We start from the raw sequence: 54,167 nt of genomic DNA, 5'->3' as shown, positions 1-54,167 counted from the left end.
CCGAGTCGGAGACACCGGGCAGCTTGTCCAGCGGCTGCGGGGCCTCGACCAGCACGCCCCGCAGGTCCGGGGTGGCGTCGCCGAGCGAGCGGGCACCGGTCTGCAGCTGCGTCATCGCCGAGTTCGTCGACGCGAGCGGCTGCTGCAGGTCCTCCAGGGCCTTGCGGGCGGCCGGCAGCGCCTCGGGGGCGATGTCGAGGGTGTCCCCGAGCGCCTTGCCCTTGTCCGCGTTGATCGCCGCGAACGTGGTGTCGAGCTGGCCGACCAGCGAGGAGATCTCCTGTTCGCGGCCCTGGAAGCGGGACGACAGGCTCTCCAGGGACTGGAGCATGCCGGTCAGGTCGCGGCCGCCGTCGACCGACAGCGACCGGGCGGTCGTGCCGAGCGAGGGCAGGATCTGCGGACCGGCCTTCGCCACGTCCTGCAGGTCCTGGCCGTGTCCGGCGGCGCCGTTGCCGAGCTGCTGGAGGGCACCGCGGGTGGCGTCCTGGGTGGCCGGGTCGAAGACCTTGGCCAGGTCCAGCAGCTGCACCGCACCGCGGGAGCGCTGGACCGGCAGGACGTCGTCCTCGCCGAGGAGGCCGGCCTGCTCGTGCCCGATGTCGAGGTCCAGGTACTGCTGGCCGAGACCGGACCGGCCGGTCACCGCGGCCGAGCCGTCCTTGAAGACCTCGGTCGCGGCGTCGTCGAGCTGCATCCGGACCTGCGGGACGCCGTCGGCGACGGTGATGTCGTCGACGCGCCCGACGCGGACCTGGCCGACCCGGACGTCGTTGCCGACGGCGAGGTCACCGGTGTCCGACACCGCGGCGGTGCGGAACTCGTGCTGGGCGAAGGGCAGCCCCTTCTGGGCGTTCAGCGCGACGTAGAGGAAGAACCCGGCCGCGACGAACATCAGCAGGCCGATCAGGCCGGACCGGAAGCGCGCGCCGCGCTTGGGCTTGGCACTCGCCATCACTGGCCTCCCAGCAGTGTTCCGAGCGCGCCCTGCTCCTGCTCGGGGCTGAGCCCGGTGGCGCTGCTCTCGGGGGTGGGCTGGCTCTGCAGCAGGGTGTTGGAGTCCTGACCCGGCTGGGCCGCGGTCCCCGGTCCCGGCTGGGACGGGGCGGGCTCGTTCACCTGCTGGTTCGGGGTGGCGTCCGGGGCGGGCGCGGGCGCCATGTCCGGCAGCCCGCCCGGCACGAAGCCGGTGACCGGGTCGCCGTTGAGCACGTAGCTGGCCCGGAAGTAGTGGGACAGCCCGTCCTTCTCGTTGGTGGTCAGCGCCCAGTTCCGGATGAAGCCGAGGACGTTGCCGAGGTTGCCGTTGAGGTCACGGACGATCGGCTCGGCGCCGGTGACGGTGCGCTGCAGGTCCGGGCCCGCGGCCCGGAGCTCCGCGGCGACCGGCTGCGCCTGGTCGAGCAGCTCGCTCGCCCGGTCCAGGACCGGGTCGGCCGAGGCCAGCGCCGGGTCCGCCGAGTCGGCGAAGCGCTGCAGCTCGCGGCTGATGTCCACCAGGTTGTCGGTGGTCGGCCGCAGGTTGCCCAGGGTGACCGCGGTGGACTGCGCCGTGCCGGCGAGCTCGCCGAGGGTGGCGCGGGCCGCGGCCAGGGTGCCGGGGAGCTCCTGCAGGGTGCCGCGCAGCTGCGCGTCGCGGGCGGCGGTGGTGTCGAGCAGCGACGTGGTCGAGGCGACCAGGCCGTCGAGCCGCCTGCCCTGGTCGACGGCGAGTGCGCCGGTGACCGGCTCGACCTGGTCGATGACCCGGCCGAGCAGCTCGTTCTGGTCGGACAGGACGCCGACGAGCTGGTTGGTGTCCTTCATGGCCGGGGCGAGCGCGGCGAGGGTCTTCTGGATGTTCTCGCCGTTGTTCTGCGTGCCCTGGCCGAGCGTGGTGACCAGCGCGGCCAGCGCGCCGGCCGTCGGGTCGTCCAGGGTGTCGAGGATGTTCTGCAGGTCGGCCTCCTGGCCGGTCCGCTCGACACCGATCGGCGTGTTCATCGGCAGCTCGGGCGAGCCCGGGGTGCCGGTGTTCAGGTTGAGGAAGCGCTCACCGAGCAGCGAGACCGGGGCGACGGTCACCTTCGCGTCGGAGTGGATCGGCAGGGCACGCGCGTCGACGCGCAGCGGGACCTCGGCGACCTTGCGCTGCGGGTCGAACTGCAGCTGGCCCACCTCGCCGACCGTGACGCCGTTGATCTTGACCTGCTGGCCCGCGAGGATCGGGCTGACGTCGGTGAACTCCGCGATCACGATCCGGCCGGACTCGGCGTTCGAGATGCCGGCCGCGGCGCCGGTGCCCGCGAGGAGCGCGACGAGGCCGACGGCCAGGATCCGCCAGCGGGAGAAGCCCAGGGTCGAGCTCATCGCGGGCCCTCCCCGCTGGCGTCACCGAGCTGCGGCAGGAGCGGCGCGCCCGGGTTCTGCTTGCCGTTGCCGGAGGTCTCGTCGGCCGAGCCGGGGGCCGGGTTCAGGTTGGGGACGATCCCCGGCGGCGTGACGCCCGGCGGGTAGATGACCGGCGTGGCGGGGCCGGCCTGCGCGAAGATCCGCATGTAACGGCCGTTCGAGTCGAAGTTCTGGGCGGCGGAGCCCCACGTGGAGAGGAACCCGACGACCTCGGGGGTGTAGGGGCGCAACGCCTCGAGCACCGGCGCGTAGCCGCCCGCGGTCTCGGCGAGCCCCGGCAGCGCGCGGTTCGAGGAGTCGAGCAGGCCCGGGGTGCGGTCCAGCAGCGCCGACGCCGCCTCGAGGGTGGGCTTGAGGTCGGCGACCAGCGGCCGCAGGTCCTGCAGCAGCGGGGCGAGCTGCTCGGACACGCCGGGCAGCTTCTCCGTCGCCGGACGCAGGTCCTCCAGCAGCGGCAGGGCCTCGTCAGTGACGCCGGGGACCTTGTTCAGGGTGCCCTGCGCGGTGCGCAGCGTCGGGGGCAGCTTGGCCAGCGCGGCGCGCAGCTGCTCGCGCTGGGCGGCCGTCGCGCGGGTGCTGGTGCCCAGCTCGTCGACGACGGCGCCGAGGTCCTGCTGGCGCTGGGCCAGGGTGTCGACGGTGCCGTTCAGGTCCGTGACCAGCTTGGAGATCGCGGGACCGTCGGTGCCGATGCCGCGCAGCACGTTGCCGACCGCGGCGAGCGCGGGTCCGGCGGTGTTGACGGTGGCGTTGAGGTCCTGCTCGTGCCCGGTGACGGTGTTCTGCAGGGTCCCGACCAGGCTGGTCAGGCGCGCCCGGGTGGGCTCGTCGAGGGCGGCGAGCACGTCGGCGACCTCGGTCGGCTTCGGGAAGTCGCCCTGCACCATGCCGCCGCTGGGGATCTCGGCGTAGTCCTTGGGGCCGTCCTGCACGAACAGCAGGCGCTCACCGACGACGGCCTTCCACTGGACGTGGACGAACGCGCCGGCGTGCAGCGGGGCGAGGCCGTCGTCGACGGTGAACTCGACGACCGCGTGGCCCTCCTCGGGCCGGACGGAGGAGATCTTCCCGGCCTGGAAGCCGTCGATGTAGATCGGCGCACCGGGGATGAGGTTCGGGTTGCCCGCCGGCAGGACGGCGCTGACCGTGTAGGGCTGCGTCCCGCCGACGGCGACGAACACACCCCCGATCACGAGCAGCGCCACCACACCGGCGGCGAGCTTGCCCAGGATTCCGCTCATCGCTCAGTCCATCCCGAGGGGTCCGGCGGACTGCCCCGCGAGGAACTGCTTGACGAACGGGTCCTGGTGCTCGAACGCCTCGTGCGCCGGTCCGTAGTGGACGACCTCGCCCTTCCAGATCAGGCCGACGTAGTCGCTGACCTTGCGGGCGGTCTTGATGTCGTGCGTGACCAGCAGGTACGTGCCGCCGTGCTGGTTGTGGACGTCCATGATGATGTCGCAGAGCAGCGAGGTGCGGACCGGGTCGAGACCGGAGTCCGGCTCGTCGAACAGCACGATGTCGGGGTTCATCACCAGCGCGCGGGCGAAGCCGGCGCGCTTCTTCATGCCGCCGGAGACCTCGTTCGGCGCCTTGTGCGCGGCCTTGGCCAGACCGACCTCGTCGAGCGCGGTCATGACCGTCTTCTCGACCTCCTTCTCCGACATCCGCGTGTGCTTGCGGAGCGGGAAGGCGACGTTGTCGTAGAGGTTCATCGAGCCGAACAGCGCGCCGTCCTGCCAGCAGACGCCGAACCGGGTCCGCATGTCGTAGCGCTCGTTCTCGCTCATCGACCAGATGTCGACGCCGCCCACGTAGACCGCGCCGCGGTCCGGGGCGAGCAGGCCGACCAGGTGCTTGATCAGCACCGACTTACCGGTACCGGACGGGCCCAGCACGGTGGTGATGGCGTCGTGCTGGAAGTTGAAGTTGATGTTCTTCAGGATCTGGGTGCTGCCGAACGACTTGGCGAGCCCCTCGACCTGCAGGATCGGGTCGGTCCCGTACCGGAACTCCCGGGTCTCGGTCGACCAGCCGGGGCCACGGGTGGCCGTGGCCTGGGTCCCCCCGTCGTGGACGGGTGGAATCTGCTGGGTGGGGTACTCGGAGCCCGATGGCGTGTGCCGCGGCTGGTTCGGCGAGGTCACTGATCCTCCTGGACGACCTGGCGCGTGCCGGCGCGGGGGAGCCGGCACGCGGATCACGTGCTGCGGGAGCGGTCCCCGGAGGCTTCCGGGGGACCGTGGACGCGGCGTCCGCGTCCTGCGGTGGTGCGGGGAACGGGCACTGCGATCCGGGGAGCGGGCGCGGTGCGATGGACCGGGCGGCGGGGAGCGACGTCCGGTCCGTGGCCGGCTGGGGAGGGCCGGGCCGTGGCGGGGGGAGTCTTCGTCGGGGGCGGGGGATGTCGTCGGGGTGCGGGGCTCCGGGGCCCGGCCGCAGGGGATGTGGCGGCGCGGGCCCCGGAGGGACTCAGTTGGCGATCGGGGAGTTCGTCTCGAGCCCCCAGAAGGCCAGCGTGCCGATGGTCCCGATGACCGAGATCAGCACCAGGTTGATGATCATCGACTTCGCGGTGGCCCGGCCGACGCCGACCGGTCCCCCGCTGGCGTTGTAGCCGTAGTACAGACCCACGCCGACGATCACGATGGACTCGGTCATGATCTTGACCATCACCGCGAACATGTCGTACGGGCTCTGGTACAGCCAGAACAGGTAGAGGAACCCGCCGGGTGAGACACCGCCGAGGTTCACCACCGTGACCAGGTACATCGCCACGTAGAGGATGGCCAGGCCGACGAAGTACATGAACGGCACGGCGATCACGGTGGCCGCGATCCGGGTGCCGACCAGGAAGGACTTGGACTTGATGCCCATGACCTCCATGGCGTCGATCTCGTCGGAGATCCGCATCGAGCCGATCTCGGCGACGTAGCCGCACCCGACCTTGGCCGCGAGGATCCAGCCCCACATGTAGACCGAGAGCTCGCGCAGGCCGCAGTAGGCGTCGAACACCGCCGAGTAGAGCGGGGCGCCGATCTGCTTGAGCGTGTAGCTGGCCTCCAGGCCGCACTGCCCGCCCATGATGAACATCATGAACCAGATGATCAGAGCGGAGCTGAAGATCAGGATGCCCGCCTGGCGGAACACCTCGGGCACGTAGCGGCGGAACATGTCCGGGAAGTCCCGGACGACGTCGGCGGTGAAGCGGCCGATGTCGCCGGCCTCGGTGAGACCGGTCTTGAGCTTGCCGGTGATCGAGCCGAGGCTGACGTCCACGCCCTCCTTGGCAGGTGCCCGGAGTTCGGTGCGGTCGGGGTCGCCCTGGGGCCCCCGGTCGTCGAGCTGCGTCATGTCCGTGACACCTCCCTTACTTGTAGACGCTCATCTGCGGGTTCAGGCCGAGCATGGTCAGCGTGAACACGAAGTTGATGACCCAGATGCCGGCGAAGGAGATGACGACGGCCTGGTTGACCGCCTTCCCCACGCCGATCGGGCCGCCCTTGGCGTTGAGCCCGACGTAGCAGCAGACGACGCCGATGATCAGGCCGTAGATCGCGCACTTCACGACGCTGCCCCAGAGGTCGACCGTGTTGAGCAGGTCGAACAGGGAGCCGTAGTAGCCGGCGTAGCTGGCGTCGAAGATCGGGCCGGCCGCGACGTAGCCGCTGACCAGGCCGACGACCAGCGCCAGGATGTCCAGGACGGCGGTCATGATCGTGCAGGCCAGCACCCGCGGCAGCACCAGCGTCCGGATCGGGTCGACGCCGAGGACCTCCATGGCGTCGATCTCGTCGCGGATGCGGCGGGCGCCGAGGTCGGCGGTGATCGCCGTACCGACGACACCCGCGACGACCATCCCGTTGATGAACGGGGCGAACTCGCGGACCGACGCGAACTCGAAGAACGCGCCGAGCCGGTACGGGATGCCGAAGGTGTAGAAGATCGCCCCACCGGTCAGGCCGGGGGCACCGAACCCGAACCCGAACGCCGCGAGGGACATCGGGAGCCAGGTGAGCTTGAGGATGTCGAAGCACTGGTCTCGGGTGTCGGCCCAGAAGCCGACGGGCTTGCGGACGGCAAGGACGAACACCTTGACCATCAGCTGCCACATCTCGCCGGCCGTGACGAACGGGTCGGCGACCTTCCTGAGCACGCCCGACCCGCCGGAACCCGCCGTCCTGCGCGGTACCTCGACGGTCTCGTCGGGCGTCTGGGTGAGGGTCCCAGGCGTGGTCATAACTCTCCTTCGAGTGCGGGGCCGGAAACAGTCCGGGTCCACCGATCGGAAGTGTCGCTCCGCGGGAGAGGGGGTCACACCTCCCGTGGGGGGCGGATCACCCTCCCCCTGGGGGGGTATCGGTGGTACCGGCGACCGGCTCTGCGGCGTGCTCCGTACGGAGTGCCCTGCGCTGGGCCCGACGCTGGATCAACAGCACCGCACCGAGGACGAGCGCGGCCGACAGGGCTCCCGCCCCGAGGCCGCCGAGCAGTGCCCCGGCGACCGGGTGGATCCCGGTCAGCAGGGGCAGTGCGACGGCGCCGGCCACCACCAGGACGGTGGCGGTCAGCGCGTCGCGGACCGGCCAGGTCGGCGCACGCCAGACCCGGACCAGCCCGATCAGCCCGGTCACCCCCGCGGTCAGCAGGGAACAGCCGAGCAGGTGCACCACCACGGGGTCGCGGAGTACCGGGGAGGTACCCCCCGCGGGGGTGGGAACGAGGGCCTCGGGCGGGCCGAGGCGGTCGAGGGCGCGGACGAGCCGGTCCTCGGTCGGTGCGGGACCGGCGGTGCGTGCCACCTCGGTCCAGACGTGCGAGCGCAGGTCCTGGCGGGCGGTGAACGACAGGTGCCGGGCGGCGACGTCGAGCCGGTGCAGGTACTCCCGCAGGGGGGTGGGCAGCGCGCCCCGCGACACCCGGGCGCCGGCGGTCACCGGTACCCGGCCGGACCGGCGGCGGCCCGCCCGGAGCGGTCGTGCTCGGCCCGCAGCCAGTGCGAGACGGCCTCGGCCCGGTTGGCCGCGCCGAGCTTGCGCAGGATGTGCTTGACGTGCGACTTCACCGTGCCCTCGGAGATCACCAGGCGGCTGGCGATGCGGGCGTTGGTGTCGCCGGTGGCCATCAGCCGCAGGACCTCGACCTCGCGGCGGGTGAGCGACGGGTCGACCGGCGCGGAGCGCAGGAAGCCGTCGACGACGCTGCGCTGCGGGCCGGTGTGCGTGACCGGGGCGCCCTCAGTGATCCGGCCGTTCTCGCCGTGGCCCCACCAGCCGTCGCCGAGGTCGCCCTCGCGGGCGTCGGTGACGCGGCGGGCGAGCCGGTCGACATCGGCCCGGATCTGGTCCATCTCGTCGAGGACCATCGTGCGGGACAGGGCCTGGCCGAGCCCCTGGGCGTAGAGGGTGAGCAGCTGACGGTCGAGCGGGTCGACGTTGCGCTGCTGGTAGTAGCAGTCGGCGTGGACGAACCCGGCGACGACGCCGTGCACCACGATCGGCGCGGCGCAGTAGCTGCGCGACATCGAGGCGTCGGCGATGGGCCGGTTGACCCCGGGGCGCTCCTGCACCTCGTCGACCAGCAGCGACGTGCGGCGCCGGACCATCTCGGTCTCGACGATCCGGCCGTCGAGGGTCTGCGGATGGGTGCGGCCCATCGCGAGGATCTCCTCGGCCCAGGCCGGGTCGCGCTCCACGTGCACGCGCTCGGGGATCCAGAGGGAGTCCGCGACGCGCGAGACGATCGAGCGGTCGAAGCCGAGGCCGCAGGCGGTCGAGGCGGCGGTGTCGAGCAGGGCGGTGCTGGTGCGGGCCTCGCCGAGCTGGGCGAGCGCGGCGCGGACGCGCTGCAGCGCGCGGTCCTGGTGGGCGAGCTGGTCGAGCAGGAGCTGCTCGTCGATCTCCTTGACCTCGCCGAGCATGCTCACCAGCTCCGGCGACGGGGCCGAGCCGGAGCCGAGCGAGGACATGGCCTCGGCCCACACCGACCGCAGCACCGCGCGGGCCGACCCGAGGTCGACGACGTGCTCGGGGTGCGGGAGGCGGCCGTCGTCGAGGAGGCGGCGGGCGGCCAGCAGGAGGTCCACCACGCGCGACGACTGGGCCCGCGGCATCCGGCGTCCCTGTCCGGGCCAACGGTCGCCGGAGTCACAGCGGCGCATGTAGGCCACGCGGCTCGTGCTCTCGCCCATACCGTTCCTCCTCCTCGTCGAGGTGGCATCGACCGGACGTCGCCGTCGGGTGCGTTGCTCACCCGTGCAACGAGACGGCAACGGCCTGGATGCGACCGTCCGCACCCGTACGCCGACCCACTTCCGGTCACGCATGACGGTTTCAGGATGCGACGCGGGTCACGTGTATGGCAAATCTCCGCGGCCGTCACCACCCGAACACGCTGGTGAATGCCCCTCTCGGCCGCATCATCCGGTCACGGCGGGTGGAGAAACCAAACGCCCGGACTGTTTCTCGGAGCGTCGTGCGCCACGCCGGTCGCGCACGGCAGGTTCACCCGGTCGGGGTAGACGGGGTGGGGCCGCACACGGGCCGTCCCCGTCCGGCCGCCGCACCGGGGAGCCCGGGGGGGTGCGGCCCGCCCGTGCTGGAATGGCGGTGTGAGCACCGGCCGGACCTACGCGGGCGCGTCCGCGTCGGACCGCGCCGAGGACCGTCGCCGCCGCCTGCTCGACGCGGGACTGCAGGTGCTGGGGACCGACGGCTACCGAGCGACCACCGTGCGCCGGATCTGCCGGGAGGCACGCGTCGCCGACCGGTACTTCTACGAGTGCTTCGACGGCACCGAGGCGCTGCTGCTCGCCGTCTACGCCGGGTGCACCGCCCGCCTCCGCGACGCGGTGCCCCCCGCACTGGCCGCGGCGCCCGGCACCGACCCGCTCACGCTGGCCCGGACCGGCCTCGACGCGTTCCTGCGCGTGGTGGAGGACGACCCGCGGCTCGCCCGGGTGGTCTGGTTCGAGGTGCTCGGGGTGAGCCCCGAGGTCGAGCGCACCTCGCTGGAGACCATGTCCGGCTTCGGGCGGCTGCTCCTGGCGCTCACCGCGGACCACGCCGCCCCCTCCCCCGCCGACGCCACCGCCACCCGGCTGCGCGCCGACGCGGTCATCGGCGGGATCAGCCACGTCGTCATGACCTGGACGGTGAGCGGGTTCGACCCGCCCCGGGACCGGGTCACGGACGCGCTCGCCCTCTTCCTCGTGGGCGGCACCGGCCTGGGATGACGCCGGTCACCCCGCCATGTGGAATCACGCGTCATCAGATTAGGGTCGCCCACCACACCCGCTCGTGAGGAGCCGACGATGAAGTCCTTCACCGGTCGTACCGCCGCGATCACCGGAGCCGGATCCGGCATCGGGCGCGCACTGGCCCTGCGCCTCGCGGGCGACGGCTGCCACCTCGCCCTGGCCGACCGGGACGCCGCGGGCCTCGCCGAGACCGCCGCGCTCGCCGGGCCGCAGGTGCGGGTCACCACCGCCGAGCTGGACGTCTCCGACGAGAAGGCCGTCTACGGCTGGGCCGACGCCGTCGTCGCCGACCACGGCGCCGTCCACATGATCGTCAACAACGCCGGCGTCGCGCTGTCGGGCACCACCGGGGCGCTGTCCCTGGAGGACTACCGCTGGATCATGGACATCAACTTCTGGGGCGTGGTCTACGGGACCAAGGCGTTCCTGCCGCACATGGAGGCCGCGGGCGCCGGCCACGTGGTCAACCTGTCGAGCATCTTCGGCGTCGCCGCGCAGCCCCTGATGAGCGGCTACAACGCGAGCAAGTACGCGGTCCGCGGCTTCACCGAGTCGCTGCGCCAGGACCTCGAGCTCACCGGGTCCCCGGTGTCCGCGACCTGCGTGCACCCCGGCGGGATCCGCACCAACATCGCGAAGGCCGCCCGGGTCGACGACAGCGTCGCCGCCGCCACCGGCCGCCCGGCCGCCGACGCCACCGCCGAGTTCGAGCGGATGCTCACCACCACCCCGGACCGGGCCGCGAAGACCATCCTGGACGGCGTGCGGCGCAACCAGCGCCGTGTCCTCATCGGACCGGACGCGTGGGCCATCGACTCGATGGTGCGGCTGCTGCCGACCACCTACCAGCGGATCGTCACCGGCGTCGTGCGCTCGCGGCGCAGAAAGGGCTGATCCGGGGCGGGGGTCCTGGATAGGGTCGCGGGGCCGGGTGATCCCCGGCACACGACCCGAGGAGCCCACCCATGAGCCCCGAGCAGCCACCCGTCACCGCCTTCGGCCCGGACTTCCCCTTCCCCTACGACGACTGGCTGGCCCACCCGGCCGGTCTCGGCCGGGTCCCACCGGACCGGCTGGGGGCCGAGGTCGTGGTCGTCGGGGCCGGGATCGCCGGGCTCGTCGCCGCCTACGAGCTGATGCGCATCGGGCTGCGGCCGGTCGTGTACGAGTCCTCCCACCTGGGCGGACGACTGCGCTCGCAGCCCTTCGAGGGTGCCGACGGGATCGTCGCCGAGCTGGGCGGGATGCGCTTCCCCCGCTCCTCGACGGCGTTCCACCACTACGTCGACCTGCTCGGGCTGCCCACCGCGCCGTTCCCGAACCCGCTGACGGAGGCGGCCGGCAGCACGGTGATCGACCTGCACGGACGGACGTACTACGGCCGGACCCTGGCCGACCTGCCCCCGTTCTTCACCGAGGTCGCCGACGCCTGGGCGAGCGCGCTGGAGGAGGGAGCGGGCTTCACCGACCTGCAGCAGGCGATCCGCGAGCGCGACGTCCCGCGCATCCGGGCGCTGTGGGCGGAGCTCGTCGAGGTCTGGGACGACCGCACCTTCTACGACTTCGTGTCCACCTCGAAGGCGTTCTCCGACCTGTCCTTCGCCCACCGCGAGGCGTTCGGCCAGGTCGGCTTCGGGACCGGTGGCTGGGACTCGGACTTCCCGAACTCGATGCTGGAGATCCTGCGGGTGGTGCTGACCGGCTGCGACGACGACCAGCTGCTCGTCGTCGGCGGGGTGGAGCAGGTGCCGCAGGGACTGTGGACGCGCACCCCCGACGACCTGGTGCACTGGCCCGCCGGGACCAGCCTGTCGTCGCTGCACGGGGGCGGGACCCGCCCGGGAGTCGCGCGGCTGCACCGCCTCGACGCGGACACGATCCGCGTCACCGACGTCTACGGCGGCACCCGCGACGTGTCCGTGGTGCTCACCACCTGCCAGAGCTGGCTGCTGTCCACCCAGATCGACACCGACGAGTCGCTGTTCGGCCAGGAGGTGTGGATGGCCCTGGACCGCACCCGCTACATGCAGTCGACCAAGACGTTCGTGATGGTGGACCGGCCGTTCTGGCGCGACGTCGACCCGGCGACCGGGCGCGAGGTCATGTCCACGACGCTGACCGACCGGCTCACCCGCAGCACGTACCTGTTCGACAACGGGCCGGACCGGCCCGGGGTGATCTGCCTGTCGTACTCGTGGATGAGCGACTCGCTGAAGATGCTGCCGTACCCGGTCGAGAAGCGGGTCGAGCTGGCGCTGGGCGCGCTGCGCAAGATCTACCCGACCGTCGACGTCGGGGCGCACGTCATCGGCGACCCGATCACCGTGACCTGGGAGTCCGACCCGCACAGCCTCGGTGCGTTCAAGGGCGCCCTGCCCGGGCACTACCGCTACAACCGGCGGATGTACTGCCACTTCGTGCAGGACGACCTGCCCGTCGCCGAGCGCGGGATCTTCATGGCGGGCGACGACGTGTCGTGGACCCCGGCCTGGGCGGAGGGCGCGGTGCAGACCGCGCTGAACGCGGTCTGGGGGATCGTCGCGCATCTGGGCGGGTCCACCCCGCCGGACAACCCCGGTCCCGGGGACCGGTTCGCCGAGCTCGCGCCGCCCGCGCTGCCGGACTGATGCGCGTCGCGCTGCTGCAGACCGTCTCCCGGCCGCGCGACGTGGCCGGGAACCTCGCCCGGCTCGCCGAGGCGTGCGCCGCCGCGGACGCGGACCTGCTCGTCACCCCGGAGATGTTCCTGACCGGCTACGACATCGGCGCGGATGCGGTGGCCGAGCTCGCCGAGCCGGCGGACGGGCCGTCGGCGGACGCGGTCGCGGCGATCGCCAGGGCGTCGGGGACGGCGGTGCTCTACGGCTACCCGGAGCGCCACGGCGGACGGGTCGCCAACGCCGTCGCGCTGGTCGGGCCGGACGGGACCCGGCTCGCCGGGTACCGCAAGACGCACCTGTTCGGCGCGCTCGACCGGGCCTGCTTCACCGCCTCGGACACCCCGCCCGCCGTCGTGACCTGGAACGGCTGGGGCCTGGGCCTGCTGGTCTGCTACGACGTCGAGTTCCCCGAGACCGTCCGCGCGCTGGCGCTGGCCGGCGCCGACGCCGTGCTGGTCCCGACCGCCAACATGCTCCCCTACGACCACGTACCGCAGGTGCTCGTCCCGGCCAGGGCGTGGGAGAACCAGGTGTACGTGGCCTACGCCAACTGGTGCGGCACCGAGGGGTCGCTGACCTACGGCGGGCTGTCCTGCGTCGCCGGGCCGAACGGCGCCGTGGTGCGGGCGGGCCGCGACCCCGAGCTGCTGGTGGCCGACCTGGACCGGTCCGCGCTGGCGGTGTCACGACGGGCGAACCCCTACCTGGCCGACCGCCGCCCCGACCTCTACGGCTGAGGGTCCGGCCGGGGCCCCGCCAGCAGGATCCACTCCAGGCACCCGCCGGGCCCGGGGGCGAGCACCTCGACCCGGTGGGCGTGCCCGCCCGCCACGTGCACGACCTCGTCCGCGGCGAGCTCCACCGACGGCCCGCCGGCCGCGACGCCCACCCGGGCCCGGCCGGCGAGGACGACGAGCAGCCGGTCGCACGGCGCGGCCGGGGCGTGCCACGCCCCGGCACCGGGGGCGAGCGCGAACCGCTCCAGGGCGAGGTCGCCGTAGCCGTCGTCGCGGCCGACGAGCAGCTGGCGCGACACCGGGGCCGGTTCCGGCGCCGGGTGGTGCGCGGCTGCCGGGGTCGTGCCGATCGTCGCGGTCATGGCGTGCCTCCACTCATCTGAGCGGTCCGAACACCGTCGAGTACACGGCCGCGGGCACGGAAGGTCAACATCACCGGACGATGCGCGCGCTACGGTGCTCAGATGAGCGGTGACGACGACGCACCCGCCTGGGGCCCGGCCCGCCGGGTGCTCGCGGCCGAGGTGGCCGAGCAGGTGCTGCTGCACGGGCGGTCCCGGATCGCGGTCGGCACCGAGCTGGGGCTCAGCCGGTTCCAGGTGGCCCGGCTGCTCGACGCCGCCCGCGAGCGCGGGCTGGTCCGGGTCGCGATCGACCCCGGCGGGGACGTCGACGCGGCGCGCTCGGCGGCGGTCCGCGCCGCCTACGGGCTGCGCCGCGCCCTGGTCGCCCGCGACGACGACACCCACCCGGACGGCGGCGGGGTGCCCGCGCTCGCCGCCGCGCTGCTCGCCGAGACCGTCGGCACGGGTGACGTCCTGGGCCTGGCCTGGTCCCGGACGGTCAACGACGTCGTCGGGCTCCTCCCCCGGCTCGCGCGCTGCACCGTCGTTCAGCTGTGCGGCGCCTACTCGCTGCCGTGGCGGCGCGACGGCTCGGCCACCGCGGTGTTCCGGGCCGCCGCACTGTGCGGCGGCGACGCCTACCCGGTCTACGCGCCCCTGCTGCTGCCCGACGCCGACACCGCCCGCGCGGTGCGGGCCCAGCCGGGCGTCGCCGACGCGCTGGCCCGCTGCGCCGCGCTGGACACCGCCGTCGTCGGGATCGGGGCGTGGCGGGCCGGGCACTCCACCGTGCACGACGTGCTGACCGCCCCCGAGCGGCGACGGCTGGCCGAGGGCGGTGCCGTCGGCGAGGTCGTCGGGCTGCTGGTCGACCGCACCGGCCGGGTCCTCGACAGCGGGCCGGCGCACCAGCTCGTCGCGGCCGGGGAGGCGGACCTGCGGGCCGCGGGCGACGTGATCGCGCTGGTCAGGGACCCGGAGCGGGCCGACGCCACCCGCGCCGTACTGCGCTCGGGCCTGGTCCACACCCTGGTCTGCGACGCGGCGACCGCCGACGCCCTGCGCGTGGCGGGCGACGGGCGACACCCTCCGACCGCGACGACGTCGTGACGCTCACCAGGCGCCGGGCTCGACCTCCGCGGTCATGTCCCGCCACGCCACCGGCTCGGCGCAGTGCGCGCAGGTGAGCCGGGGCTCGGCGGGGTGGCCGCAGCCGCGGTGCACCAGCCGGACCGGCGGGACGTCGACGGCGTACCGGTCGCCCCAGTTCATCAGCGCCACCAGCACGGGGTAGAGGTCGGCGCCCTTCGGCGTGAGCCGGTACTCGTGCCGGACCGGACGCTCCTGGTAGGGCACGCGGTCGAGCACGCCCTCCTCCACCAGCACGCGCAGCCGGTCGTTGAGGACGTTGCTGCCGAGACCGAGCTTGTCGCGGAAGTGGTCGTAGCGGCGCTCGCCGCGGAAGCACTCGCGCAGGATCATCATCGTCCACCGCTCGCCGAGGACCGCCCAGGTGCGGGCCACCGAGCAGTACGCGGCGCCGAGCTCGTCGTGCTTCACAGCGCCCGATACTAGGACACTTTTCGAGTCCTTCGAGCTTGCGGGGCCACAGGTGCCCCGTTATCGTCGAACTCGATTCGAGTCCCACCACGGAGGTCGACGATGCCCTACTACCGCTTCACCGTCCCCACCGGGAACGCGACGCTGGCCCACCGCGCCGAGGTCGCCGCGGCGGTGACGAGGGTCCACAGCGAGGTCACCGGTGCCCCCGCCCGCTACGTGCACTGCACCTTCACCGAGGTCCCGCCGGGCAGTGTCTTCGTGGCCGGGGAGCCGGTGGAGGGCCCGCGGATGGTCGGGCTGATCCGCGACGGCCGCTCCCCCGAGGTCCGGGCCCGGCTGCTGCACGGGATCGCCGACGCGTGGTGCGCGGTCACCGGGGACGCGAAGACCGACGTGGCGATCTTCCTGCACGAAGTGCCGGGCGCGAACGTGCTGGAGGACGGCGAGATCCTGCCCGAGGCCGCCGACGACCCGGTCGCCGCGCACGCCTGAGCACGGGAGCGGGCCGGTCCCCGTCGCGCCGGGGACCGGCCCGGGGCGGTCAGGAGCCGGTGGCGAGCCGGTTCTCGGCCGAGGCCAGCGGGTCGTAGCTCGGCTCCATCAGCATCTCGTGCAGGTGCCGTCGCCGGACGCCCATGTTGCCGCCGTCGTAGACGGGGAAGCAGAGGACGTCCTGCATGATCCCCGCGATCGGCGTCTCGGTCGTGTAGGCGTCCACCCCGACCAGACGCATCGCGTCGTAGACGACGTCGACCGACCGCTCCGAGGCGTAGATCTTGGTGATGTTCGCGAGCTCGCGGTCCTTGCCGCCGGTCCGGTCGAAGTGGTCGGCGGCCTTCCAGGCCAGGTAGCGGGTGGCCTCGATGCGGATCTTGATGTCGGCGAGCATGTAGCCGGCGTTCTGGTACTCGATCACCGGGTGCGGGCCGGAGCGGTTGTCGGTCCGCGCGAACTCGTAGGCGTAGTCGAAGGCCGCCCGCATCCGCCCGACGCAGGCCGCGCCGATGGGCGCGCAGGTCCAGGTGAACGCACTCTTCACGATCTCCATGCCGTCACCGGGCCCGCCGATCATGTTGGCGAGCGGCACGCGGACGTCGTGGAACTCCACCCGCGGCGAGTTGGTGGCGCGGTGCCCGATGGTGTCGAGCATCCCGGTGATCTCCACCCCGGGCGTGCCCCGCTCGACGACGACGATCGCCAGCGACTCCTGCGGCGGCAGTGCCGGGTCGGTGCGGCAGACGACCGAGATGAGGTCGGCTCCGCCGCCGTCCCAGCCGGAGCCGTTGGTGGTGTAGTGCTTGGCCCCGTTGAGGACGATCTCGTCGCCCTCGATCCGGGCGAAGGTCTGGATGCCGACCTTCGGGTCGGGCGAGTCGTAGTTGGCGCCGCCGGTGACCTCGGTGTAGGCGATCGCGGCGAGCTTCGGCTCGGACCCGCAGAACGCCGGCAGCCACCGCTGCTTCTGCTCCTCGGAGCCGAAGTGCACGATCGGGTACAGCCCGAGGCCGGTCCCGAGGATGGCGGAGGCGACGTTGACGTCGACCCGGGCGATCTCCTCGACGGCGAGCACGAACTGCAGCGAGGTGAACCTCCCCCCGCCGTACTCGGCCGGGACGAGCGCCTTCACGAACCCGGCGTCGACCATCTGCCGGTAGAACGGCTCGATGGCGGAGAACCGCTGGGCGGGCTCCGGGAACGGAGCGATCGCCGCCTCCACACCGGAGAGGACGCTGTCGGCGAACTGCCGGGCCTGCTCACGCAGGCCCAGCTGCGCCTCGTCGAGGGTGAAGTCCAGTGTCATCGTCGGATGCCTTCCGCTCGGGCCCCGACGCGACCGGTGTCAGGGGCTCGGATGGAGCGTGGCCGGGACGCCGGGCCCGAGGATCGAACCGGCGCGCACGCCGGCCGGTACCGGTGTGCACGATCCGGCCGGGCCGCGGTCGCGGAACTCCGAGGGCAGGCAGCCGTGCCGGGCGCGGAAGACCCGGTTGAGGTGGGACAGGTCGGCGAAACCCCACCGCGCCGCGAGCTCGGTGAGGGTGCCGGTCGGGCCCGGCGCGCCGAGCTCGCGGGTGCAGCCGTCGACCCGCAGGGCCATGACGGTGCGGGCGAAGCTCCGGCCGGTGCCCTCGTAGAGCTGGTGCAGCTTGCGGACCGAGATGCCGAAGCGCGCCGCGACCGCCGCCGCCGAGGTGTCGCCGGTCCGCAGGTGCGCGGCCAGGTGCCGGTTGACGGCCGCGCGCAGGCCGGCGTCGAGGTGCTCCCGCCCGGTGTCGCGCAGCTCCTCGGAGCCGCCGGTCGCGGCCGCGAGGAGGGTGGTGAACGCGGTCTCGGCCGCGGCGGCCGCGGCCGGGTCGAAGGTGTCGACGGCGTTCCAGGTGGCGAGCATGATCGAGGCGACGACGCGGGCGATCCCCGGCGCGGCGCCGTCGTGGGTCACCGCCGTGGCGCCGTCGAGGTCGGCGACCAGCGGCACCAGCTGCGCGCGGGGCACCCGGAACGACACGCACCGCCAGTCCTGGGTGTCGTCGTCGGCGACGAACTCGAGGCCGTACTCGCGGGTCGTGTCGAACAGGGCGAAGCCCCCCGGTTCGACGACGCAGCGGCGGCCGGCCTGTGTCCCCACGCAGTGCCCGCTGACCTGCAGGTTCACGAAGACGTGGTCGGTCGTGGTGCGGCGGATCTCGTCGCGGCCGTGGGTGATGAGCTGGGTCGCCGAGGACACCTCGGCGCAGTTCGTGGCGGTCAGCCGGGTCGCCCGCACCCAGCTCCGGATCGCCCCCGGGTCGGCCGGGCCCGCGTGCCGGACCCGGGGCCGTTCGGCGGCGAGCGGGGTGAACGCCTCGCAGATCACCTCGCGCCAGTAGCTGAACTGCTCGCGGGCCGGTCGGTCGTCGGTGGTCCAGTAGCGCACCCCGGCCTCCTCGACGTGTCGACCCGGCTGCACGGCGCCGTCGTCGTGACCCAGGACACTATCGCGACGACGGGGCGCGGCCCAGGGCCCGACGCCCGGGCCACCGGGGTGGGACGAGCATGACCGGGCCCGGGTACGACGACGTGTCCGCCGGTGAACACCAGGTCACGGCCGTGGGCCCGGTCAGCAGGGGCGCACGCCCGTCGCCACCGGGGACGGCCCGGTGACCGGGCGCAGGTAGGCGTCGCCACCGGTCCGTGCGAGCGCGGCGCAGGCGTCGCCGCGGTCGTCGAACGGGCCCAGGTAGGTGACGTAGATCGGGTTCCCCTCCGCGGTGCGCGACCGGAAGGGCACGCAGCTGTCCCCGGCGAGCAGGTAGTTCGCCCCGGGGTGGGCGCGCAGCTGCTCGGCGACGTCCTCGCGGTGCCGCGCCGGGTCGACCGCCGCGCCGACGACCACGAGGTCCGCCGGACGCGCGCACGACACCGGCGCGATCGGCCGCCAGAGCCGGAGGTCGCCGTCGGCGAGGGTGGTCGTGGCCTCGGCCGGCTGCACCGTGCCGGTTGCCGGCGGGTCCGCCGGCCCGGTCAGCAGCATCCACGTGGCCCCGAGCGCGACCGCCGCCCCGGTGACGCAGGCCCCGATCAGCACCGGCAGGCGTCGCGACCGGACCCGGGGCGCCGCGCCGGCCGCGGCCGGGAACCCGGCGCCGGTCGGGGCCGGGTACGCGGGTCGGGGCGCGGCGGCGAGCCCGGGGCCGGTCACGGCCGGGAACGCGGGTCCGGGCCCGGGGGTGGTCGCGGGCCGGATCGGCGCGGGGGTCTCCGGCGCCGGGGGCGGCCCGAGCAGGCGCTGCACCGCGGCGGCGAGCGCACCGGCCGTCGCGAACCGGGCGGCGGGGTCCTTCGCCATCCCGCGGGCGACGACGTCGTCCCAGCCGGGGTCGAGCCCGGGCCGGAGCACGGACACCCGGGGCGGCGGCGTCATCAGGTGCGCGGCGAGCACGGCCGCCGGGTCCGCCTCGGGGAACGGGGGCCGCCCCGTGAGCATCTCGACGAGCACGCAGGTCAGCGCGTAGACGTCGGCCCGGCCGTCGACCGTACCGGTGCCCGACAGGCGTTCCGGGGCGAGGTAGGCCAGCGTGCCGACGGTCGCGCCGGTCTCGGTGAGCGCGGTGTCCGGGTCCGGGCCGACGGCGCGGGCGATGCCGAAGTCGGTGAGCGCGGTGAAGTCGTCGCGGCTCTCGACGACGAGCAGGTTCGCCGGCTTCACGTCCCGGTGCACCAGACCGGCGGCGTGCGCGGCGTCGAGGGCGTGCGCGGCCTGGCGCAGGATGCCGGCGGCCCGGCGGGGCTCCAGCGGCGCCCGGCGGGCGAGGATCCGGGCCAGGTCCTCGCCGTCGACCAGGCGCATCGACAGGTAGAGCCTGCCGTCGACCTCGCCGAACCCGTGGACCGGGACGACGTGCGGGTCACGCAGCTCGAACGCGGCACGGGCCTCCCGCCGGAACCGCTCGACGACGACCGGGTCCCCGGCCAGGTGCGCGGGCAGCACCTTCAGCGCGACCTCGCCGCCGTGGCGGCGGTCGTGGGCCCGCAGCACCACGCCCATGCCCCCGGCGCCGAGCCGCCCGCGGATCTCGAAGTCGCCCAGCACCGACCCGACGACCAGCTCCCCGTCCATGTCCCGCACCCCTCCCGTGTCCGCCCGGTGCCTTCCTACCGCCGGGCGCGGCGACGCCGGATCCGCAGGGATACGCAGAACGCGTTTCCCCTGCCGCTGCGGAGGTACCCGGTCCTGTGCGACGGCGTCGATCCGGCGGTCGTCGCGGTGTGTCACCAGCCGAGGAGGAACCCATGGCAGCGGACGACAAGGTCGCGAACAAGACCGAGGAGCTCACGGGCAAGGCCAAGGAGACCGTCGGCAAGGCGACCGACGACGAGAAGCTCGAGGCCGAGGGCAAGGGCGACCAGGCCAAGGGCAACCTCAAGCAGGCGGGCGAGAAGGTCAAGGACGCCTTCAAGAAGGACTGACCGCGCTCCTGCCCCGGCCCCGGCCACTGTTGTGGCCGGGGCCGAGGTGCGGCCACCCCCGCGCGGCCGGGTCCCGGCTACGGGCCGTGCCCCGCGTCCGGTCCGGTCCCGTCGACCGGCTCCGGGACCGTCGCGGCGTAGGCCGTGCAGTCCTCGCACCGGGTGAGCAGGTCGTGCGTGCAGTCGACGACGTGTTCGAGAAACCTCTCCGCGTCCCCCAGCCGGGCACGCTGCTCCCGGATCCAGCGCAGCTTCCCCTCGATGACCCGGGTGCGTTCTGCGTAGCCGCGGTGGAGCACGAGCCGGATCTCCGCGAGGCTCATGCCGACATTCCGGCATGCCTGGACGACGCGGAGGCGGCGGACGTGCTCCTCGGAGTACTCCCGATGGCCCGAGGCAGCACGATCGGGAACCACGACCCGCTCGTCGTTCCAGTGCCGCAGGACGTGCACCTCGACGCCGACCCTCCGGGCGGCCTCGCCGATCTTCAACCCCCCACGTCCTTCCGGCTTGACCTCAGGTCGACCTGAGGTTTTAGCGTCGCCCCATGCTGACACACGAGCCGCTGCTGCCCGACCCGATCCCGGTCGCCGTCGGCGGAGCCACGGTCGCCACCCGGGTCCTGGAGCCCACGGAGCAGGCTCGGGGAGACGTCGTCCTGTGTCACGGCACTCCGTGGTCCTCGCAGGTCTGGGGTCGCGTCGCCCGTGAGCTGGGTCGCGACCACCGCGTGTTCCTCTGGGACATGCCGGGCTACGGGGAATCGGAGAAGGGTCCGACGGTTGCGACGGACCTGCGCACCCAGGCGGAGCGTCTGGTCTCCCTCCTCGGCGTCTGGGACCTCCGCCGCCCGCATGTGGTCGCCCACGACATCGGCGGTGCGGTCGCGCTGGGAGCCCACCTGCTGCACGGGGCCGACTACGCCGATCTGTTCCTCTGGGACATCGTCACGCTCGACCCGTGGGGTTCGCCCTTCTTCCGGCTGGTGGCCGAGAACACCGACGTGTTCGCGCGGCTCCCCCCGGACCTGCACTCCGCACTGGTGAGGGGGTACGTCACCGGTGCGCTCTCGCGGGAGCTGCCGGACCGGGACGTCGACGCACTCGTGTCCCCGTGGACGGCTCCTGGCGGGCAGGCCGCGTTCTACCTCCAGATCGCCGCACTGAGCGCTGCCGACACGTGTGCGGTGGCGGAGAAGCTGGGTGCCACGCGGTGTCCGACGCGCATCGGCTGGGGCCGTGACGACCCCTGGATCCCGCTCCGACAGGCCTACGAGCTCCGGTCCAGGCTGCCCGACCACCCCGATGTCGTCGTGCTCGACGACGTGGGGCACCTGACGCCCTACGAGAACCCCGCCGCCGTGGCCACGGCGCTGCGCGCCTGGCTGATCGATCCGTAGTGGGCGCGTTGCAAGCCGGCTCCCGGAGCACACCACGCCCGGACGTCGGCGCTCAGCCGGTCAGGTCGAGGACCGTCTTGCCCGTCGAGTGGCCGCTCTCCACGCTCGCCAGGGCCTGCGCCGCCTCGTCGAGGGTGTGGACGGCGGTGATGTGCGGATCGAGGACCCCCTGCACCATCAGGTCGGCCACCCGCTCCAGGGTGGGGCGGTCGGTGTGGCGCTCGACCATGGCGCCGCCGATCTCGACCACCGTGGGGTCTCCGACCGAGACCACCGTCGTCGCCGCGGCGGCCAGCGGTGCCACGGCGCGCAACGAGGCCCCGCCGACGAGGTCGACGATGCCGTCGAACCCGTCGGGCGCGAACGCGCGCAGGTCGGCCTCGGCCGTGGCGGTGGTGTAGTCGACGAAGGCTGCACCGGTGGCGGTGACGGTCGCCCGCTTGGTTCCACCGGCGGTGCCGACGACGCGGAGTCCGCGGGCGCGGGCGAGCTGGGCGGTGGCGATACCGACCCCGCCGCCGATCCCGTTGACGAGCAGACGCGCGCCGGGCGGGAGGCCGAGCTGGTCGAGCGCGTCGAGTGCCGTGGTCCCCGCGACGGGGATCGTGGCCGCCCACCGGTCCGACAGCCCGTCGGGGGTGCGGGCCGTGGCGGACCCGAGGAGGACGGTCGTGCGGGCGTAGGTCCCCGCCCCGGTGAGCGCGAACCCGAACACGCGGTCACCCACCTCCAGTCCCCGGACCTCGGGCCCGACGGCGGTGACCACGCCCGCCGCCTCCATGCCGAGGACCTGCGGGAACGGCACGGCACCGTTCAGCCCGGGCATGAGGCCGGCACGCAGCACGTGGTCGAGGGGGTTGACCCCGGCGACGGCGACGGCGACGGCCACCTCGTGGGCGGCCGGGACGGGGTCGGGACGGTCGAGGAACTCCTGGACCTCGGGTCCCCCGAAGGTGCGGTACCCATATGCGTTGATCACGTCGCCGACGCTAGGACCTGACATCAGTGTCAGGTGCCAGCGATCGTGACCCGGGTCATCGCGGTGGGCGGACGTTCAGGCGGTGCGTCGTGTCGATGCGAGCGTGGCCCGGTGCTCGGAGTTGCAGGCGATGAGGCCGTCCAGGGCGTCCCGCGCGGTCGCCAGCGTCGCCATCGCGGCACTGAGCCGGTCCCGCTCACGGCGCATCGTCGCGTAGGCCTCGTCGGCGGTCTGCGGACCCGGCGTGTCCACGCACGGCAACAGGCTCGCGATGGTGCGACTCGACAGCCCGGCCGCGAACAGCGTGCGCAGCAGCTCGACCCGCTCGGGCCCGTGGGGGCCGTACAGGCGCTGACCACCGGTGCTGCGGGTGGAGGCCAGAAGGCCCTGCTGCTCGTAGTACCGCAGCATCCGGACGCTGACGCCGGTGCGTTCCGCCAGCTCACCGATCTTCATCTGCTCGCCCACCTTCTCGGGCCACGGGTCCCGGCCGCCATCATGACCGAGGCCTGGCCGGCCGTGGGGCCGGAAAAGAAAGCGGCCCTGACCATCACTGCTGGTCAGGGCCGGATCTCGATGTGTGCGCCCGAAGGGATTCGAACCCCTAACCTTCTGATCCGTAGTCAGATGCTCTATCCGTTGAGCTACGGGCGCGTTGCTGTCTCCAGCGTAGCAATCTTCAGTTGTCGGCCGGCGACCGGTGTCCCCACCGCCGTGCCGGTGCGGAGGCTCCGGGATTTGAACCCGGGATGGGGGGTTACCCCAAACCGCATTAGCAGTGCGGCGCCATAGACCAGACTAGGCGAAGCCTCCCCGGTGCCTGACGGCCACCAGCGAAGGCAACACTACACGGGCATTCCGGCCGCCCGGAACCGGGGTCCCCCTGGCCGGGGGACCCCGGTCCGGCGCAGGTCAGGAACCTGCGAGGGCCACGAACGGGGTCAGCGCGTCGGGGTTCTGGAGGGCGCCGGCCGACACCGCCTTCTCCGGCGCGGTGCCCGCGAGGATCTTCTTCACCGGCACCTCGCACTTCTTGCCGTTCAGGGTGCGCGGCACCGCGTCGACGACGACGAACCGGTCCGGCACGTGCCGCGGCGAGAGCTCCTTGCGCAGCAGCGAGCGCAGGGTCGGCTCGACGTCGTCGAGCGCGACACCGTCGTCGAGGACGAGGAAGCAGAGCAGGGCCCCCTCCTCGCGCTCGCCGAGCGCGGTCGTGTCGATCACCAGGGAGTCCGCGACCCCGTCGACGTTCTCGACGACGGCGTAGAAGTCCGCGGTGCCCATCCGGACCCCGCCACGGTTGAGTGTGGAGTCCGAGCGGCCGTAGATGACGTAGGAGCCGCGCGGGGTGCGGCGCACCCAGTCGCCGTGCCGCCAGTTGCCGGGGAAGTCCTCGTAGTAGGACTCCCGCAGACGGGTGCCGTCCGGGTCGTTCCAGAACATGACCGGCATCGACGGGGTCGGCGTGGTGATGATCAGCTCGCCGACGTCGTCGAGCAGGTCGGTGCCGTCCTCGGCCCAGGACCGGACGTCGGCGCCGAGCGCCGCGCAGGACAGCTCACCCAGCCACACCGGCACCGTGGGGGCACTGGTGAGGAAGGCCGCGCAGACGTCGGTACCGCCGGAGACCGAGCAGATCTGGATGTGCGACCCGGCCGCCTCCCCGATCCAGCGGAACCCGTCGACCGACAGCGGCGCGCCGGTGGAGCCGAGGGCGCGCACCGAGGACAGGTCGTGGTCGTCGCCGGGGCGCAGACCGGCCTTCATGCAGGACTGCACGTAGGGGGCGGAGACGCCGAACAGCGACACCCGGTGCTTCGCCGCCAGCGCCCACAGCGCGCCGAGGTCGGGGTGGCCGGGGCTGCCGTCGAACATCACGATCGTCGCGCCCACGAGCAGGCCGCCGACCAGGAAGTTCCACATCATCCAGCCGGTGGTGGTGAACCAGAAGAACCGCTCCCCCGGCCCGAGCCCGTGCTGCAGGCGCATCGCCTTCAGGTGCTCCACGACGATGCCGCCGTGACCGTGCACGATGCCCTTGGGCAGGCCGGTGGTGCCCGAGGAGTAGAGCACCCACAGGGGGTGGTCGAACGGGACCGCGGTGAACTCCAGCGGGCCGGACCCGGCGGTGAACTCGGCCCAGGTCGTCGTGCCGTCGAGGGTCGCGTCGGGGTCGAGGTAGGGCACGAGGACGGTCGCGCGCAGCGTGGGCAGCTGTCCGCGCAGGTCGGCGACCTTGTCACGGATGTCGAAGCCCTTGCCGTTGTAGCGGTAGCCGTCGACGGCGACGAGCACGGCGGGCTCGATCTGGGCGAAGCGGTCGTGCACGGCGCGGGCTCCGAAGTCCGGCGAGCACGACGACCAGATCGCGCCGAGGCTCGCCGCGGCCAGGAACGCGACGAGGGTCTCGACGCTGTTCGGGGCGAGCGCGACGACGCGGTCCCCCTGCCCGACGCCGGCCCGGACCAGCCCGGCGCGGGCGCGGGCGACCTGGTCGCGCAGCTCGGCGTGGGTGACGGTGCGCTCGAGGCCGTCCTCGCGCACGAACTCGACCGCGACGTCGTCGTCGGCGCGGCCCGGGCCCGGGGTCAGGGCGTGCTCGGCGTAGTTGAGGGTCGCGCCGGGGAACCACTGCGCGCCGGGCATGTCGCGGGAGCCGAGCGTCGCCGTCGGCTTCTCGTGGAACAGCACGCCGGAGTACTCGGCGACGGCCGACCAGAAGCCCTCCAGGTCGGTCACCGACCAGGTGTGCAGCTCGGCGTAGTCGGTGACGTCGGACAGCGGGGCGCCCCGCTCGTCGCGTGCCCAGGTCGCGAACCGGACGATCTCGGTGTCCGCCACCCGGTCCGGGTCCGGGCTCCACAGGAGCTCGGGGGTGTCCGGATCGGTGACGGTCTGCGGCGACGACACGGGCGGCATGCCCCGAGCATCCCCGACGGCCCCGGCCGCGCACCAGTGGCCGGACCCCACTCCGGCCCCCACGGGACAGGGGGCCCGTCACACGGGGACGGTCAGGCCGGGGCGCCGACGAGCGGCGGCGCGAGCCGGGCGAAGGCCTCCTGCCGCTCGTACGGGAAGTACGGGTACGGCGCAGGACGGTGCGAGACCGCGTCCAGACGGGCGACCTGGTCGTCGTCGAGACGCCAGCCGACCGCGCCGAGGTTGTCCTCCAGCTGACCGAGGTCACGCGCGCCGACGATCACCGAACTGACGGTCGGGCGGGTCGTGAGCCAGTTGAGCGCGATCTGCGGCACCGTGCGGCCGGTCTCGGCGGCGATCGCGTCGAGCACGTCGACGACGTCGAACAGCAGGTCGTCAGGGACGGGCGGGCCCGCCTCGGCGGTGGTGTGCAGCCGGCTGCCCGCGGGCAGCGGGGCGCCCCGCCGGACCCGGCCGGTGAGCCGTCCCCAGCCCAGCGGGCTCCAGACCAGGGCGCCGACGCCCTCCTCGTGGCCCAGCGGCATGAGGTCCCACTCGTAGTCGCGGCCGACCAGCGAGTAGTACACCTGGTGCGCGACGGGCCGCGGCCAGCCGTGCCGGTCGGCCAGGTCCAGGGTCCGCACCAGCCGTCGCCCGGGGTGGTTGGAGACGCCGGTGTAGCGCACCTTGCCCGACCGGACGAGCACGTCCAGGGTCGCGAGCACCTCCTCGGGCGGGGTGCCCGCGTCGTAGGCGTGCAGCAGGAACAGGTCGATCCGGTCGGTGCCGAGCCGGCGCAGGGCGTCCTCGACGGCGCGCACAAGGCGGGAGCGCCCGGTGCCGGCGTCGTTCGGGCCGGGGCCGGCCGGCAGGCCGGCCTTGGTCGAGATCAGGACCTCGTCGCGGCGGTGCCGCAGCGCCGCCCCGAGGACCTCCTCCGACCCGCCGTCGGAGTAGACGTCGGCGGTGTCGAACAGGGTCACCCCCGCGTCGAGGCACCGGTCCACCGTCCGGCGCGCGCCGGCGACGTCGACCGACCCCCACGCCCCGAACAGCGCGCCGCGCCCGGCGAACGTGCCGGCGCCGAAGCTCAGGACCGGGACCTGCAACCCGCTGCGGCCCAACCGTCGGTACTCCATGCCCACTCCTCATTAACGAAACCCTGGTTCCTTTTGAAGCTAACCCACGGACACGCCAAACGGAACCCCGGTCCCGTCAAAAGCTAGGGTGGGGGTCGTGGCACCGGAGATGAGCAGGCCGGGGGGCCGGACCGCGCGGGTCCGTTCCGCCGTGCTGTCCGCGGCGGGCGACGCCCTGATCGAGCTCGGGCTGCCGGGCCTGGACCTCGCGGAGCTGGCGCGCCGGGCCGGCGTCGGCAAGACGACGGTCTACCGGCGCTGGGGCAGTGTCCCCGCGGTGCTGGCCGACCTCGTGTCGGACATGGTCGAGACCTCCGCGCCGCGGGCGGACACCGGGACGCTGGACGGCGACCTCCTGGCCAACGCCGAGCTGGTCCGCTCCACCCTGGCCGACCCACGGCAGGGACGGCTGCTCACCGCGCTGATCTGCGCCGCCGTCGACGACGCCGGGACCGCACGGGCGCTGCGCGGCTTCTACGACGCCCGGACCGCGGTCTGGGAGCCGTGTGTCACCGACGCGGTGGCGCGCGGCGAGCTACCGGCGGGCACCGACGCGGCCGCCGTCGTCCGGGCGGTCTCCGCCCCGCTCTACCACCAGCTCCTCACCCGGGGGGCGCAGCCGGACACCGCGGACGCCCACCGCGCGGCCGCCGTGGCCGCAGCCGCCGCGCGGGCCGGGGCGTTCGTCAGCGCAGGTGGGCGTCGAACCAGTTGAGGACCCGCTGCCACGCCTCGGCGGCCGACTCCGGGTCGTCGTCGAAGCGGTAGCCGGTGCTCGGGTAGATCACGACGTCGGTCGCCTTCCCCGAGGACGCCGCGGCGTCGCGCAGGCGGGCGACGGCGTCGGTGTCGGAGGCCTCCGAGTAGATGCCCAGCCAGGGGCAGGTCAGCTCGGGTGCGGTCTCGACCAGGGCAGGCAGGCTGGACCACGGCGACGACTCGATCCCGCCACCCGCGACCGTGATCGCCGCGCCGAGGGTGCGGTTGGCCGCGACGTGCAGCGCGACCGTGCCCCCGAGGTCGAACCCGAGCACGCCCATCCGGTCGGCCTCGATGCCCACGTCGCCCAGCCAGCCGAACGCGGTGTCGCAGTCGTCCATGACCTGGCGCGGCTCGAGGCTGCCGACGTGCTCGGCGACCTCGGCGTCGGAGCCGTCGGCGAGGTCGCCGCCCGCGCCGGCGTCGCGGTAGAGGTGCGGGGCGACGGCGAGCCAGCCGTCCGCGGCGAGGCCGGTGACGAGCAGCCGGATCGAGTCGGTGACCCCCCGTGCCTCCTGCAGGACGACGACACCGCCGCGGACCGGACCGTCGGGTTCGGCCACGGTCAGGCGCAGCTCGCCCCCGTCGGTCAGCGGCACGCCCTCGGTCCGGACAGCGGTCGTCGTCATGACGTCACTCAACCAGAGCACGGGCCCGGGTTCGACCCCCGGCGGATACCGTTGCCGTCATGACGCTGATCCGTCCCGATCTGGACACCCTGCCCGCCTACGTGCCGGGTCGCACCGTCCCCGGGGCGATCAAGCTCGCGAGCAACGAGGTCGCCGCGCCGCCCGCTCCCGCGGTGCTGGAGGCCATCGCCCGCGCCGCCGCAGGTGGCAACCGGTATCCGGACCTCGGCGTCGTCGAGCTGACCGGACGCATCGCGGACCTGTACGCCCTGGCCCCCGAGCGGGTCGCGGTCGGCTGCGGCTCGGTGACGCTGTGCCAGCAGCTCGTGCAGATCGGCTGCCTGGGCCCCGGCGACGAGGTGCTGTTCGCCTGGCGCTCGTTCGAGGCGTACCCGATCGTGACCCAGATCGGCGGGGCGGAGATCCGCACCGTGCCGCTGGACCCCGACTTCCGCCACGACCTCGTCGCGATGGCCGCCGCCGTCACCGAGCGGACCCGGGTGGTGTTCGTGTGCAGCCCGAACAACCCGACCGGCCCGGCCGTGCACCGCGACGAGTTCGTCCGGTTCCTGGGCGCCGTGCCGTCGGACGTGCTGGTGGTGCTCGACGAGGCCTACGCCGAGTTCGTCACCGACCCCGACGCCGTCAGCGGCCGGCCGCTGCTCGACGACCACCCGAACCTGGTCGTGCTGCGCACCTTCTCCAAGGCCTACCGGCTGGCGGGACTGCGGGTCGGCTACGCCCTGACCTCCGAGGAGATCGCGACCGCGCTGCGCAAGGTGGCGCCGCCGTTCGGGGTCAGCTCGGTCGCCCAGGCGGGTGCCGTCGCCGCGCTGGAGCACCGGGAGGAGATCCTCGCCGACTGCGCCGCCGTCGTCGCCGAGCGGGACCGGGTGGCCGCCGGGCTGCGCGGGTCCGGGTTCACCGTGCCGGAGACCCAGGCGAACTTCGTGTGGCTGCCGCTCGGGGACCGGACCGCTGCGTTCGCGACGCACTGCGGCGAGCGGAAGGTGATCGTGCGCCCGTTCGCCACCGACGGGGTGCGGGTCACCGTGTCCACGCCGGAGGAGAACGACCTGCTGCTCGACGTCGCGTCGTCCTTCGGATCCTGAGAGCCCCGACTCAGCCGTCCAGCTGGTAGCCCAGCCCCCGGATGGTCCTGATCCGCTCGGGACCGATCTTGCGCCGCAGGTAGGACACGTAGACCTGCACCAGGTTGGCCGACACCGGTTCGGTCCAGGCCCGGCGGCCCAGGTCGTCGAGCGCGACCGGCTCGCCCGCCTGCTCGGCCAGCGCGAGCAGCAGCGCGTACTCGGTCGGGGACAGCGCGACCCGGCGGCCGTCGACGAACACCTGGCCGGCGTCGACGTCGACGGACAGGCCGCCGTGCCCGAGCACCGTCGGTGCGGGCAGCCCCGCGGCGGCACGCAGCCGGAGCCGGATCCGGGACGCGAGCTCGTCCGGGACGAACGGCCGGATCAGGAAGTCGTCGCGGTCGCCGCGCAGCATGCCGATCACCCCGGCCCGCCGTTCGCGCGGCACGACGGTGATCACCGGGGTCGGCGGGGACTCGGACTGCACGGCCCCGAGCAGCACCGACGGCTCGGGGCCCGGCAGCTCCATGTCGAGCACGAGCAGGTCGGCGCCGCGGGAGCGCAGGGTGTCCAGCAGCTCGATGCCGTCGGCGACGACGACGAGGTCCACGCCCTCGGCGGCGAGGTCCTGGCGCAGCCCGCGGCCGAGCGAGGCGGTGCCCGCCGACGGCGGCAGGGCCAGCAGCACGCTGAGCGCGCGCATCTCGGCACGGGGCGCGGGGATCGGGAGGGACGGCGAGACGGGGGGAGCGTGATCGTTCACAGATCCTGCGGAGGTCGGGGAGCGGGGAGCTCGGGAGGTCGTGCGGGGAGCACCGGGGAGGCACGGCCACTGTTCCTCGACCGGCAGCCCGTCACAATCGGCTAACGGTGCGACGTACCGTGACCGCTTAGCCCGAACGAGTGATCCTGAGAGTCTCGTTGCTCTGTTCGGCCCAGCATTACTGCCGAAATGGCGGGATCTTGCTCTTCGGCGCTCTCCGTCGACCTGTCGGCGCGGAGACGCAACCACCCTTCTCAGCGAGGGTGTTCACACTCGGTCACCCTACCTAGAGTCCCTCCTCATGCGACGGAAGAGTTCCGCTGCGGCTGATCAGGTCGACCCCCGCGACCTGATCGCGCGACTCGCCGCCGAGCACAGCTCCCCCTCTGTGCCGTCTCCCCGGGGCAGGCATGCCGTGTCCTCCGCCCCGGCGGACGACGCGGCCCGATCCGCCGTGCCCGCGGCCACCCTGCTCGAGGACAGGGTGAGCGCCTCCGGGCGGCACCGCGTCCTCGACGCCGGGTACGACGACACCGACCCCGACACCCCCGACGACACCGGTGCCGCCGTCACGGCGGACTCCCCCACCGGTGCCACGACGGCGGACGCCGGGCGGATCACCTGGGCCGACACGGCCGACCCCGGCCCGTGGGCGCCGGGCGGCGGCGCGACCGGCAGCGGCTCCCACGCCGCCGCCGGGGACACCGCGGTGACCGGGACGGGCGCGCACGCCGTGCCCACCGCCCGGACCCCGGGCCGTCGGGCGCGGCGGTCCGCGCCGTCGTCGGCGGCCGGGCTGTCCGGTGTGGAGCTGTTCGGCGGGTCGTCCCCGGCCGAGGAGCCCGCGGCCCCGCAGGCCGAGGTGCCCGCGCCGCGCAACGAGGTCACCGGCGGGGCCATCGCCGGCCTGCACGAACCCGAGGTGTCGGGGACGGGCTCGGTCGTCGCGGTCGACCGGTCACGCCCCGCCCGCTCCCGTGTCCGCCGGTTCGCCCCGCTGGGCGTCGGCGCCGCCGCGGTGCTCGCCGCGACGATGGTGCTGACGCTGCTGCAGCCCGGCACCGAGGACCCGTCGCTGTCCGCGGCGATGGTGAACGACTCGTCGCGCCGGTCGGCGTCGGACACCGCGCTGTCCGCCGGCCCGGTGCTGGCCAACGGGGGCGGCTCCGCACTCGGCGACGCCGCGCAGGGTGCGTCCGGTCAGATCGGCCAGGCCCTCGCCGCGCAGGAGGCCGCCGAGCGTCGCGCCGAGGAGCGCCGCCGCGAGGCCGCCGAGCGGGCACGGGCCGCCGCGAGCTCCGGTGGTTCCGGGAGCTCCGGGAACTCGGGCGGGGCCCCCGCCGCCGGTCCGGTCGGTGGCGCCGTCCAGGTCGCCGGCGACGGCATCCAGGCCGCGCTCAAGATGGGCTGGCAGGCCATCGGTGGCGACGAGTTCCTCGGGTCCACCCTCGGGAGCAACTGGTCGCCGTACAACGGCGCCGGCCACGACGGCCAGGGCCGCCGCACCTCCGACGCGATCTCGGTGGAGAACGGCAACCTCGTCATCCGCGGCGACTCGCAGGGCAACACCGGCGGCATGGCCTGGGGCACCTCCCAGAAGTACGGCAAGTGGGAGATGCGCGCCCAGTTCCCCAAGGGCGACAAGCAGTACCACCCGGTGCTGCTGCTGTGGCCGAGCGAGGTGTCCTGGCCGGAGGGCGGCGAGATCGACTTCGCCGAGACCACCAGCGCCAGCGACGACGTGTCCTTCTTCCTGCACTACGGCAGCTCGAACTCGCAGAAGGACGCCAAGAAGCAGCTCGACATCACCCAGTGGCACAACTACGCCGTGGAGTGGACCCCGGACGCGATCGTCGGCTACGTCGACGGCGTCGAGTGGTTCCGCTCCGAGGACCCGAACACGTTCCCCCCGGGTCCGATGCACGCCACGATCCAGCTCGACTACTTCCCCGACGGCGGCTCGCCGGAGCCGTCGGAGATGCGGGTCGCCTGGATGCGCCAGTACAAGTAGCACTCCGCACCACGACCGCCCGCCGCCCGGCGCTCCCCACCGGACGGCGGGCGGTCGTGTGTACCGGGTCAGCCGGCCAGACCGCGCCGCGCCAGCAGCGGCGCGATCTCCGGGTCACGGCCGCGGAACGCGCGGTAGGCCTCCATCGCGTCCACGGCACCGCCGCGGGACAGCACCTCGCGGCGGAACCGGTCGCCGTTCTCCCGGCGCAGGCCGCCGTGCTCGCCGAACCAGGCGACGGTGTCGGCGTCGAGCACCTCGGCCCAGATGTAGGAGTAGTACGCCGCCGCGTACCCGCTGCCGCCGAACACGTGGTTGAAGTAGGTGCTGCGGTAGCGCGGCGGGACCAGCGGGTGCGCGGCCCCGGCCGCCTCCAGCGCCTGCTGCTCGAACGCGAGCACGTCGGTGATCCCGGCGGCCTCGGCCGGGGACAGCCGGTGCCACGCCTGGTCCAGCAGCGACGCGGCCAGGTACTCCGTCGTCGCGAAGCCCTCGCCGTACCCGCGGGCGGACTGCGACGCGGCCAGCAGCTCGTCGGGCAGCGGCTCGCCGGTCACGTGGTGGCGGGCGAACGAGGTGAGGACCTGCGGGTCCTCCAGCCACATCTCGTTGACCTGGCTGGGGAACTCGACGAAGTCGCGCGGCACCGACGTCCCGGAGAACGTCGGGTACTCCACCTCGGAGAACAGCCCGTGCAGGGCGTGCCCGAACTCGTGGAACAGCGTGCGGACCTCGTCGAGGGTGAGCAGCGCGGGCTCCCCGGCCGGAGGCTTGTTCAGGTTCAGCGTGTTCAGCACGACCGGGCGCGTCCCGAGCAGCGACGACTGATCGACCAGCGAGTTCATCCACGCCCCGCCGCGCTTCGACGGCCGCGCCCACAGGTCGGCGCCGAACAGCCCGAGCGGCTCGCCGTCGCTGTCACGGACCTCCCACCAGCGCACGTCCGGGTGGTAGGCGGGCAGGTCGGTGCGCTCGGTGAAGGTGATCCCGTACAGCCCGGACGCGGCGCGGAACACGCCGTCGGTGATCACCCGGTCGAGCTCCAGGTACGGGCGCAGCGCGGCGTCGTCGACGGCGTAGCGCTCGCGGCGCACCCGCTCCGCCTCGAACGCCCAGTCCCACGGCTCCAGGTCGCCCTCGACACCGCCGGCCAGCTCCGCGGCCTCCCGGTCGGCGTTGGCGACGGCGGCGGGGACCAGCGACTCCAGCATCGCGACGGCGGCCTCCGCCGTCCCCGCGGTCGCGTCGTCGATCACGTACGACGCGTGGTCGGGGTACCCGAGCAGCGCGGCCCGTTCGGCGCGCAGCCGCACGATCGCGAGGACGGTGTCACGGGTGTCGTGCTCGCCGCCCTGCCCACGCCCGGTGGACGCACGGAACAGCTCCTCGCGCAGCGACCGGTCGGTGAGCACCGCCAGTGCGGGCTGCGCGGTCGGCAGGACCAGGGTGATCAGCCAGCCGTCGTCGTGGCCGCGTTCGGCCGCGGCGGTCGCGGCGGCGGCGACCGCGTCGTCGGACAGGCCACCGAGCCGGTCGCGGTCGGTGACGTGCACGGCCGCGGCGTTCGCCCCGGCCAGCAGCGCCGCACCGAACCGGGTGGTCAGCCCGGACAGCTCCGCGTTCAGTTCCCGCAGCCGGGCCTGCTCGTCGGGACCGAGCCGGGCCCCGGCACGCACCATGTCGCGGTGGTGGCGCTCGAGCAGCCGCAGCGACTCGGCGTCGAGACCGAGGTCGTGGCGACGGGCGTGCAGCGCGTCGATCCGGGCGAACAGGCCCGGGTCCAGCGCGATCGCGTCGGCGTGGGCGGCGAGCATCGGCGCGACCTGCGCCTCGATCTCGCGCACCGCGGGCGAGGAGTCCGCCGAGACGCGCGTGTAGAACAGCCGCGCCACCCGGTCCAGCGTGGCACCGGAGCGCTCCAGGGCGACGACGGTGTCGTCGAAGGTCGGCCCGCCCTCCCCCGCGACGATCGCCGCCACCTCGGCGCGCTGCTCGGCCGTCCCGGCCTCGAACGCGGGCAGGTAGTGCTCGTCGGTGATCCGGGAGGTGTCGGGCAGCCCCCACGGCAGCGCGCTCGGGGCGAGGAACGGGTTGCTCATGGGCCCGACCCTACGGCCGGGGACCGTCAGGAACCGGCCAGTTCACGGCGCATCGCGAGCCGCGGCCACACGTCGAGACCGCGCGCGGCCTCGTGCTCCCGGATCGCGCGCAGCCCCGGGCCGGGCGCGATCAGCTCACGGAAGCCGAGCCGCACCCAGTGCGGGCCGTTCCACGGCACGTCCCGGTAGGTGGTGAGGGTCAGCGCGGGCAGCCCGCGGTCCCGGGCCCAGCCGGCGAGGTGCTCGACCAGGCCCTCCCCGATCCGCCGTCCGCGCTGCGACGGCAGCACCGACACCTGCTCGACGTGCGCACAGCCGTCGACGAGGTCGGCGATCAGGTACCCGACGAGCCCGGCGCCTGCGCTCCTCTCGTCCACCCACGCCCGCCCCGCCACGACGTACGCGGCCAGCACCGCGGCCGGTGGCGGCTCCTCGTCGGCGACGACGTCGAGCCCGATCTCCCGGAACGGCTCGCCCGCGGCGCGCTCGATCTCACGCAGGGCGGGGACGTCGGCGACGCGGGCGGGACGGATCACACCGCGGGATCCTCCACCACCGCGCGGATGCGTTCCAGGGTCGTCCGCATCCCCTCGCGGTTGGTGCGCCCGCGGGCCCACCCCAGCAGTGCCCAGTAGAGCCGGGTGCCGGCCGAGGGCTCCAGCCGGAAGGACTCGGTGACGTCGGTGCCGTCGGTACCGTCCGGAGCGGCGGCCGGGGTGAAGCGGTAGTGCCAGTGGTTGATCGGCCGCCCGGCCACGAGCACGACGAAGCCGAACTCCGAGCCCGGCTCGCAGGCGGTGATCCGGCACTCCGACCAGTAGGTCGGGCCGCGTCCGTTGCGGACGACCTTGCCGCGGAACCGGACACCGACGGCCGGGCCGGTCGCGCCGCCCAGCCACTCGGCGTCGACGGTCTCGGGTGAGAACCGGCCGGTGTTGCGGATGTCGGAGACCAGCTCCCAGATCCGCTCGGCCGGCGCCGCCATGTGGACGGTGACCTCGTCATGCACGGTGTTCCCCCTCGATGCCGCACACCAGGTCGGCGGCGCGCTCCCCGATCATGATCGCGGTCGCGGCCGGTCCGCGCCGCGGCGCGCGGGGCAGGACCGAGGTGTCCGCCACCCGGAGCCCGGTCAGGCCGTGCACCCGCAGGCCGGCGTCGACGACGGCGTCCGGCCCGGTGCCCATCGCGGCGCTGCCGGACAGGTGCACCGAGGTCGTCAGGTGGTCGCGGATCCAGCCGTCGAGCCGGGTGTCGTTGCCGAGCTCCCAGCCGGCGGGGCCGCCGTCGTCGGGGCCCGCGCGGTCCCAGCCCGCGGCGCGCAGGATCTCCGCGGCGATCCGCACCGCGGCCCGCATCCGGTGCCGGTCGGAGGTGGTGAGGAGGTAGCGGAAGTCCAGCCGGGGCGGGTCGTCGTGGTCCGGGGAGGTGATGGCGAGCATCCCGAGGCTGTCCGGGCGCTGCACCGCGCACATCAGGTGCGCCGGCCCGCCGGGTGCGAACGGGTGCGCGAACAGCAGGATCTCCAGGTCACCGGCCGGGTCGGTCCCGGAGTCGAGGTTGAGCGCGGCCTGCGCAGCGACGGCGTCGGCGGGCGGGTCCGGCAGCCCGCTGCGCAACGGCAGGAACACCGCGGGGTGGTCCGACCAGCCACGCCCGACCCCGGGCAGCTCGTGCGCCACCGCGACGCCCGCGGCCCGCAGGGTGTCCTCCGGCCCGATCCCGGAGCGCTGCAGCAGCGCCGGGGTCCCGACCGCGCCCGCGGTCACGACGGTCTCGGCCGCGTGCAGGGTGCGCCCGCCGACGCGCACGCCGATGACCCGGTCGCCGTCGAGTACCAGGGTCTCGACCGGGGTCCCGCCGAACACGGTCAGCGCGTCCTTCCACTCCGCGTTCCCCCACGGCGGCGGCAGGTAGGCGGTGGCGGCGCTGACCCGGCGCCCGTCGACGGCGTTGGTCGGGATCGGACCCGCACCGGGTGGGCCACCGGCGTTCTTGTCCGGCTCCTCGGGGTAGCCGAGCGCGAGGCAGGCGGCCAGGAACGGGTCGGTCGTCGCGGCCCGCAGCCGGCCCGAGGGCCGCGAGATGCGCAGCGGACCGGCGTCGCCGTGCCGGTCGGAGGTGCAGAAGTCGAGGTCGCGCTCCAGCCGCCGGTAGAACGGCAGGACGTCGTCGTAGGACCAGCCCGGGACGCCCCAGTCCGCGAAGTCGGCCGGGACGGCCCGCACGAAGTAGCCGCCGTTGATCGCGCCGGAACCGCCCAGTACGCGTCCACGCGGCACGGTGCACTCCCGGCCCTGGCACAGCGTCGCCCGGTAGGCCCAGTTCAGGACGTGGCCGGGGGCGGTCGCGGCGAGCGAGGCGATCGGCGTCGAGTCCGGTGGGACGACGACGTCACCCGCCTCGACCAGCGCCGTCCGCAGCCCGCGCCCGGCGAGCCTGCCCGCGAGCGTGCACCCGGCGGACCCGGCACCCACCACCACCACGTCGAAGCTCTCGGTCATTGCTGCCAGGATGCCCCACGTGACCGACGCTGCACGTGACCTCGCCTCGTTCCTCACCGCGAGCCCGTCGCCGTACCACGCGGTGGCCGAGGCCGTCCGCCGGTTGTCCGCGGCGGGCTTCACCGAGCAGCGCGAGGACGAGCCGTGGGCCGACGGTCCCGGCGGCCGCTACCTGGTCCGCGACGGCACGGTCCTGGCCTGGTGGCAGCCCGCGTCCGGTCCGGGCGCCCCGCTGCGGATCTTCGCCGCGCACACCGACTCGCCCGGGTTCAAGGTCAAGCCGAACCCCGACGGCGGCGTGGCCGGGTGGCGCCAGGTCGGGGTGGAGGTCTACGGCGGTGCGCTGTGGAACTCGTGGCTGGACCGCGACCTCGGCCTCGCCGGGCGCCTCGCCCTCTACGACGGCCGGGTCGTCCCGGTCCGGGTGGACCGGCCGCTGCTGCGCATCCCGCAGCTGGCGATCCACCTCGACCGCGGCGTGAACCAGGGACTGACCCTGGACCCGCAGCGGCACCTGCTCCCGATCTGGGGTCTCGGCGACCCGGACGGCGGCGACCTGGTCGAGTTCCTCGCCGTGCGCGTCGGCGAGGACCCCGAGGACGTCGCGGCGCACGACCTGTTCACCTACGACCTGACCCCGCCGGCCACCCTCGGCCGCGACGACGAGCTGCTCGCCGCCCCGCGGCTGGACAACCTGGCCTCGGTGCACGCCGGGATCAGCGCGCTGCTCACCGCGGTCGAGCGCGACCCGGGCACCGTCCCGGTGTTCGTCGGGTTCGACCACGAGGAGATCGGCTCGGCCAGCGCGACCGGCGCCGCCGGGCCGCTGCTGGAGACGGTGCTGACCCGGCTGGCCGGCGGGTTCGACGAGCGGCACGCGGTGTTCTCCCGGTCGCGCTGCCTGTCGGTGGACGTCACGCACGCCGCGCACCCCAACCACCTGGACAAGCACGACCCGGACCACCTGTCGGTGCCGAACCGGGGGCCGTCGCTGAAGGTCAACGCGGTGCAGCGCTACGCCACCGACGCGCCGGGCGCGGCCGCCTGGAAGCGGGCCTGCCGCACCGCGGACGTGCCGAACCAGGTGTTCGTCTCGAAGAACACGGTGCCGTGCGGGTCCACCGTCGGGCCGATCATGGCGACCCGGCTGGGCATCCGGACGGTCGACGTCGGCATCCCGGTGCTGTCGATGCACTCGGCGCGCGAGCTGTGCGGGGTGCACGACCCGGGCCTGCTGGCCCGGGCGGGTGTGGAGTTCCTGACCGACGCCGGCTGAGGCCCGCGGTCAGCGCAGCACGGGCTGCCCCGGCATGTAGGTGTCGCTGTCCACGATCCGCGACCCCAGCGGCAGCAGCGAGACCGGGATGAGCTTCAGGTTCGCCCAGGCCAGCGGCAGCCCGATGATCGTGACGGCGAGCGCGAGGGCGGTGGCGATGTGCCCGATCACCAGCCACCAGCCGAACAGCACGATCCACAGCACGTTGCCGATGGTCGACGCGGCCCCCGCGGTGGGGAGGCGCACGACGTCGCGGCCGAACGGCCACAGCGCGTAGAGCCCGATCCGGAACGAGGCGATGCCGAACGGGATGGTCACGACCAGCACGCAGGCGACGATCCCGGCGGCCGTGTAGGCGAGGAACAGCCAGAAGCCGGAGAGGACCAGCCAGACCACGTTCAGGATGAGGCGGAGCATGGTTCCAGCATGCCCGAGCCGGCCGGTTCCCCCTCCGGGATGTCCCGGAGGCCGACCCCGGGTCCGGTGATCGACGTGCGCTCCCGCTCCGCGCGGGGTGTCCTGGAGCACATGGTGGATCACGGTCTGTTCGGCCCCCGCTCGGTGACCTGGCGGGTGCACCTCGAACCCGTGATGTGGGTCGCCGGGATGCGCGCGCTGCTGCTGCAGTCGCTGGACCCGCGGGTGATGCGCGGGACGTACCAGAACTCGGCGCTGTTCGACCCGAAGAAGTCCTACGCACGGTTCCAGCGGACCGTCGAGTTCGTCGGAACCCGCACGTTCGGACCGCTGGCCGACGTCGACCGGGCCGGCGCCCGCGTCCGGCGACTGCACGCCGGGCTGCGCGGGCACGACCCCGACAGCGGGGAGAGCTACCGGATCGACGCCCCGGAGGGCCTGCTCTGGGTGCACGCCGCGGAGATCGAGTCCTACCTGGACGTCGCCCGCCGGTCGGGTCTGCTCGACGACGACTCGGCGGACGCCTACGTCGCCGAGAGCGTCCGGGCCGCCGAGGTGGTCGGCATCGACCCGGCGACCGTGCCGTCGTCGGTGGCCGAGATGGCCGAGTACATGGCCGCGGTGCGCCCCCGGCTGCGGATGACCGACGAGGCCCGCCGCGCGGCCGGGAACCTGTTCGCGCCGCAGGGCGCGGCGCCGCTGCAGGTGCGGCTCGGGATCGCGGGCCTGTCCACCCTCGCCCTGGCCACGCTGCCGCGCTGGGCCCGGCGCCTCTACGGGCTGCCCGGCCTGCCGACGACCGACTGGTCCACGACGCTCACGCTGCGCGGGCTCCGCACCGCCACCGGGGTGCTGCCGGCCGTGCCGGGGCCGCCGGAGATCGAGGAGGCGCGACGGCTGGTGCGGAGCAGCCGTGCGGCCGCGGAATCCGGGTGACCGACGGTCCCTCGTCCCGCCCGGCCGGGTGAGCAGGACGGCGTCGCGTTCCGCGGAACGCGGCCGACCCCGCAGGACGACGGCCCGTCCGGGGCCCACCGCAGCTCGCTCACCCTCACGTTCGACCCGTGATCTCCTCGACGACGCTCTCCCCGGTGCCCGGCCGCGACTCCCAGGCCCAGGTCTCATAGGAACGCAGCCGGCCGTCGTCGAGGACCTCGAGGCGGGCCTCGCAGCGACCCGAGCTGGAGGTTCCGTCGGTGGAGACGTGCACGTAGCGGAAGCGCAGGACGTCGCCGTCGCGGGTACCGGCCAGCCGGCCCAGCCGGACGGCGCCACCGGCGTACTCGGCCCAGATCAGGCCGTCGGCCTCGTGGTAGTCGAAGACGGTGGTCCGCCCGACCTCACCGTCCCCGGAGTTGCTCACGCCGGCGAACCGGCGGCCGTCCACGCTGGGTGCGCTGCTCACCCGGACACCCTGTCACGGAGGATGACGACCGTGGAGTTCCCCGAGACGCGTCGTACGCCGCTGGTCCGGACGTGCACCGACACCGGCGAGGGCCTGTGGAACGAGCTGCTCGGGATCCTGCTGGCGACCGGCACGTCGTTCGACGTCGTCATGGAGGACATGTTCACCGACTGGTCGGTGGAGCGGGTGGTGACGTTCGCGCTGGAGGACGGGCTGCCCGTGCGGCACCCGTTGCTGCTCGTCGTCGACGAGCGGGCGCTGGCCGACCACGACTTCCCCGTCGTCGTCGCCGACCTGCGGGGTGAGCCGGGTCGGACGTTCCGGATCGCCGCCGCGGTGCTCTCCGGCTTCCCGTCGCCCCGCGCCGGGTTCGCCGACCACGCCGACCACGCGGAGCTGCAGCCCGACCGGACGTTCCGCGGGTTCTGCTGAGGGCGCGTTCCGCGGAACGCGGCCGGGCGGTCTCAGACGCCGGTGCTCCCGTCGATCCGCTCGCGGACCAGGTCGGCGTGGCCGACGTGGCGGGCGTACTCGGCGATGACGTGGGTGAGGATCCAGACCACCGACACCGCGTTCCCACCGAGGGAACCGGTGCCGTCCGGCCCCGCCGCCTCGACGACCTCGCGGGCCCGGCCGACCTCCTCCTCCCAGGCGGCGCGGGCCTCGACGATGCCCGCGCTCCCGAGCTCGAACCCGCCGTCGTGGCCGGTCCCGGGCTCGCGCGGGTGCAGCGGCGGCACGTCCTCGCCGCCCAGGACCTGCCGGAACCAGTTCCGTTCGACGGCGGCCAGGTGCTGCACCAGCCCCAGCAGCGTCAGCGACGACGGCGGCACCGACGCCGTCCGCAGCTGCTCGTCGGTCAGGTCGTCGCACTTCCCGACCAGGGTGGCGCGGTAGAAGTCGAGCCAGGCCGTGAGCGTGGTGAGGGCGTCGGCCTGCATCGGGGGGTGGGCGCGGTCGGTCATGCCCGTGATCGTGACAGCGGGGTCCGACATCTTCCGCTCCCGGCCGGGCGGTGGTGCACTGCGGTCGTGACCGACACTCCGCCGACCGTGGTGCGCAGCAGCCGGGAGATCGACGCCGCGCCCGAAACGATCTTCGAACTGATCGCCGACCCCGCCCGCCAGCCCGAGTGGGACGGCAACGACAACCTCGCCGAGGCCGCACCCGGCCAGCGGGTCCGCGCCGTCGGCGACGTCTTCTCGATGCTGCTGACGCAGGGCACCGTGCGGGAGAACCGGGTCGTCGAGTTCACCGAGGGACGCCTGGTGGCCTGGCTGCCGTCGGTGCCGGACAGCCCGCCGCCGGGGCACCTGTGGCGGTGGGAGCTGGAGCCGCTCAACGCCGGCCGGACCCGTGTGACCTGCACCTACGACTGGAGCGGGCTCGACCCGGAGGACACGTTCCGGCAGAAGCGGGCCCGCGACACCACCGCCGACCGGCTGCGCGCGTCGCTCGACCGGCTCGCCGTAGCCGCCGAGAAGATGTGATCCGCGACACTTCCGGCGGACAAACGATCATGGAAAGGTGCTGACCTGGCGGCATGGATGCCGAGCAGGTGATCACCGTTCTGGCCGGGTTCCCCGGCACACGGATCGTCGAGGGCAACGGGGACGCGTTCGCGATCCACGACCCGGACCACGACTACGAGCAGCGCCCCCGGCAGGGCTGGGCGACCGTGGTGCGGTCCGACGTGAACGACACCGCGTCCGACCTCGACCGCCCGGGAGCGTTCCGGCTCAACATCGGGCTGCCCACCGCGCGCTACCGGGAGCTGTTCCCGACCGATCCGGGCATCGACCCGACGACCCGTGACGTGCTGTTCCCGCACCCCGTCTACGCCGCCCACCACTGGGTGGCGGTGGTGGAGCCGGAGACGACCTGGCCGCGGGTGCGGGAGCTGCTCGACGACGCGTACGACTTCGCCGTCCGCAAGCACGGGAACGCGGTCCGGCGGAGAGCCTAGGCTGAGCTGGTGAAACGCCGGTTGATCACGATGCGTGTCGCCCAGGACGATCTCGCGCTGTCGCCCGGCAGAGCCACTGAGCTGGAGCTGGGCGACCCGCTCGACTCGTTCGGCCAGGAGTGGCTGATGGCATCGCACACGGTGACCCTGCTCGACGACGGGACGGCGCTGCTGACCTTCGTGCTGGAGCGGCGAGGCTGGTAGTGCGAGCGGAATGATCGGTGCGTGGACGACACCCCCCGGCTGCACCCGCTGCTGTCCCGGCGCTTCAGCCCGCTCCTGTTCGACGAGGACCACCAGGTGTCCGACGACGAGGTGGCGCTATTGATCGAGGCCGCCCGCTGGGCCCCGTCCGCCGGGAACTCGCAGCCCTGGTCCTTCGTCGCCGGACGCCGCGGCGACGACACGCACCGCCGCATCGTCCGGCACGTACTCGGAGCCTCGCGCGACTGGGCACCGACGGCGGCGGTCCTCGTCGTCAACCTCTGTCACGTTCTCGTCGAGGAGACCGACTGGGAGTACTCGGAGTTCGCGCTCTACGACCTGGGCCAGGCCGTGGCCCACATGACGGTCCAGGCCGCGGCGCTCGGGTTGGCGACCCGCCAGTTCCGGGCGTTCGACCGGGACGGCCTCGCAGCTGAGTTCGACGTGCCCGGGCACTGGCAGGTCACGACCGTGTCGGCGTTCGGGCGCGGTGCCGGCCGACGACCGGAGCGGGAACGTCGCGCGAGCGCGGAACTGCGGTGGAGCGACCGTCATCTCAGGATCGAGCCCCGTGGCTAACCTCCGGGAACGCTGTAGTAGACGACGACTGTGCGTTCGCGGTCTTGATCACCCTGGACAGGATGATCGCTCCCTCATGCGTCAGTCCACCCCCGGCGCGGTGCGGGATAGTGGTCAACAGACCCGCTTTCCGGGCCGCGACCAAGTGCGCTTTGACGGTGCCGGGAGACCGACCCGTGAGTTCTGCCAGGACTCCGCTGGGGTTGTGAACGTTCGTGGTGCACGAGTACGCCATGGCCAACACCGACAGGTACTCCGGAGTCGAGGGGCCGAACGCGGCTGCCGCGTACTTCAGGAGGACGTGGGCCCGCTCCTGCTGATCGCTCGGTTCCGTCGGCGGAGTGAAGACGACCTGACGGAGCACGGTAGAGCTGATCCCCCCGGCCGTGGCGTACCAGTCGGCTCCCTCCGCAGGCTCGATCACCAATCGCGCCGGCCCACGGCTACTGACCTGGTCGTCGTACATCGCTGTGATCGACCATCCGTCGACCACCTGGTTCGTCTTCCGTGTGCCCACGCGCACAATATACACGGCTTGACTTGCCGTATCGGCCTAACGGATTGACATACCGTGTTAATACGAGAGTGCCCCGAGAGACAGGGCATGAGCCAGGGGGTGACCGGACCGCTGCTGAGGTTCAGGACGAGGTCACCCGCTGTCGGAGCGACGGCCGGACACCGTACGACACACCGGAGTCCGAGCCCTGGTCCGCGAGCACCGGGCAATGGGGCAGAGGCCTGGCGCATCAGATGCTCCGTCGTCGACCGTGCGGAAGCAGTCGCAGAGCGGTCGAGTGAGCACGGTCCTACCGGGACCGGCGGAGAGCACGCCTGCAGGCGGTCGTCATCCCGGGTCCGGTGGAACCGCCGAGTGCCACTATGCGGACCGAACCAGGCCCGTGACCTGGCGGTCTGGCGGAAGCGGGGGGATTCGAACCCCCGGTCCTTTCGGACGCCCGCTTTCAAGGCGGGTGCATTCGGCCGCTCTGCCACGCTTCCGCACGGGAGGGTAACGGGACCGCTCAGCGCTCCGCGCGGTAGTAGGTGACCGGCCCCATCCTGGTCGTCCCGTGCCCGACCACCGTCGCGTCGGTGAACCCCGCGGCCGTGAGCAGCTCCGGCACCGGCTGCGCCCCGTGACCGTGCCCGTGGCCGTGCCCGTGACCGCTTTGACCGCCGTGGCCGTGGTCGCCGCGACCGCCGTGCCGGGAGCGGCGGTGGGCCGGGTCGAGGCGGGCCAGCAGCGACAGCGCCTTGTTCACGGTGCGCATCCGTCCGCCGGTGCGCGGGTCGTGGTCGAGGTCGACCAGGTGCAGGCTCCCGCCCGGCGCCAGGACGCGGTGCGCCTCCCGCAGCGCCGCGACCTGGGCGTCGGCGGCGATGTGGTGCAGCATCAGCGGGGAGAGGACCCGGTCGACGCTGCCGTCGTCGAGGGGCAGGTCCTCGGCCACACCGACCTGCAGCTCCAGCTCGACGCCGGCCTCGGCGGCCTTGCGGCGGGCCATGGCGACCGCCTCCGGGTCGGGGTCGACACCGCGCACGGTGGCCGTCGGCACGGCCTCCTTGGCACGCAGCAGGACGTTCCCGGTCCCGCAGCCGATCTCCAGCACCCGGTCCCGCGGGCCGATGCCGGCCTGGGCCAGCAGCCGCCAGTACATCGGGACGGCGCCGCTGAGCCGGGCCACGGTGTCGTAGCCGGGCAGCAGCCGCGAGCTGACGAGCGCGGGCGTGTGGGCGTGCGTGGTCATCGGATCCCCTCGGACGAACTTCGTGTTCTCCATCGACTCTCCCTGGCCTCCGAGCAGGTAACAAGGCACTATCCGTGGCCGTGATGGGACGAAGTTCGGACATCCCGCTGATCGGCTTCGCACACACGCCGGTACCGATCGCGGCGTACCGCGTCGACGGGCCGGTGCAGCTCCCGCGGGTGCAGGGGCCGCACGCGCACGACTTCCTCACCCTCGTGCACGTCGTGCGCGGCACCTGCACCTACCAGGTCGACGGGCAGGTCTGGCGGCTCGCCGAGGGCGATGCGTTCGTCATCGCACCCGGAGCCGTGGTCGACCACGCCGCGGAGACCTCGGCGCCACCCGGCGAGCTGTGGTCGGTCGTCTTCCCCGCGGAGGCGGTCGCACCCGCGTCCTGGCAGGACCATCCGCTGCTCGCGCCGTTCGTCGGGCGCCACCGTGGTGGCGGGCAGCGGATCGGCGTCCCACCGGCGGACCGGGCGACCTGGCGGGCCCGCCTCGTCGACCTCGACGACGAGCTGACCCGCCGCCGCGACGGTCACGCCGAGGCCGCCCGCGCCCACCTCACCCTGCTGCTGGTGGCGCTCGGCCGGCTCATCGACGACGTACCCGCCGAGTCGGGCGACCCGCTGCTCGCGGCGGTGTTCGCCGTCGTCGAGGAGCGGTTCGCCGGGCAGCTGTCGCTGCGCGACGTCGCCGCGGCCGTCGGGCTCACCCCCGGGCACCTGACGACCGTCGTCCGGCGCGGGACCGGGCGGACCGTCCAGCAGTGGATCACCGAGCGCCGGATGCGGGAGGCACGGCGGCTGCTCGCCTCCACCGACCTCCCGGTCGCCGAGGTGGGCGCCCGGGTCGGCTACCCCGACCCCGGCTACTTCGCCCGCCGCTTCCGGGCCGCGCACGGCGTCACCGCCGCGACCTGGCGGGCCGGCTCCGGAACCCCCTGACGGGTGGCGGGGGACGTCCGCGCCGGTGCGGTCCGGCGCGGTGTGGTGGGATTCCCCCGGTCTCATCTCGGGAGGACGACGTGCGGTTCGACGAGAACGCCCGGCTCGACACGTCCGGTGTGGACGACCTGCGCGGATCCGGCAGTGGCCGGGGCGGCGGGGTCGGCGGCCGGGTGGCAGGCGCGGGCGGCGGCCTGGGCCTCGTCGGCGTCATCCTGTACCTGCTGCTGTCGAACTTCGCGGGCGTCGACATGTCCGGCATGGGCGCGGGCGGCGGCTACCCGGGGCTCGACCAGGTCGGCTCCGGCCAGACCGCGGACAACTCGTCGCTGCAGCAGAACTGCGCCACCGGCGCCTCGGCGAACACCTCGACGGACTGCCGCGTCGTCGCCGTCGTCAACTCCCTCGACGACTTCTGGGCCACCCAGTTCTCCTCCGGCTTCACGAAACCCCGGACGAACTTCTTCTCCGGTGGGGTGAGCACCGACGGCTGCGGCTCGGCATCGTCGGACAGCGGGCCGTTCTACTGCCCGGCCGACTCCGAGATCTACATCGACCTCACCTTCTTCCAGGAGCTGCAGACCCGCTTCGGCGCGCAGGGCGGACCGTTCTCGCAGGCCTACGTGATGGCCCACGAGTACGGCCACCACATCCAGAACCTGCTCGGCACCAACCGCAAGGCCGGCAACGACACCGGCCCCACCTCCGGCTCGGTGCGTCTGGAGCTTCAGGCCGACTGCTACGCGGGCGTCTGGACGAACCACGCGACGACGACGCCCGGCCCGTCGGGGCGGCCGCTGATCAGCGAGCTGAACCAGTCCGACATCGACGCCGCCCTCGACACCGCGTCCCGGATCGGCGACGACTACATCCAGTCCAACCTGGGTGGCGGCCGGGTCGACGAGTCGCAGTTCTCCCACGGCAGCTCCGCGCAGCGCGAGAAGTGGTTCACCACCGGCCTGCAGAGCGGCAACCCCGACTCCTGCGACACCTTCGCCGCGCGCAGCCTCGGCTAGGGCCGCAGCCGCCCGAGCTGGTGGTCCAGCACGGCGAGCGCACCGGCACCGTCGGCGTCGCCGAGCAGGACGGACTCCGCGAGGCCACCGGCCAGCGCGAGCAGCACGGTCGCCTCCCGGGCCGGGTCGAGCCCGGTGAGCTCACCGGCGTCGCGGGCCGCGGTGAGCCGCTCGGCGACGGCCGTGTGGACCAGGCGGTTGCCCGTCCGGTAGGTCTCGCGCAGCCGGTCGTCGCCGAGCGCCCGGATGAGGAAGGCGGAGCCGACGCGGGCATCGGTGCGGGCGTCGTCGTCGAGCGGGAGCAGCGCGGTAAGCAGGGCGCGGACCTCCCCCAGCGGCGACGACGGCGCGGCCGCCGCCATCCGGGCGCGCACCCGTCCGTCCACCCGCAGCTGCAGCTGCTGCGCGGCGAAGTCCAGCAGCTCGTCGCGCGAGGCGAAGTAGTGCTGGACCCGGCCCTTCGAGACCCCCGCCTCCTCCGCGACCCGGGCCAGGCTGACCGCCTCCAGCCCCTCGGCCGCGGCGACCCGCCACAGCGCCTCCGCGATCTCCCCACGGCGCTGCCCGTGGTCGACCACCCTCGGCATCTCCACCTCGTTCCGGTCCGATCGGCTTGCAAAAAGCTCCGTCCGCTTTTACAGTCCGATCGTATCGCGAAACGGGGGGACGATGCGCACCGGACACTTCACCGACACCGCGGCCCGGGACCGCTTCCGCGCGCTCCACGACGACGCGGTCGCCGCCCTGGGGCCGACGAGCAGCCGTGACATCACCACCACGCACGGCGTCGTCCGCGTCCTGACCTGCGACGGGCCACCCGAGACACCGTTCGTCCTGCTGCCCGGGGCGGGCTCGCCGGGGGTGGGCTGGGCGCCGAACGTGCCCGCGCTGCGCCGCCGGGCGACCGTGCACCTCGTCGACCCGCTCGGCGGCCCCGGGGCGAGCACCCAGGACGTGCCGCTCCGGTCGGTCGGCGACCAGGTCCGCTGGCTGCGCGGGGTGCTCGACGCGCTCGGCCCGTGCCACCTCGTCGGGACCTCGATGGGTGGGCGTCTGGCGTTCGAGGTCGCCCTCCGCTCCCCGGCCGGGATCCGCACGCTCACCCTGCTCGACCCGGCCCTGACCTTCACACGCATCCCGGCCGGCACGGTGGCCGCCTCGCTCGGTGCGCTGCCGGGTGCCCCGTCGTGGCTGCGCCGCCGGTTCGTCGCCCGGCTGGGTGGCGGCGCCGACGTCGCCGACGACCCGGTCGCCCGGCTGATCGAGGCGGGCCTGTCCGGCTACGCCTCCGCGGTCCCGCTGCCACCGCTGCCCGGCGCCCGGGACGTGGCAGCGGTCGGGGTCCGCAGCCTGGTGCTGCTCGGCGGGCGCAGCACGATGCTCGACGCCGGCCGGGCCCGTGCGCGGGCCGCGCTGTTGCCGCGCGGCACCGTCGAGGTGTGGCCGGACGCCACGCACGCGCTGCCCGGCGAGTTCCCGGAGCGCGTCGCCGAGCGGCTGTCGTCGCTGGTGGCGGCGTCGTGAGGCGCCGGGAGCTCGTGACCACCGTCGTCGGCGACGTCGTGGCGCCGCTGGTGCTGTTCTACGGCCTGCGGGCGGTCGGCGTCGCGGCCGGGCCGGCGCTGCTCGCCGGGGCCGCGGTCCCGGCGGCACGGGCGCTGTGGGGGCTCGTGCGGCACCGGCGCGTCGAGTGGTTCGCGGTGCTCGTGCTCGTCCTGTGCGTGGCGAGCGCGACGACCGCGCTGCTCGGCGGCGGCGACCGCGTCCTGCTCGCCCGCGAGGCCCTGGTGACCGCGGCCCTGGGCGTGGTGATGCTCGCGAGCGTGCCCTCGGCCCGGCCGGTGCTGTTCACGATCGGCAGGCTCACGCTCACCGAGGCCGGCCACAGCCCCGACGACTGGGACCGCCGCTGGGCCTCCTCCGCGCGGTTCCGCGGGATCTGGCGGTGGCTGACGGCCGGCTGGGCCACGGGCCTGTTCCTCGACGCCGCGCTGCGGGTGCTGATCGCGTACACGTTGCCGGTCGACGTGGTGCCCGCGGTGCACGCCGTGCAGTGGTTCGCCGTGCTGGCGGTGCTGCTCGTCGGCGGGCAGGTGTGGCTGCGACTGCCCCGCCACCGCGAGCTGATCTTCAGCTGACCGGCGGGTCGGCAGCGAGGAACCCCGCCAGGTCGGCGGTGTATCCGTCGACGCCGAGCCGCCACCCGGGCCGCACGAACGCCTCCCGCGTGAGCAGCACCCGGTACTCGGTGACCCGGGCGTCGCCGTGGTCGATCGTGGCGGTGCCGTCGTCGCGGTACCCGAGCCGGGCCGACACGGCCGCGGACCTCGGGTTGCCCTCGACGTACTCCGAGCGCGCCGCCAGCGCGCCGAGATAGTCGAAGGCGAAGGCCAGCACCGCGGCCCGCATCTCGGTGCCGTAGCCGCGCCCCTGCGCCCGTCGCACCAGGTACGAGCCGGTCGCGACCTCGCGACGCACGCCGAACCGGTCCCCCACGACGTCCTGCAGGCCGACCACCCGGCCCTCGGCGCGCACGACGAACTGCAGCGTCCACCAGTCCGGTGACGCCTTCGCGCGGTTCGACCAGACGTACTGCGCGATCCCGCGCCCCAGGTGCCGCGGGTCGGCGCGGGTCCACGGGACGCGGAACGGCATCTCCGACGACGGGTGGATCCCGCTCTCGTGCACGGCCGCGACCAGCTCCCGGACCGACGCGTCGTCCTCGACGCGCAGCTCCAGGCGCGGGGTCCGCAGGGTCAGCCCGGACATCGGCCACGGGTCGGGCACCGGGTCGATCGGCGCGGGGAGCACGTCCATCGGTCGACCGTGCCGGATCGCCGACGGGCGCGCCACGGAATACCGTCGGCTCCCATGTGGGCGATCACCCTGACCGAGTACGGCGGACCCGAGCAGATGACGTGGGCGGAGGTGCCCGACCCCGAGCCCGGCCCGGGCGAGGTCGTGCTCGACGTCGTCTCCTCGGCCGTCAACCGGGCCGACCTCCTGCAGGTCCAGGGGAACTACCCGGTCCCGCCCGGCGCGTCGGAGATCCTCGGCCTGGAGTGCGCGGGCCGGATCGCCGCGCTCGGTGACGGCGTGACCGGCTGGTCGGTCGGCGACGAGGTGTGCGCCCTGCTCGCCGGCGGCGGCTACGCGACGAAGGTCGCCGTCCCGGCCCCGCAGCTGCTCCCGGTCCCCGAGGGCGTCTCCCTGACCGACGCCGGCGGGCTGCCCGAGGTCGCCTGCACCGTCTGGTCGAACGTGTTCCTGGAGGGCCGGCTCGCCGAGGGCGAGACGTTCCTGGTCCAGGGCGGCTCGTCGGGCATCGGAACGCACGCGATCCAGGTCGCGAAGGCGTTCGGCGCGCGCGTCGCCGCCACCGCGGGCCACGCCGACCGGATGCGGTTCTGCCGCGACCTGGGCGCCGACATCGTCATCGACTACCACGACGACATCGCCGAGGAGCTGAAGAAGGCCACCGACGGCCACGGCGCCGACGTCATCCTCGACAACATGGGCGCCAAGGGCCTGGCGAACAACCTGTCCGCGCTGGCCCGCGACGGCCGGCTGATGATCATCGGGATGCAGGGCGGAGTGAAGGCCGAGCTCAACATCGGCGCGCTGCTGGCCAAGCGCGGCCACGTCTCGGCGATGGGCCTGCGCGGCCGCCCGGTCGACGGTCCGCACTCGAAGGCCGAGATCGTCGACGGCGTCCGGGAGAACGTCTGGCCGCTGTTCGCCGACGGCCGGGTGAAGCCGGTGATCTTCGAGCGGTTCGCGATGTCCGACGCCGCCGACGCGCACCGCAGGCTGGACGCCGGTGGTGTGACCGGCAAGCTCCTCCTCGTGAACTCCTGAGCGGGCGGGTCCAGAATGGCGGGCATGAGCGACGAGCAGGAGACCCCCGAGGACCGGGTCGTGGTGGTCGGCGCCGACGGGCGTCCGGTGGGCATGGCCTCGGTTCCGCAGGACGACGAGGGGCAGAGCCCCGCGTCGATGGTGGAGCAGCCCGCGAAGGTCATGCGGATCGGCACCATGATCAAGCAGCTGCTCGAGGAGGTGAAGGCCGCGCCGCTGGACGAGGCGTCCCGCGAGCGGCTCAAGGAGATCCACGAGAACTCCGTCAAGGAGCTCGAGGAGGGCCTCGCGCCGGAGCTGCGCGAGGAGCTGCAGCGGCTCAGCCTGCCGTTCACGGCGGACAAGATCCCGTCGGAGGGTGAGCTGCGGATCGCCCAGGCCCAGCTGGTCGGCTGGCTGGAGGGCCTGTTCCACGGAATCCAGACCGCGTTGTTCGCCCAGCAGATGGCCGCCCGTGCCCAGCTCGAGCAGATGCGTCGCGGGCTGCCCCCGGGCGTCGGCGGTGGGCCGGAGCAGGGCGGCGTCCCCGAGGGCATGGGCCGGGGAACCGGGCAGTACCTCTGACGCACGTCGACGACCTGCGGTTTCGCGGTGTCCCGGCCGGGGCCTCCCCTGCCGGGCCCGCGGACGGCGTCTGAGTACCCTCACCGGGTGGCCGTGACCGTGACCGACGAGCCGGGTGACGTCGTCGACCCGTCCGAGGTGTCGAGCCCGCGCAGCTGGCGGCGGGCCTTCGCGGACCTCGCCCAGGGCTGGCGGCAACGGCCGCTGTGGGGCTACCTCGGCTGGCAGGACATCAAGCAGCGCTACCGCCGCTCCGTCCTGGGACCGCTGTGGATCTCCATCAGCATGGGCGTCATCGCCCTCGGCCTGGGGATCCTCTACTCGGCGCTGTTCCAGATCTCGCTGGCGACGTTCCTGCCGCACGTCGCCGTCGGGCTGCTGATCTGGAACTTCGTGTCCGGCTGCATCCTCGAGGGCAGCGAGGTCTTCATCGCCAACGAGGGCCTGATCAAGTTCCTGCCCGCGCCGCTGAGCCTGCACATCTACCGGCTCGTGTGGCGGCAGACGCTGTTCTTCCTGCACAACCTGGTCGTCTGGGTCGTGCTGATGATCGTGTTCCCGCATCCGCTGGGGCTGTCGACGCTGCTGGCGATCCCGGCGTTCGTGCTGCTGGCGATCAACGGCGCCTGGGTCGCGATCCTCGCCGGGATCCTCGCGACCCGGTTCCGGGACATCCCCCCGATCATCGCCAGCGTCACCCAGCTGGTCTTCTACCTGACCCCGATCGTCTGGTCGGTCGACATCCTCAGCGACAACCCGGCCGCGCGCGAGCGCGCCCAGCTGGTCGAGCTGAACCCGGTCTTCCACTTCGTCGAGATCGTGCGCCAGCCGCTGCTCGGCCAGGAGATCGTCGGCCGGTACTGGCTGGTCACGGGCGTGATCACGATCGTCGGCTGGGCCGCGGCCCTGATCTGCCTGCGCAACTACCGCTCCCGCGTCGCGTACTGGGTGTGAACCTCTGTGACTGAACCCCGCATCCGGATCGACCGCGCCGCCGTCGACTTCCCGATCTTCGACGCCAAGACGCGGTCGCTGAAGAAGGCCGTCCTCGGCAAGGCGGGCGGCCGGATCGGCACCGACGCCAAGGTGCCGATCATCGAGGCGCTGCGCGACATCACCGTCAGCCTGGACAAGGGCGCCCGCGTCGCGCTCGTCGGGCACAACGGCGCCGGCAAGTCCACGCTGCTGCGGCTGATGGCCGGCATCTACGAGCCCACCCGCGGCCGCTCGCTGGTCCGCGGGAAGGTCGCGCCCGTCTTCGACCTCGCCGTCGGGATGGACCCGGAGATCTCCGGCTACGAGAACATCCTGATCCGCGGCCTGTTCCTGGGCATGACGCGCAAGCAGATGGAGGCGCGGATCGACGACATCGCCGCCTTCACCGAGCTGGGCGACTACCTGGAGATGCCGCTGCGGGCGTACTCGACGGGCATGCGGGTGCGGCTCGCGCTCGGCGTCGTCACCTCGATCGACCCCGAGATCCTGCTGCTCGACGAGGGCATCGGCGCCGTCGACGCGGAGTTCCTGAACAAGGCCCGCGACCGGCTCCACGAGCTCGTCGACCGCTCCGGGATCCTGGTCTTCGCCTCGCACTCCGACGAGTTCCTCGCCGACCTGTGCGACACCGCGCTGTGGATGGAGCACGGGACGATCAAGGAGTACGGCCCACTGCACGACGTCCTCGACCACTACAAGGGGCGGACCCCGTCGTGACCGGACCGCTCCCGCCCGGCTCGGTCGCCGGCGTCATCGTCACGCGGCACCGGGCCGAGCTGCTCGTCGACTCGCTCGCGGCGATGGCGAAGCAGACCCACCCGCTGGCGCACCTGATCGTCGTCGACAACGGGCCGGACCTGCCCGCGCGCGACGCCGTCGAGGCCTGCCCGCTGCCGACGACGTGGCTCCCCTCGTGGTCCAACCTCGGCGGCGCGGGCGGCTTCGCCCTGGGGATGCTGCACGCACTCGCCATGGGCGCGGACTGGATCTTCCTGGCCGACGACGACGGCCACGCCGCCGACGAGTCCACCCTCGCCACGCTGCTCGACGTCGCGTCGCGGCACGGGCTCGCCGCGGTGTCCCCGGTGGTCGCCGACAAGGCCGACCCGGACCGCCTCGCCTTCCCCCTGCGCCGCGGCGTCACCTGGCACCGGTCCCGCTCGGCGCTGGGCCCCGACGACCTGCTCCCCGGGATCGCCTCGTTCTTCAACGGCGCCCTCTTCCGGGCCTCCACGCTGGAGGTCATCGGGGTGCCGGACCTGCGCCTGTTCGTCCGCGGCGACGAGGTGGAGATGCACCGCCGGATGGTCCGGTCCGGGCTGCCCTTCGGCACCGCGCTGCAGGCCACCTACCTGCACCCCTACGGCTCCGACGAGTTCAAGCCGATGCTCGGGGGGCGGCTGCACGCCCAGGACCCGGGCGACGAGGTCAAGCGCTACTACACCTACCGCAACCGGGGCTACCTGATGTCCCAGCCCGGGATGCGCAGGATCGGCCTCCTGGAGCTGCCGCGGTTTGCCTGGTACTTCCTGGTCACGAAACGCGACCCCCGAGGGTTCCGCGACTGGCTCACCCTCCTGAGACAGGGCCGCCGGGAACAGTTCCACCGCGCCCCCTGACCGTCGCCCCCACAGCCCACGATCTGGCGTGGCGACCGGTGACGTCGTGCGGCGACCACCGCGGCGGGTGCCGCGGGATGTGACGGGTCGCCACGAACCTGTCCACAACCGGCAGGTTCATCCACAGGGCGGTGGGGATGTCGGTGGCCGGTGTCGGGCGGCGGCAGTGTCGGGGGCATGGATCGCCTCGACCACCTGCCTCCGGATCCGGCCGGGCTCCTGCACCGGTCGGCGTTGCTGGGCGCGGGCCTCGCCGTCGACGAGATCGACCGCCTCGTCCGCGCCCGCGTGCTCGTCCCGGTCCGGCGGGGCTCCTACCGGCTCGGTGACGACCAACCGCGCTCGCCGGTGCAGGCCCACCTGCTCCGAGCCCGGGCCACCGCGCCGCACCTCGCTCCCGGCTCGGTCCTCGGCCATGTCACCGCGGCCCTCGTCCTCGGGCTCCCGGTCTGGAACCTGCCTCTCGACCGGGTGCACGCCGTACGGGAACGCAGCACCGGTGGCGGCCGGAACCGCCATGGCACCTCCGTGCACCGGGCTCCGCTACCGGCCGACGACGTCCGCGAGCTCGACGGCCTGCTGGTCACCTCGCCGGCCCGGACACTCGTCGACCTGGCTCGGACGGTACCCGCCGAGCAGACGCTGGTGACGGTCGATGCGGCCCTGCACCAGCACGTCCGGCCGCGACCGCGGTCCGAGCCCCGGCCGGCCGGCGCGACCACGGTCGACGAGCTGTCCGAGGTGCTCTCCCGGTTCGGCGGACGCGTCGGCACGCCCGCGGCACGGCGTGTCATCGCGCTGGCGCACGCCCGCTCCGAGAGCCCCGGTGAATCGCGTAGCCGGTTCCGGATGCACCTCGCGAGCCTCCCGGCCCCGGCGACCCAGTGGGAGGTCCCCGGTCTGCCGTTCCGCACCGACTTCGCCTGGCCGGAGCACGGAGTGGTCGGGGAGTTCGACGGCCGGGTCAAGTACGGCCGCTCGCTGCGGTCCGGTCAGGATCTCGGTGAGGTGCTCTGGGAGGAGAAGCGGCGGGAGGACCTCATCCGTTCCGCGGGCCTGACCGCCGTGCGATGGGTCTGGTCCGACCTCGCCGACGGCAGCATGGTCGCCCGCCTCGCCCACCGTCTCGGGACCACACGGCACCCCGTCACGTCGCGTGGCACCCCGCGCGGCGGTCGCCGCGCGACGTGACCGGTCGCCACGCTCGATGCGGGGTCAGTTCTTGAAGATGACCCAGCGCAGCATGACGAAGTTGATCGCGGTGGCGGTGCCCTGCGCGACCAGCCAGGCGAGGCTGGTGTCGTAGGTCAGCGGCGGCAGCAGGTGCAGGACCAGGGAGTTCACGCCGACGTTCACGGCGAAGGTCGTGCCGTAGAG

Annotated in this window: 60 protein-coding genes and 3 tRNA genes (2 of these 63 only partly in view); 28 read left to right on the top strand and 35 right to left on the bottom strand. The window is 73.6% G+C overall.

All coding sequences use genetic code 11. The annotated features are described in order from the left end of the window. The 8 genes from KPL57_RS33785 to KPL57_RS33750 form a co-directional block, all read right to left on the bottom strand. Positions 1 to 955 carry the 5' portion of an MlaD family protein gene (locus KPL57_RS33785; protein ID WP_226354649.1) on the bottom strand. 407 nt of this gene lie to the left of the window's left edge, so only the first 955 of its 1,362 coding nucleotides appear in the window; the start codon lies at positions 953 to 955; its stop codon lies beyond the left edge, outside the window. After that, entirely contained in the window at positions 955 to 2,349 is a 1,395-nt protein-coding gene (locus KPL57_RS33780; RefSeq protein WP_226354648.1) for an MlaD family protein, read from the bottom strand. Before KPL57_RS33780 ends, KPL57_RS33785 begins: the two co-directional genes overlap by 1 nt. Further along, positions 2,346 to 3,632 (bottom strand): MlaD family protein, encoded by a 1,287-nt coding sequence (locus tag KPL57_RS33775; protein ID WP_178376682.1) that lies wholly within the window; start codon positions 3,630 to 3,632, stop codon positions 2,346 to 2,348. Before KPL57_RS33775 ends, KPL57_RS33780 begins: the two co-directional genes overlap by 4 nt. Positions 3,633 to 3,635: 3 nt before the next feature. Beyond that, positions 3,636 to 4,382, bottom strand: coding sequence for an ABC transporter ATP-binding protein (locus KPL57_RS33770; RefSeq protein ID WP_051050105.1), 747 nt, complete (start codon positions 4,380 to 4,382; stop codon positions 3,636 to 3,638). A gap of 481 nt (positions 4,383 to 4,863) precedes the next feature. Further along, complete coding sequence (locus tag KPL57_RS33765; RefSeq protein ID WP_178376681.1) at positions 4,864 to 5,745, bottom strand: ABC transporter permease; 882 nt, start codon at positions 5,743 to 5,745, stop codon at positions 4,864 to 4,866. 16 nt (positions 5,746 to 5,761) lie between these two features. Beyond that, positions 5,762 to 6,631 (bottom strand): ABC transporter permease, encoded by an 870-nt coding sequence (locus tag KPL57_RS33760; protein WP_226354647.1) that lies wholly within the window; start codon positions 6,629 to 6,631, stop codon positions 5,762 to 5,764. A gap of 97 nt (positions 6,632 to 6,728) precedes the next feature. Further along, positions 6,729 to 7,328 (bottom strand): hypothetical protein, encoded by a 600-nt coding sequence (locus tag KPL57_RS33755; RefSeq protein WP_226354646.1) that lies wholly within the window; start codon positions 7,326 to 7,328, stop codon positions 6,729 to 6,731. Next, on the bottom strand, positions 7,325 to 8,581 hold the full coding sequence (locus KPL57_RS33750) for a LuxR C-terminal-related transcriptional regulator (RefSeq protein ID WP_226354645.1): 1,257 nt from the start codon (positions 8,579 to 8,581) through the stop codon (positions 7,325 to 7,327). Before KPL57_RS33750 ends, KPL57_RS33755 begins: the two co-directional genes overlap by 4 nt. A gap of 420 nt (positions 8,582 to 9,001) precedes the next feature. Between KPL57_RS33750 and KPL57_RS33745 the strand changes: the two genes are divergently transcribed. From KPL57_RS33745 to KPL57_RS33730, 4 genes are all read left to right on the top strand, one after another. Then, positions 9,002 to 9,625, top strand: coding sequence for a TetR/AcrR family transcriptional regulator (locus tag KPL57_RS33745; protein ID WP_226354644.1), 624 nt, complete (start codon positions 9,002 to 9,004; stop codon positions 9,623 to 9,625). Positions 9,626 to 9,703: 78 nt separating this feature from the next. Next, on the top strand, positions 9,704 to 10,543 hold the full coding sequence (locus KPL57_RS33740; protein ID WP_226354643.1) for an SDR family oxidoreductase: 840 nt from the start codon (positions 9,704 to 9,706) through the stop codon (positions 10,541 to 10,543). A gap of 71 nt (positions 10,544 to 10,614) precedes the next feature. Then, entirely contained in the window at positions 10,615 to 12,276 is a 1,662-nt protein-coding gene (locus KPL57_RS33735; RefSeq protein ID WP_226354642.1) for an NAD(P)/FAD-dependent oxidoreductase, read from the top strand. Then, positions 12,276 to 13,046: a carbon-nitrogen hydrolase family protein gene (locus KPL57_RS33730; protein WP_226354641.1), complete on the top strand. Its 771-nt coding sequence runs from the start codon at positions 12,276 to 12,278 to the stop codon at positions 13,044 to 13,046. Before KPL57_RS33735 ends, KPL57_RS33730 begins: the two co-directional genes overlap by 1 nt. Here the strand turns inward: KPL57_RS33730 and KPL57_RS33725 are convergent. Beyond that, the gene (locus KPL57_RS33725) at positions 13,037 to 13,408 is read right to left on the bottom strand and encodes a hypothetical protein (RefSeq protein ID WP_226354640.1); all 372 of its coding nucleotides are present in this window, start codon (positions 13,406 to 13,408) and stop codon (positions 13,037 to 13,039) included. The genes KPL57_RS33730 and KPL57_RS33725 overlap by 10 nt on opposite strands. A 102-nt stretch (positions 13,409 to 13,510) precedes the next feature. Between KPL57_RS33725 and KPL57_RS33720 the strand changes: the two genes are divergently transcribed. Next, on the top strand, positions 13,511 to 14,500 hold the full coding sequence (locus KPL57_RS33720; RefSeq protein WP_226354639.1) for a sugar-binding transcriptional regulator: 990 nt from the start codon (positions 13,511 to 13,513) through the stop codon (positions 14,498 to 14,500). A gap of 3 nt (positions 14,501 to 14,503) precedes the next feature. On the opposite strand, the gene KPL57_RS33715 is transcribed toward KPL57_RS33720, so the two are convergent. Beyond that, on the bottom strand, positions 14,504 to 14,950 hold the full coding sequence (locus KPL57_RS33715) for a helix-turn-helix domain-containing protein (RefSeq protein ID WP_226354638.1): 447 nt from the start codon (positions 14,948 to 14,950) through the stop codon (positions 14,504 to 14,506). A 102-nt stretch (positions 14,951 to 15,052) separates the two neighbouring features. On the opposite strand from KPL57_RS33715, the gene KPL57_RS33710 reads away from it, so the two are divergent. Further along, on the top strand, positions 15,053 to 15,445 hold the full coding sequence (locus KPL57_RS33710; protein WP_226354637.1) for a tautomerase family protein: 393 nt from the start codon (positions 15,053 to 15,055) through the stop codon (positions 15,443 to 15,445). Positions 15,446 to 15,494: 49 nt separating this feature from the next. On the opposite strand, the gene KPL57_RS33705 is transcribed toward KPL57_RS33710, so the two are convergent. The 3 genes from KPL57_RS33705 to KPL57_RS33695 form a co-directional block, all read right to left on the bottom strand. Next, positions 15,495 to 16,754 (bottom strand): acyl-CoA dehydrogenase family protein, encoded by a 1,260-nt coding sequence (locus KPL57_RS33705; RefSeq protein WP_226354636.1) that lies wholly within the window; start codon positions 16,752 to 16,754, stop codon positions 15,495 to 15,497. A 39-nt stretch (positions 16,755 to 16,793) separates the two neighbouring features. Continuing rightward, positions 16,794 to 17,900, bottom strand: coding sequence for a helix-turn-helix domain-containing protein (locus KPL57_RS33700; RefSeq protein ID WP_226354635.1), 1,107 nt, complete (start codon positions 17,898 to 17,900; stop codon positions 16,794 to 16,796). Between the two features lie 150 nt (positions 17,901 to 18,050). Continuing rightward, complete coding sequence (locus tag KPL57_RS33695; protein WP_226354634.1) at positions 18,051 to 19,550, bottom strand: serine/threonine-protein kinase; 1,500 nt, start codon at positions 19,548 to 19,550, stop codon at positions 18,051 to 18,053. 173 nt (positions 19,551 to 19,723) lie between these two features. Here KPL57_RS33695 and KPL57_RS33690 point away from each other — a divergent pair, with 173 nt between their 5' ends. After that, positions 19,724 to 19,900 (top strand): CsbD family protein, encoded by a 177-nt coding sequence (locus KPL57_RS33690; protein ID WP_226354633.1) that lies wholly within the window; start codon positions 19,724 to 19,726, stop codon positions 19,898 to 19,900. 77 nt (positions 19,901 to 19,977) lie between these two features. Here KPL57_RS33690 and KPL57_RS33685 read toward each other — a convergent pair whose 3' ends face one another. Continuing rightward, positions 19,978 to 20,391, bottom strand: a complete 414-nt coding sequence (locus KPL57_RS33685) for a MerR family transcriptional regulator (protein WP_226354632.1) — start codon at positions 20,389 to 20,391, stop codon at positions 19,978 to 19,980. A 56-nt stretch (positions 20,392 to 20,447) separates the two neighbouring features. On the opposite strand from KPL57_RS33685, the gene KPL57_RS33680 reads away from it, so the two are divergent. Further along, entirely contained in the window at positions 20,448 to 21,299 is an 852-nt protein-coding gene (locus KPL57_RS33680) for an alpha/beta fold hydrolase (RefSeq protein ID WP_226354631.1), read from the top strand. 52 nt (positions 21,300 to 21,351) lie between these two features. On the opposite strand, the gene KPL57_RS33675 is transcribed toward KPL57_RS33680, so the two are convergent. The 6 genes from KPL57_RS33675 to KPL57_RS33650 all read right to left on the bottom strand — a co-directional run bounded on the left by KPL57_RS33675 (position 21,352) and on the right by KPL57_RS33650 (position 26,336). Beyond that, on the bottom strand, positions 21,352 to 22,278 hold the full coding sequence (locus KPL57_RS33675; protein WP_226354630.1) for an NADP-dependent oxidoreductase: 927 nt from the start codon (positions 22,276 to 22,278) through the stop codon (positions 21,352 to 21,354). 75 nt (positions 22,279 to 22,353) lie between these two features. Further along, a complete protein-coding gene (locus KPL57_RS33670; RefSeq protein WP_226354629.1) occupies positions 22,354 to 22,734 on the bottom strand; it encodes a MerR family transcriptional regulator in 381 nt (126 codons plus the stop codon). 125 nt (positions 22,735 to 22,859) lie between these two features. Then, a tRNA-Arg gene (locus KPL57_RS33665) sits at positions 22,860 to 22,932 on the bottom strand. Positions 22,933 to 23,001: 69 nt separating this feature from the next. Continuing rightward, positions 23,002 to 23,091, bottom strand: a tRNA-Ser gene (locus KPL57_RS33660). Between the two features lie 99 nt (positions 23,092 to 23,190). Continuing rightward, a complete protein-coding gene (locus KPL57_RS33655; RefSeq protein ID WP_226354628.1) occupies positions 23,191 to 25,197 on the bottom strand; it encodes an acetoacetate--CoA ligase in 2,007 nt (668 codons plus the stop codon). A gap of 92 nt (positions 25,198 to 25,289) precedes the next feature. Then, positions 25,290 to 26,336: an aldo/keto reductase gene (locus KPL57_RS33650; RefSeq protein ID WP_226354627.1), complete on the bottom strand. Its 1,047-nt coding sequence runs from the start codon at positions 26,334 to 26,336 to the stop codon at positions 25,290 to 25,292. A gap of 97 nt (positions 26,337 to 26,433) precedes the next feature. Between KPL57_RS33650 and KPL57_RS33645 the strand changes: the two genes are divergently transcribed. Further along, complete coding sequence (locus tag KPL57_RS33645) at positions 26,434 to 27,051, top strand: TetR/AcrR family transcriptional regulator (RefSeq protein ID WP_226354626.1); 618 nt, start codon at positions 26,434 to 26,436, stop codon at positions 27,049 to 27,051. Here the strand turns inward: KPL57_RS33645 and KPL57_RS33640 are convergent. Next, entirely contained in the window at positions 27,023 to 27,724 is a 702-nt protein-coding gene (locus KPL57_RS33640; protein WP_226354625.1) for a dienelactone hydrolase family protein, read from the bottom strand. The two genes, KPL57_RS33645 and KPL57_RS33640, sit on opposite strands and share 29 nt — an antisense overlap. Before the next feature lie 59 nt (positions 27,725 to 27,783). On the opposite strand from KPL57_RS33640, the gene hisC reads away from it, so the two are divergent. Then, on the top strand, positions 27,784 to 28,836 hold the full coding sequence (gene hisC / locus KPL57_RS33635; protein ID WP_226354624.1) for a histidinol-phosphate transaminase: 1,053 nt from the start codon (positions 27,784 to 27,786) through the stop codon (positions 28,834 to 28,836). 10 nt (positions 28,837 to 28,846) lie between these two features. On the opposite strand, the gene KPL57_RS33630 is transcribed toward hisC, so the two are convergent. Further along, the gene (locus tag KPL57_RS33630; RefSeq protein WP_218899298.1) at positions 28,847 to 29,521 is read right to left on the bottom strand and encodes a response regulator transcription factor; all 675 of its coding nucleotides are present in this window, start codon (positions 29,519 to 29,521) and stop codon (positions 28,847 to 28,849) included. Between the two features lie 475 nt (positions 29,522 to 29,996). On the opposite strand from KPL57_RS33630, the gene KPL57_RS70525 reads away from it, so the two are divergent. After that, a complete protein-coding gene (locus KPL57_RS70525) occupies positions 29,997 to 31,592 on the top strand; it encodes a glycoside hydrolase family 16 protein (protein ID WP_226354623.1) in 1,596 nt (531 codons plus the stop codon). A 68-nt stretch (positions 31,593 to 31,660) separates the two neighbouring features. Here the strand turns inward: KPL57_RS70525 and KPL57_RS33620 are convergent, their stop codons facing one another. From KPL57_RS33620 to KPL57_RS33605, 4 genes are read right to left on the bottom strand one after another with little or no spacing between them, the layout of a single operon-like run. After that, entirely contained in the window at positions 31,661 to 33,691 is a 2,031-nt protein-coding gene (locus KPL57_RS33620; protein ID WP_226354622.1) for a M3 family metallopeptidase, read from the bottom strand. A gap of 26 nt (positions 33,692 to 33,717) precedes the next feature. Next, positions 33,718 to 34,227 carry a GNAT family N-acetyltransferase gene (locus KPL57_RS33615; RefSeq protein WP_226354621.1) on the bottom strand — a complete coding sequence of 170 codons (510 nt, stop codon included), beginning with the start codon at positions 34,225 to 34,227 and terminating at the stop codon, positions 33,718 to 33,720. Further along, positions 34,224 to 34,700, bottom strand: coding sequence for an SRPBCC family protein (locus tag KPL57_RS33610; protein WP_226354620.1), 477 nt, complete (start codon positions 34,698 to 34,700; stop codon positions 34,224 to 34,226). Before KPL57_RS33610 ends, KPL57_RS33615 begins: the two co-directional genes overlap by 4 nt. Next, positions 34,693 to 36,195 carry a GMC family oxidoreductase gene (locus KPL57_RS33605; protein WP_226354619.1) on the bottom strand — a complete coding sequence of 501 codons (1,503 nt, stop codon included), beginning with the start codon at positions 36,193 to 36,195 and terminating at the stop codon, positions 34,693 to 34,695. The genes KPL57_RS33610 and KPL57_RS33605 overlap by 8 nt, the downstream gene beginning before the upstream one ends. 19 nt (positions 36,196 to 36,214) lie before the next feature. On the opposite strand from KPL57_RS33605, the gene KPL57_RS33600 reads away from it, so the two are divergent. Beyond that, positions 36,215 to 37,471: a M18 family aminopeptidase gene (locus tag KPL57_RS33600; RefSeq protein ID WP_226354618.1), complete on the top strand. Its 1,257-nt coding sequence runs from the start codon at positions 36,215 to 36,217 to the stop codon at positions 37,469 to 37,471. A gap of 9 nt (positions 37,472 to 37,480) precedes the next feature. Here KPL57_RS33600 and KPL57_RS33595 read toward each other — a convergent pair whose 3' ends face one another. Then, positions 37,481 to 37,888, bottom strand: a complete 408-nt coding sequence (locus KPL57_RS33595; RefSeq protein WP_226354617.1) for a YccF domain-containing protein — start codon at positions 37,886 to 37,888, stop codon at positions 37,481 to 37,483. Between the two features lie 66 nt (positions 37,889 to 37,954). On the opposite strand from KPL57_RS33595, the gene KPL57_RS33590 reads away from it, so the two are divergent. Continuing rightward, positions 37,955 to 38,824, top strand: coding sequence for an oxygenase MpaB family protein (locus KPL57_RS33590; RefSeq protein WP_226354616.1), 870 nt, complete (start codon positions 37,955 to 37,957; stop codon positions 38,822 to 38,824). Positions 38,825 to 38,939: 115 nt separating this feature from the next. On the opposite strand, the gene KPL57_RS33585 is transcribed toward KPL57_RS33590, so the two are convergent. Continuing rightward, positions 38,940 to 39,293: a hypothetical protein gene (locus KPL57_RS33585; RefSeq protein ID WP_226354615.1), complete on the bottom strand. Its 354-nt coding sequence runs from the start codon at positions 39,291 to 39,293 to the stop codon at positions 38,940 to 38,942. Positions 39,294 to 39,314: 21 nt separating this feature from the next. Between KPL57_RS33585 and KPL57_RS33580 the strand changes: the two genes are divergently transcribed. Beyond that, a complete protein-coding gene (locus KPL57_RS33580; protein WP_226354614.1) occupies positions 39,315 to 39,725 on the top strand; it encodes a hypothetical protein in 411 nt (136 codons plus the stop codon). A 32-nt stretch (positions 39,726 to 39,757) separates the two neighbouring features. Here KPL57_RS33580 and KPL57_RS33575 read toward each other — a convergent pair whose 3' ends face one another. Beyond that, positions 39,758 to 40,258, bottom strand: coding sequence for a DinB family protein (locus KPL57_RS33575; RefSeq protein ID WP_226354613.1), 501 nt, complete (start codon positions 40,256 to 40,258; stop codon positions 39,758 to 39,760). A 66-nt stretch (positions 40,259 to 40,324) separates the two neighbouring features. On the opposite strand from KPL57_RS33575, the gene KPL57_RS33570 reads away from it, so the two are divergent. Genes KPL57_RS33570 through KPL57_RS33555 form a run of 4 tightly spaced genes read left to right on the top strand, consistent with a single transcriptional unit; the run spans position 40,325 to position 42,042 of the window. Beyond that, on the top strand, positions 40,325 to 40,783 hold the full coding sequence (locus KPL57_RS33570) for an SRPBCC family protein (RefSeq protein WP_226354612.1): 459 nt from the start codon (positions 40,325 to 40,327) through the stop codon (positions 40,781 to 40,783). 53 nt (positions 40,784 to 40,836) lie between these two features. After that, positions 40,837 to 41,259, top strand: coding sequence for a DUF6194 family protein (locus KPL57_RS33565; protein ID WP_226354611.1), 423 nt, complete (start codon positions 40,837 to 40,839; stop codon positions 41,257 to 41,259). Positions 41,260 to 41,268: 9 nt separating this feature from the next. Further along, on the top strand, positions 41,269 to 41,463 hold the full coding sequence (locus tag KPL57_RS33560) for a hypothetical protein (RefSeq protein ID WP_226354610.1): 195 nt from the start codon (positions 41,269 to 41,271) through the stop codon (positions 41,461 to 41,463). Between the two features lie 21 nt (positions 41,464 to 41,484). Continuing rightward, positions 41,485 to 42,042 carry a nitroreductase family protein gene (locus KPL57_RS33555; protein WP_226354609.1) on the top strand — a complete coding sequence of 186 codons (558 nt, stop codon included), beginning with the start codon at positions 41,485 to 41,487 and terminating at the stop codon, positions 42,040 to 42,042. Here KPL57_RS33555 and KPL57_RS33550 read toward each other — a convergent pair. The 3 genes from KPL57_RS33550 to KPL57_RS33540 all read right to left on the bottom strand — a co-directional run bounded on the left by KPL57_RS33550 (position 42,020) and on the right by KPL57_RS33540 (position 43,790). Beyond that, positions 42,020 to 42,559: a hypothetical protein gene (locus KPL57_RS33550; RefSeq protein WP_226354608.1), complete on the bottom strand. Its 540-nt coding sequence runs from the start codon at positions 42,557 to 42,559 to the stop codon at positions 42,020 to 42,022. The genes KPL57_RS33555 and KPL57_RS33550 overlap by 23 nt on opposite strands. A gap of 396 nt (positions 42,560 to 42,955) precedes the next feature. Next, positions 42,956 to 43,041, bottom strand: a tRNA-Ser gene (locus KPL57_RS33545). Positions 43,042 to 43,064: 23 nt separating this feature from the next. Further along, positions 43,065 to 43,790 (bottom strand): class I SAM-dependent methyltransferase, encoded by a 726-nt coding sequence (locus KPL57_RS33540; protein WP_226354607.1) that lies wholly within the window; start codon positions 43,788 to 43,790, stop codon positions 43,065 to 43,067. 83 nt (positions 43,791 to 43,873) lie between these two features. On the opposite strand from KPL57_RS33540, the gene KPL57_RS33535 reads away from it, so the two are divergent. Together KPL57_RS33535 and KPL57_RS33530 are read left to right on the top strand one after the other, a co-directional pair. Beyond that, a complete protein-coding gene (locus KPL57_RS33535; RefSeq protein WP_226354606.1) occupies positions 43,874 to 44,737 on the top strand; it encodes an AraC family transcriptional regulator in 864 nt (287 codons plus the stop codon). An 80-nt stretch (positions 44,738 to 44,817) separates the two neighbouring features. Next, positions 44,818 to 45,753 carry a neutral zinc metallopeptidase gene (locus KPL57_RS33530; RefSeq protein ID WP_226354605.1) on the top strand — a complete coding sequence of 312 codons (936 nt, stop codon included), beginning with the start codon at positions 44,818 to 44,820 and terminating at the stop codon, positions 45,751 to 45,753. On the opposite strand, the gene KPL57_RS33525 is transcribed toward KPL57_RS33530, so the two are convergent. After that, positions 45,750 to 46,340 carry a TetR/AcrR family transcriptional regulator gene (locus KPL57_RS33525; protein WP_226354604.1) on the bottom strand — a complete coding sequence of 197 codons (591 nt, stop codon included), beginning with the start codon at positions 46,338 to 46,340 and terminating at the stop codon, positions 45,750 to 45,752. The two genes, KPL57_RS33530 and KPL57_RS33525, sit on opposite strands and share 4 nt — an antisense overlap. An 82-nt stretch (positions 46,341 to 46,422) precedes the next feature. On the opposite strand from KPL57_RS33525, the gene KPL57_RS33520 reads away from it, so the two are divergent. Both KPL57_RS33520 and KPL57_RS33515 read left to right on the top strand, forming a co-directional pair. After that, entirely contained in the window at positions 46,423 to 47,277 is an 855-nt protein-coding gene (locus tag KPL57_RS33520) for an alpha/beta fold hydrolase (protein WP_226354603.1), read from the top strand. After that, positions 47,274 to 47,891 (top strand): VC0807 family protein, encoded by a 618-nt coding sequence (locus KPL57_RS33515; RefSeq protein ID WP_226354602.1) that lies wholly within the window; start codon positions 47,274 to 47,276, stop codon positions 47,889 to 47,891. The genes KPL57_RS33520 and KPL57_RS33515 overlap by 4 nt, the downstream gene beginning before the upstream one ends. On the opposite strand, the gene KPL57_RS33510 is transcribed toward KPL57_RS33515, so the two are convergent. Next, a complete protein-coding gene (locus tag KPL57_RS33510) occupies positions 47,884 to 48,570 on the bottom strand; it encodes a GNAT family N-acetyltransferase (protein WP_226354601.1) in 687 nt (228 codons plus the stop codon). The two genes, KPL57_RS33515 and KPL57_RS33510, sit on opposite strands and share 8 nt — an antisense overlap. Positions 48,571 to 48,624: 54 nt before the next feature. On the opposite strand from KPL57_RS33510, the gene KPL57_RS33505 reads away from it, so the two are divergent. From KPL57_RS33505 to KPL57_RS33480, 6 genes are all read left to right on the top strand, one after another. Then, positions 48,625 to 49,611: an NAD(P)H-quinone oxidoreductase gene (locus KPL57_RS33505; protein ID WP_226354600.1), complete on the top strand. Its 987-nt coding sequence runs from the start codon at positions 48,625 to 48,627 to the stop codon at positions 49,609 to 49,611. A 15-nt stretch (positions 49,612 to 49,626) separates the two neighbouring features. Beyond that, positions 49,627 to 50,175, top strand: a complete 549-nt coding sequence (locus KPL57_RS33500; protein ID WP_226354599.1) for a bacterial proteasome activator family protein — start codon at positions 49,627 to 49,629, stop codon at positions 50,173 to 50,175. 87 nt (positions 50,176 to 50,262) lie between these two features. Next, entirely contained in the window at positions 50,263 to 51,129 is an 867-nt protein-coding gene (locus tag KPL57_RS33495) for an ABC transporter permease (protein WP_179761407.1), read from the top strand. A gap of 6 nt (positions 51,130 to 51,135) precedes the next feature. Continuing rightward, complete coding sequence (locus KPL57_RS33490) at positions 51,136 to 51,888, top strand: ABC transporter ATP-binding protein (RefSeq protein ID WP_226354598.1); 753 nt, start codon at positions 51,136 to 51,138, stop codon at positions 51,886 to 51,888. Beyond that, positions 51,885 to 52,790 (top strand): glycosyltransferase family 2 protein, encoded by a 906-nt coding sequence (locus KPL57_RS33485; RefSeq protein ID WP_226354597.1) that lies wholly within the window; start codon positions 51,885 to 51,887, stop codon positions 52,788 to 52,790. Before KPL57_RS33490 ends, KPL57_RS33485 begins: the two co-directional genes overlap by 4 nt. A 177-nt stretch (positions 52,791 to 52,967) precedes the next feature. Further along, on the top strand, positions 52,968 to 53,981 hold the full coding sequence (locus KPL57_RS33480; RefSeq protein ID WP_226354596.1) for a hypothetical protein: 1,014 nt from the start codon (positions 52,968 to 52,970) through the stop codon (positions 53,979 to 53,981). Between the two features lie 24 nt (positions 53,982 to 54,005). Here KPL57_RS33480 and KPL57_RS33475 read toward each other — a convergent pair whose 3' ends face one another. Beyond that, positions 54,006 to 54,167 carry the final stretch of a GtrA family protein gene (locus KPL57_RS33475; protein WP_308016874.1) on the bottom strand. Its footprint extends 294 nt past the window's final position, so 162 of the gene's 456 nt are visible here — the last part of the coding sequence; its start codon lies beyond the right edge, outside the window; it ends in the stop codon at positions 54,006 to 54,008.

This window comes from Pseudonocardia sp. ICBG601 (assembly GCF_020496245.1).
Note: the sequence above shows the minus strand (reverse complement) of the source record. Positions and strands in the feature narration are given on the sequence as shown.

What these genes read in the sequence shown, in the direction of transcription:
- KPL57_RS33780 (WP_226354648.1), bottom strand. Translation starts at nt 2,349, where the DNA reads ATGAGCTCGACCCTGGGCTTCTCCCGCTGGCGGATCCTGGCCGTCGGC.
- KPL57_RS33775 (WP_178376682.1), bottom strand. Translation starts at nt 3,632, where the DNA reads ATGAGCGGAATCCTGGGCAAGCTCGCCGCCGGTGTGGTGGCGCTGCTC.
- KPL57_RS33765 (WP_178376681.1), bottom strand. Translation starts at nt 5,745, where the DNA reads ATGACGCAGCTCGACGACCGGGGGCCCCAGGGCGACCCCGACCGCACC.
- KPL57_RS33760 (WP_226354647.1), bottom strand. Translation starts at nt 6,631, where the DNA reads ATGACCACGCCTGGGACCCTCACCCAGACGCCCGACGAGACCGTCGAG.
- KPL57_RS33750 (WP_226354645.1), bottom strand. Translation starts at nt 8,581, where the DNA reads ATGGGCGAGAGCACGAGCCGCGTGGCCTACATGCGCCGCTGTGACTCC.
- KPL57_RS33740 (WP_226354643.1), top strand. Translation starts at nt 9,704, where the DNA reads ATGAAGTCCTTCACCGGTCGTACCGCCGCGATCACCGGAGCCGGATCC.
- KPL57_RS33735 (WP_226354642.1), top strand. Translation starts at nt 10,615, where the DNA reads ATGAGCCCCGAGCAGCCACCCGTCACCGCCTTCGGCCCGGACTTCCCC.
- KPL57_RS33730 (WP_226354641.1), top strand. Translation starts at nt 12,276, where the DNA reads ATGCGCGTCGCGCTGCTGCAGACCGTCTCCCGGCCGCGCGACGTGGCC.
- KPL57_RS33725 (WP_226354640.1), bottom strand. Translation starts at nt 13,408, where the DNA reads ATGACCGCGACGATCGGCACGACCCCGGCAGCCGCGCACCACCCGGCG.
- KPL57_RS33720 (WP_226354639.1), top strand. Translation starts at nt 13,511, where the DNA reads ATGAGCGGTGACGACGACGCACCCGCCTGGGGCCCGGCCCGCCGGGTG.
- KPL57_RS33710 (WP_226354637.1), top strand. Translation starts at nt 15,053, where the DNA reads ATGCCCTACTACCGCTTCACCGTCCCCACCGGGAACGCGACGCTGGCC.
- KPL57_RS33705 (WP_226354636.1), bottom strand. Translation starts at nt 16,754, where the DNA reads ATGACACTGGACTTCACCCTCGACGAGGCGCAGCTGGGCCTGCGTGAG.
- KPL57_RS33695 (WP_226354634.1), bottom strand. Translation starts at nt 19,550, where the DNA reads ATGGACGGGGAGCTGGTCGTCGGGTCGGTGCTGGGCGACTTCGAGATC.
- KPL57_RS33690 (WP_226354633.1), top strand. Translation starts at nt 19,724, where the DNA reads ATGGCAGCGGACGACAAGGTCGCGAACAAGACCGAGGAGCTCACGGGC.
- KPL57_RS33680 (WP_226354631.1), top strand. Translation starts at nt 20,448, where the DNA reads ATGCTGACACACGAGCCGCTGCTGCCCGACCCGATCCCGGTCGCCGTC.
- KPL57_RS33670 (WP_226354629.1), bottom strand. Translation starts at nt 22,734, where the DNA reads ATGAAGATCGGTGAGCTGGCGGAACGCACCGGCGTCAGCGTCCGGATG.
- KPL57_RS33655 (WP_226354628.1), bottom strand. Translation starts at nt 25,197, where the DNA reads ATGCCGCCCGTGTCGTCGCCGCAGACCGTCACCGATCCGGACACCCCC.
- KPL57_RS33650 (WP_226354627.1), bottom strand. Translation starts at nt 26,336, where the DNA reads ATGGAGTACCGACGGTTGGGCCGCAGCGGGTTGCAGGTCCCGGTCCTG.
- KPL57_RS33640 (WP_226354625.1), bottom strand. Translation starts at nt 27,724, where the DNA reads ATGACGACGACCGCTGTCCGGACCGAGGGCGTGCCGCTGACCGACGGG.
- hisC (WP_226354624.1), top strand. Translation starts at nt 27,784, where the DNA reads ATGACGCTGATCCGTCCCGATCTGGACACCCTGCCCGCCTACGTGCCG.
- KPL57_RS33630 (WP_218899298.1), bottom strand. Translation starts at nt 29,521, where the DNA reads ATGCGCGCGCTCAGCGTGCTGCTGGCCCTGCCGCCGTCGGCGGGCACC.
- KPL57_RS33620 (WP_226354622.1), bottom strand. Translation starts at nt 33,691, where the DNA reads ATGAGCAACCCGTTCCTCGCCCCGAGCGCGCTGCCGTGGGGGCTGCCC.
- KPL57_RS33605 (WP_226354619.1), bottom strand. Translation starts at nt 36,195, where the DNA reads ATGACCGAGAGCTTCGACGTGGTGGTGGTGGGTGCCGGGTCCGCCGGG.
- KPL57_RS33595 (WP_226354617.1), bottom strand. Translation starts at nt 37,888, where the DNA reads ATGCTCCGCCTCATCCTGAACGTGGTCTGGCTGGTCCTCTCCGGCTTC.
- KPL57_RS33580 (WP_226354614.1), top strand. Translation starts at nt 39,315, where the DNA reads ATGACGACCGTGGAGTTCCCCGAGACGCGTCGTACGCCGCTGGTCCGG.
- KPL57_RS33575 (WP_226354613.1), bottom strand. Translation starts at nt 40,258, where the DNA reads ATGACCGACCGCGCCCACCCCCCGATGCAGGCCGACGCCCTCACCACG.
- KPL57_RS33565 (WP_226354611.1), top strand. Translation starts at nt 40,837, where the DNA reads ATGGATGCCGAGCAGGTGATCACCGTTCTGGCCGGGTTCCCCGGCACA.
- KPL57_RS33540 (WP_226354607.1), bottom strand. Translation starts at nt 43,790, where the DNA reads ATGACCACGCACGCCCACACGCCCGCGCTCGTCAGCTCGCGGCTGCTG.
- KPL57_RS33535 (WP_226354606.1), top strand. Translation starts at nt 43,874, where the DNA reads ATGGGACGAAGTTCGGACATCCCGCTGATCGGCTTCGCACACACGCCG.
- KPL57_RS33525 (WP_226354604.1), bottom strand. Translation starts at nt 46,340, where the DNA reads ATGCCGAGGGTGGTCGACCACGGGCAGCGCCGTGGGGAGATCGCGGAG.
- KPL57_RS33520 (WP_226354603.1), top strand. Translation starts at nt 46,423, where the DNA reads ATGCGCACCGGACACTTCACCGACACCGCGGCCCGGGACCGCTTCCGC.
- KPL57_RS33510 (WP_226354601.1), bottom strand. Translation starts at nt 48,570, where the DNA reads ATGGACGTGCTCCCCGCGCCGATCGACCCGGTGCCCGACCCGTGGCCG.
- KPL57_RS33505 (WP_226354600.1), top strand. Translation starts at nt 48,625, where the DNA reads ATGTGGGCGATCACCCTGACCGAGTACGGCGGACCCGAGCAGATGACG.
- KPL57_RS33500 (WP_226354599.1), top strand. Translation starts at nt 49,627, where the DNA reads ATGGCGGGCATGAGCGACGAGCAGGAGACCCCCGAGGACCGGGTCGTG.
- KPL57_RS33480 (WP_226354596.1), top strand. Translation starts at nt 52,968, where the DNA reads ATGGATCGCCTCGACCACCTGCCTCCGGATCCGGCCGGGCTCCTGCAC.